The organism is Prochlorococcus marinus str. MIT 9302, from assembly GCF_000759975.1.
Taxonomy (GTDB): domain Bacteria; phylum Cyanobacteriota; class Cyanobacteriia; order PCC-6307; family Cyanobiaceae; genus Prochlorococcus_A; species Prochlorococcus_A marinus_M.
In genome coordinates this window covers 340,803-383,692 of the sequence record NZ_JNAM01000011.1, presented here as the reverse complement: position 1 = coordinate 383,692, position 42,890 = coordinate 340,803, and the positions used below count along the sequence as shown (strand labels likewise).

Here is a 42,890-nt window from a genome sequence, read left to right as displayed (position 1 = left end):
TCTATTGGACGCACCTGGTCTATTTGGATTGCCTTGTCTATTAAATGAACCAGGCCTGCCTTGATCTGTTGGTTTGTTTCTTAATCCAGGCCTATTTGGCATACCAGGTCTATTTGGAGCACCTGGTCTATTTGGATTGACTTGTCTATTAAATGAACCAGGCCTGCCTTGATCTGTTGGTTTGTTTCTTAATCCAGGCCTATTTGGCATGCCAGGTCTATTTGGAGCACCTGGTCTATTGGAGATAGTTTGTTTAAAAGAAATATTTTGTTTACTATTTTGCTTATTAGGATCGTCTCTTCTTATTGGTGCTCCTACAAGCTCAGGGGTGTTTCTTTTATTAAGATTTTTTGGTTTGTTCGTGTTTTGATCAGTTTTGTTTGATAGTTGTTTTTTACCCACTGAATTGTCGATGTTCTTGGAAGATTCATCAGATTTAAAAGTATTATTTATATTTTTCGGCTTTGCAATTAGTTGAATAGGGGGTTTTGCTGGACTTTTGATAGGTGGGGTTGTGTTTTTTCGTAAAGTTTTTTTATTTTGATTGAAATTTTGTGAAGATTTACTATTTATATTTTGATTCGTAAGATTTGCTTTAGATTGTGAACTGTTAATAATATTGGGTTTATTGGGATTTTTAATTTGATTTGAAATTACTTTCAGACTCTCAGGCTTATTAAGAGGTTTTGTCAATAATTGCTTTTTGTTTGAATTATCTTTAGTAGGTTTTCCTTTTAAAGACGATATAAGAGGAGATTTATCTTCTTTGTTTTGTTTGTAATTATCTTTTTTAATTGAAGGCTTATTAATAGAAAGTATTTGCTTATCTGAATTTTTTTTATTAATGAGATTTTTTATTTTTTTTGCGTCTTCTGCACTAATTGAACTACTATGACTTTTTACTGTAATTGAGAGTTTTTGAGCGGCATCCAATATATCTTTATTTTCCAGATTTAAGTCTCTGGAAAGTTCGTAAATTCTGATTTTATCGCTGATAGTCATTTAATCTGATTTGTACTCTTTCTGTAATCAAGAAGGATTTAGTTTAATTATATTCCCTTATTGGGATAGTCATAATAGCTTTTTATTTCTTTTTCAAAAATTTCAATAAATTCAGGATCTAAAAATGTTTTAAAAGCTTTTTGAAGCTTTTTTTTGATCTTTGAATCTGAGTAACATTTTTTTGACTGGCAAATGTAAGCTGATCGCCCCATTCCTTTATTAAACATGAAACCTTGCTTATGATCTTTGGTAATCTTTAAAAGATTTTTCCTGTCATATGTTTTTCTACACGAAATGCATATACGCATAACAGGGTTTTGTTGGATCACCGCTTTCTCTCCTCTTTGGCTGATATTTCACTATCTTGAACAGTATCTAATTGATCATTCTCCGAGAAGGCTTCTTCTTCATATTGTTCTTCTCCATATTCTTGATCATCTTCAGGAAGGGGATAAAGCTCTCTTAATCTTGCATCTTCTGCAGCGCGCTCAGCTTGTTCTGCTTCTAATCTTTGCTCAGCTTCTCGCTGAAGATTCTCTTCATCTTCTCTTTGAATGATTAATTCAGAGACTGCAGCATCTTCTGCTGTTTGATCGTATTCATGTGAATTTTTAACATCAATCTTCCAACCAGTTAATCTTGCGGCAAGCCTTACATTTTGACCTTCTCTACCAATTGCGAGACTCAATTGATCAGGAGGGACTAGCACGTGCGCATGTTGCCCTGCTGGGTCAACAAGTCTTACTAGATCTACTTTCGCAGGACTTAAAGAGTTTAGAATATATTGAATTGGATCAGATGACCATTTAATAACATCAATTTTCTCTCCTCTTAGTTCATTAACTACCTGTTGAATTCGCGCTCCTCTAGCTCCAATACATGCACCTACAGGATCCACTTCTTGTTCTACACTATCAACAGCTACTTTTGTTCTTGGCCCAACACCTCTTGAAGGAGGGTTTGCTTCTCTTGAAACAGCAACTATTTTTACTGTACCTTCTTGAATTTCCGGGACTTCATTTTCAAATAAATAAACCACTAACCCTGCATTTGCTCTACTAACAAACAGTTGTGGTCCTTTTCTGGCTATTTCGCTAACTTCTTTCAAAAACACTTTGAAAGTTGCATTTGCTCTGTAATTATCATTTGGTAATTGATCTCTTTTTGGAAGTTCGGCCTCAACTTCAGGTCTTCCAATACCAGAGCTAACTCCCATAATGACTGATTGTCTTTCAAATCTTATAACTCTTGCAGTTAAAACAGGATCTTCCAAATCTGCAAATTCTTCCTGGATCATTTTTCTTTGTTGATCCCTTAATTTTTGGGCTAAAACTTGCTTTGTTGTTGAAGCAGCCATTCGTCCAAAATCCTCTTTTTCCGGAGTAACGTCTAGAACAACTGTGTCACCTATCTGAGCATCATCAGCGACTTGTTTAACCTCTGCTAGAGATATTTGATGATCTTCGCTCTCAACTTCTTCAACGATTATTTTACTAGATAATATCCTATAACCTTCTTCATCTAGATCTAGACCAACATCAAAATTACTAAAATATTCTTCATCAAATGGATCTTCATTTACTCCAATATAAAAAGTTTTTCTATATTTTTCGTATCCTTTTAATAATGCTTCGCGTAAGGATACTTCCACGATATTAGGAGGTAACTTTTTTCCCTCACTAATGTCTTCAATGAGATTGTTTAAACCTGGGAGAATAACTAATGCCATCTATGATGGGAAAATTGAATAATGGTTGAAAATAATTAATCTTTTAATGTACAAAGACTAATCTTTAGTACTTCATCAAAAGGGATTTTTTTTATCTTACCTTTTATGTTAATGGCTAAATAATCTTTAGACTTTTCATAAAGTAAACCGTTTAGAAATTTTATTTTTGAATTCTTCTGGTTTAACTCAACATTAACTGGAAAACCCTTAAAAGTTTTGAAGTCTCTTTCTGAGGTTAATTCATCACTGACCCCTTGACTACTAATTTCTAACACATATGAACAATTTAAAAGATTTGAATTCTCTATTTCTTCAGATGCTGGGGTATTAAATAGCGCACAATCATCTAGTGAAATATCATCACCATTAGAATTTTTTATTATAATTTCAATAACGATTGGATTTTGATTAGTTTTTATATTTAAACTGAAGATCTCATAATTCCATATATTGGCAACTTTTTTTAATAGCTTTTCTAGTGTACTTTTTTTTTCTTTATTCAAATTTAATTAAATAAATTGATTTAAGATAATTTTCACATATAAATAAAGATTTTTCTATGAAAAATTCAGAAATTTGTATTTTATGGATGTAAACAAAAAAACAACAATAATATATTTATTCAATTAGATTTACTTAATAAATCTAAAAACTATTAGATAAATGAAGTTTCTCAAGATTAAATTTATTAATTTAATCCAAATATTCATTATTGTTTGTTTTTGTTTAGTTAATTTTTCTCAAATACCTGAAGTTTTAGCTTTAAATTCCTCTGAAAGTCACAATTTTGTATCATCTGCAGTTAAGAATGTTGGACCTGCAGTCGTGAAAATTGATACTGAGCGATTGGTAGAGAGGCAACAATTTGATCCCACTTTACTGGACCCTCTATTAAGAGATTTACTGGGGAATCAAGGAATTATTCCTGAAAGAGAGAGAGGCCAAGGTTCTGGAGTTATCATTAATGAGAATGGTTTGGTTCTTACAAATGCTCATGTCGTAGAGAGAGTTGATGATGTTTCAGTGACTTTGGCTAATGGAACTATATGCGATGGTCAAGTTTTGGGTACAGATGCAATAACTGACCTTGCTTTAGTGAAAATTGAGGAATCCACGTATTCTAGTTTTGCTCCACTTGGAGATTCTGAAGATCTTGAAGTTGGGGATTGGGCTATAGCTCTAGGTACTCCCTATGGTCTAGAAAAAACAGTTACCTTAGGGATTGTAAGTAGCTTACATAGAGATATTAATAGTCTAGGGTTTTCAGATAAAAGACTTGATCTTATTCAGACTGATGCGGCAATAAATCCAGGAAATTCGGGAGGACCACTAATTAATTCTGATGGTGAAGTAATAGGAATCAATACATTGGTAAGAAGCGGCCCTGGAGCTGGTTTAGGTTTTGCAATACCTATTAATCTAGCTAAAAGCGTTTCTGATCAGCTTCTCAAAAATGGTGAAGTTATTCATCCATATTTAGGGGTGCAATTGATTTCTTTGAATCCTCGAATTGCTAAAGAACATAACCAAGATCCCAATTCATTAGTTCAATTACCTGAAAGAAATGGAGCTTTAATTCAATCGGTCATACCTAACAGTCCTGCTGAAAAAGCTGGCTTAAGGAGAGGCGATTTAGTAATAGCAGCCGAGAATATCTCTATAGAAGAACCCAAGGCTTTGCTAGATGAAGTAGAAAAAGCTCAGATAGGCAAAGTATTACTCTTAAATATTTTGAGAGATAATAAAGAGATAGAGATAAATATCAAACCAGAACCTCTACCAGGTTTGACATAAATCACCCATTGAAATTTAATAATCTATAACCATAGAAAAAAGATTTTGGATTCACAAACTCAAATGAAAAAAATAGTTGCTGAAGCAGCAATTAAGGAAGTAAAGAGCGACATGATTGTCGGATTGGGATCAGGTTCTACAGCTGTGCTTATGATAAAAAGTCTCGCTGATGCTATTCGTTCTGGAAAATTGCAAAATATAAAAGGTGTTGCAACTTCCTTTCAATCAGAAGTTTTAGCGCTCGAACTGGATATCCCCCTTATCGATTTAGCTTCTGTGTCTCAAATTGATTTAGCTATTGATGGAGCAGATGAAGTTGATCCAGGATTTCAATTAATTAAGGGAGGAGGTGCATGCCATGTTAGAGAAAAGTTAGTGGCATCTAAAGCTAATCAATTGTTGATTGTTGTTGACGAAACTAAACTCGTGCAAAACTTAAATCAATCTTTTCCTTTACCTGTAGAGGTCCTTCCAAATGCTTGGAAGCAAGTTCAGGAAGTGCTTTCAGAAATGAATGGTATTTCTACTTTAAGAATGGCGACTAAAAAAGCTGGTCCAGTTGTTACTGACCAGGGCAACCTAATCCTGGACGTATTGTTTAATGATGGTATTAAGAATCCAAAAGACATTGAAATGAGTATTAATAATATTCCAGGAGTACTAGAAAACGGATTATTTGTTGATCTTACAGATAAAGTATTGGTTGGTAAAATTGAAAGCAGTATTCCTGTTGTTTTCTCTCCTTCAAAAGTTGGCTAATCTTCAAATCTTATTTGTACTGAGTTAGCGTGACTATGTAAGCCCTCACTTTTAGCAAGATTAATAATATCAAGACTGTTAACTTTTAAACTTTCTTCATTAAATTCAATTATTGAAGTGTTTTTCATAAAAGTTTCAACTCCTAAAGAGCCACTAAATCTGGAATTTCCTGATGTAGGTAAAGTATGATTTGGCCCAGCCAGATAATCCCCCACAGCTTCTGGGGTCCATTTCCCTAAAAATATTGCTCCTGCATTCTCTATACCTTCAAGAATCTTTTTTGAATCAAAAGCTAAAATTTCTAAGTGTTCTGGGGCAAAGTTATTGCTTAGTTCAATACATGATTCATAATTCTCGCAAATAACAATTAACCCCCAATTATTTATTGATTGCATGCAAATTTCTTTTCTTGGATGACCATCTATTGTTTTATAGAGTTCTTCTAAAACTTCTTTTGCTTGGTTCTTTGATGTAGTTAGAAGTATTGACGAAGCCAAAGGATCATGTTCCGCTTGCGCTAGTAGATCAGCTGCTATGAGTGTGCTTTGAGCTGTTTCATCTGCAATTATTAATATTTCACTTGGGCCAGCTAATGAATCAATTCCTGTAGAGCCATAAATAAGTTTTTTAGCAGTAGTTACATAGATATTCCCTGGACCTGTAATAACATCAACCTTGTTGATTTGATTGGTGCCAAATGCTAAAGCACCAATTGCTTGAGCTCCTCCAATTCTAAAAACTTTATTGATACCTGATAAGTAAGCAGCAGCTAAAACAGTTTTGTTTATTTCCCCTTCTTTATTTCCAGGAGATACCATTATAATTTCTTCAACTCCTGCGACTGTTGCAGGTATTGCATTCATTAATACAGTACTTGGATAAGCAGCTCTACCCCCTGGAATATAAATACCTGCATTTTTAACTGGTCTCCATCTCCTCTGGACTGTATCACCATGTTCACCTTTTATCATAAAAGATGATGGAATTTCTCTCTCATGGAATTTTTTAATTCTTTTATGGGCTACCTCAAGTGAGTTCTTTAAATTGCTATCAATTTCATCCCATGCAGCCTTTAATTGATTCTCTTTAACTTGCATAGGGCTAGGATTAAAACCATCAAATTTTTTAGTATATTTTTCGACTGCTATATCTCCATAATTTTTTACCTCTAGAAGAATTTCTTCGACGATTGCACTAATCTCGTTATTAGTTTCTGAATTAGTTCGAGTAGAAATCCTTTTCAATTCTTGGATAGCATCTTTTTTATTGTTTATGATCTTCATATTTTAAATTTTTCATATTGAAAGGCTCGAGACCCAATTAAACCCTTTCTAAAATTATATATGATTGATTAGCGGTCGATTTATTTGTTATGATAAAAATCTTATATTTACTTACCCTCTGTGGCCAATAACAAATCAGCAAAAAAGAGAATACAAATTGCAGAAAGAAATCGTTTAATTAATAAGTCATATAAATCTACTGTAAGAACTTTGACAAAAAAAACCTTAGAGTATTGTGAAAAATATAAAAAAGACCCTAATGAGGATAATGAAAATTTATTGAAAACAAGTCTTAATATAGCGTTTAGTTTAATTGATAAGGCGGTTAAAAAAAATGTCCTTCACAAGAATAACGGCGCTAACAGAAAATCAAAAATTAACAAATATGTAAAAACTACTCTTATGACAAAGTAAAAAGTCCGATAATAATTATGAGCGATATTGAACTCATAGACTCGCACTGTCATTTAATATTTGAAAATTTTGAGAAAGATCTTGAAGATGTTGTTCTAAGATTGCGTTCAAGGGGTGTAAAAAAATTAGTTCATGCATGTTGTGAATTAACAGAAATTCCTAAGTTGAAAAAAATATCTCATAAATATAATGAAATTTACTATTCAGTTGGTTTGCATCCGCTAGAAGCAAAAAAATGGGGACTAAGTTCCAAATCTGTTTTAAGAAGATCAGCTCTAGAAGATAAAAGAGTTGTAGCTATTGGGGAATTAGGCTTGGATTTTTTTAAAAATGAAAATAAATCTCAGCAAATTGATGCTCTTATTCCTCAAATGGAGTTAGCTTTTGAACTTGAATTGCCTGTAATTATCCATTGCAGAGATGCAGCAAATGAAATGATCGAGATATGTAATGACCTCTCTAAAAAAGGAAAATGTCCTAAAGGTGTTCTTCATTGCTGGACCGGAACCCCAAAAGAAATGAAGCAATTCTTGGATCTTGGTTTTTATATCAGTTTTAGTGGAATAGTAACTTTCCCAAAAGCACATGAAATTCATGAGTGTGCCAAAATAGTTCCAAATGATAAATACTTAATTGAAACCGATGCACCCTTTTTAGCCCCTGTTCCGCATAGGGGTAAAAGAAATGAACCTGCATTTGTTGAAAATGTTGCAAATTTTATTGCAGATTTAAGATCTACTGAATTAATTACGATCGCTAAACAGTCATCTAAGAATGCTGAAGATTTGTTTAAATTTGACTTGTTAATTTGACACGACAGCTGCTAGTATTAGGAATTACTGGCAATTTTTCTTGATTGTTTTGTTTTAACTTTTTCAGTTATTGGTTTTTGACCATTTGACTAAATTTTTTAGTTTTCTTATTAATTAAATTTTTTTGTTGAAATCGAGATTTAATTATTGATTTCAAATCAAAAGAAAAGTTAAACGAATAAATATTGAGTAGATTAAAAGTAAATAGTAAATCTCACATAATCTCAGGTTTTCTTGGATGAGCAGTAGCGCTTTACAGGTAGCAAAAACAGGTACTTATCTACCAGATTTAGTTGAAGTACAAAGAGCCAGCTTTAAATGGTTTTTGGAAAAGGGTTTAATAGAAGAATTACAAAACTTTTCTCCCATTACTGATTACACAGGTAAATTAGAATTACATTTTATTGGTGAAGATTACAGGCTCAAAAGACCTAGGCACGATGTTGAGGAGGCCAAAAGAAGGGATGCAACATTTGCCTCGCAAATGTATGTCACTTGCAGATTAATTAATAAAGAGACCGGAGAAATTAAAGAACAAGAAGTATTTATTGGGGAATTACCATTAATGACTGAAAGAGGAACTTTCATTATTAATGGTGCCGAAAGAGTAATTGTTAATCAAATTGTGCGAAGTCCAGGAGTATATTTCAAAGACGAACAGGATAAAAATGGTCGAAGAACTTACAACGCTAGCGTTATCCCTAATAGGGGTGCATGGTTAAAATTCGAGACAGACAAAAATAATTTACTTTATGTAAGAGTTGATAAAACTAGAAAAATTAATGCTCATGTTCTCATGAGAGCGATGGGCCTTTCTGACAATGATGTTGTCGATAAACTTAGGCACCCTGAGTTTTATCAAAAATCCATTGAATCAGCCAACGACGAGGGGATAAATTCTGAAGATCAGGCCTTACTTGAGCTTTATAAGAAGCTTCGTCCTGGTGAACCACCCTCTGTCTCTGGAGGGCAACAGCTACTACACAGTAGATTTTTTGATCCCAAAAGATATGATTTAGGTCGTGTTGGTAGATATAAAATAAATAAAAAGTTGAGGCTTACAGTGCCAGATGATGTGAGAACACTTACCCATGAAGATGTTCTTTCCACAATTGATTACTTAATTAACCTGGAATTAGATGTTGGTGGTGCAAGTCTGGATGATATTGACCACCTAGGTAATCGAAGGGTTAGATCTGTAGGAGAACTTCTTCAAAATCAAGTTAGGGTTGGACTTAACCGTTTAGAGAGAATTATTAAGGAAAGAATGACATTTGGGGAAACAGATTCTCTTACCCCTGCTCAACTAGTCAATCCTAAACCTTTGGTTGCGGCCATAAAGGAATTTTTTGGTTCCAGTCAATTAAGTCAATTTATGGATCAAACTAATCCTCTGGCTGAACTAACACATAAAAGAAGAATCTCAGCCTTAGGCCCTGGAGGTTTAACAAGAGAAAGAGCAGGCTTTGCCGTAAGAGATATACATCCTTCACATTATGGAAGATTATGCCCTATTGAAACACCTGAAGGTCCCAATGCAGGTCTTATAAACTCTTTAGCTACTCACGCAAGAGTAAATGAGTATGGTTTTATTGAAACTCCGTTTTGGGAAGTTAAAAACTGTAGAGTTAATAAAGAGGGTAATCCAATTTATCTTTCTGCTGATCTAGAAGATGAGTGCAGGGTGGCTCCAGGAGATGTTGCAACTGATAAGGATGGAAATATACTCGCAGATCTAATACCAGTAAGATATAGACAAGATTTTGAAAAAGTACCTCCTCATCAAGTTGATTATGTTCAACTTTCCCCAGTTCAAGTAATTTCAGTTGCGACTTCACTAATCCCTTTCTTGGAACATGATGATGCAAATAGAGCTTTGATGGGATCTAATATGCAACGCCAAGCTGTTCCATTGCTTAGGCCAGAACGTCCTTTAGTTGGAACAGGTTTAGAATCTCAAGTCGCTAGAGATTCTGGAATGGTTCCCATAACAAAAGTTAATGGAACTATATCTTATGTAGATGCTAATGAGATTGTTGTTAAGGACGAGGATGGTAATGAACATATTCATTTTCTTCAAAAATATCAAAGGTCAAATCAAGATACTTGTCTAAACCAAAGACCCATCGTAAAAATTGGAGATCAAGTTATATCTGGTCAAGTATTAGCAGATGGATCTGCATGTGAAGGAGGGGAAATAGCATTAGGCCAGAATGTCTTAATTGCATATATGCCATGGGAGGGCTATAACTACGAAGATGCTATTCTTGTTAGTGAGAGGATGGTAACTGATGATTTATATACATCGGTACATATTGAAAAATATGAAATCGAAGCAAGACAAACAAAACTGGGACCTGAAGAAATAACTAGAGAGATTCCAAATATCTCAGAAGAAAGCTTGAATAATCTCGATGAAATGGGAATAATAAGGACAGGTGCTTTTGTCGAGAGTGGAGATATTTTGGTAGGGAAAGTTACCCCAAAAGGGGAATCAGATCAACCACCTGAAGAAAAACTTTTGAGAGCTATTTTTGGGGAAAAGGCTCGAGATGTGAGAGACAACTCCCTGCGGGTTCCTAAAACAGAAAAAGGAAGGGTCTTGGATGTTCGCATTTACACCAGAGAACAAGGTGATGAGTTACCTCCAGGGGCAAATATGGTTGTTAGAGTTTATGTGGCTCAGAGAAGAAAAATCCAGGTAGGCGATAAAATGGCTGGAAGGCACGGAAATAAAGGAATTATTAGTAGAATCTTGCCCAGAGAGGATATGCCTTATTTACCTGATGGGACACCTGTAGACATAGTTCTTAATCCCTTGGGAGTCCCAAGTAGGATGAATGTAGGTCAAGTTTTTGAATTATTGATGGGCTGGGCAGCTTCCAACTTAAATTGCAGGGTTAAAGTTGTCCCATTTGATGAAATGTATGGTGCTGAAAAATCACATCAGACGGTTCAAGCGTTTTTAGAGGAAGCTTCAAAACAGCCAGGTAAAGCATGGGTTTATAATCCTGAAGATCCTGGAAAGTTATTACTTAAAGATGGAAGAACTGGGGAACCTTTTGATCAGCCAGTTGCTGTTGGATATTCTCATTTCCTTAAGTTAGTGCATTTGGTGGATGACAAAATTCATGCCCGGTCTACTGGTCCTTACTCTTTGGTTACACAACAACCATTGGGCGGTAAAGCTCAACAAGGTGGACAAAGGCTTGGAGAAATGGAAGTTTGGGCTCTTGAAGCATATGGAGCAGCCTATACTCTTCAAGAACTATTAACAGTTAAATCTGATGATATGCAAGGAAGAAATGAAGCTCTAAATGCGATCGTAAAGGGTAAACCAATCCCTAGGCCTGGTACTCCTGAGTCATTTAAAGTTCTAATGAGAGAATTACAATCTCTAGGTCTAGATATTGGGGTTTATACAGATGAAGGGAAAGAGGTAGATTTAATGCAAGATATAAATCCGAGAAGGAATACTCCATCCAGGCCGACATACGAATCACTAGGAACCTCTGAATATGAGGAAGATTAAATACTCAATTAAAAACTTTTAATTTAAATTTCCCAAAAATGACAAACAGCAACTTAAGAACTGAAAATCACTTTGATTACGTAAAAATTTCAATAGCTTCTCCAAAAAGAATTATGGATTGGGGACAGAGGACATTACCTAATGGACAAGTGGTAGGTGAAGTTACAAAACCTGAAACTATTAATTACAGGACTCTTAAACCAGAAATGGATGGATTGTTTTGTGAAAAGATTTTTGGGCCATCTAAAGATTGGGAATGTCATTGTGGTAAATATAAAAGAGTGAGGCATCGCGGTATTGTTTGTGAAAGGTGTGGAGTTGAAGTAACTGAAAGTAGAGTAAGAAGACATAGGATGGGCTATATAAAACTTGCTGCGCCAGTTTCTCATGTGTGGTATTTGAAAGGAATTCCTAGTTACGTTGCTATCCTTTTGGATATTCCACTTAGAGATGTAGAACAAATAGTTTATTTTAATTGTTATGTAGTCTTAGACCCTGGTGATCATAAAGAACTCAAATATAAGCAATTATTAACTGAAGATGAATGGCTTGAAATTGAGGATGAAATCTATGCTGAAGATTCAACGATTGAAAATGAACCTTTTGTTGGGATTGGTGCTGAGGCCCTGAAGCAATTACTTGAAGATCTTAATCTAAATCAGGTTGCTGAAGAGCTGAGAGAAGAAATTACAAATAGTAAGGGGCAGAAAAGGGCAAAACTAATAAAAAGAATAAGAGTTATTGATAATTTCATTGCAACTAATGCACAACCAGAATGGATGGTTCTAGATGCAATTCCAGTGATACCTCCAGATCTTAGACCTATGGTCCAGCTTGATGGGGGAAGATTCGCAACTTCTGATTTAAACGATCTTTACAGAAGAGTTATAAATAGAAACAACAGATTAGCTAGGCTACAAGAAATTTTAGCTCCTGAAATCATAGTGAGAAATGAAAAAAGAATGCTTCAGGAGGCAGTTGATGCTCTCATAGATAATGGAAGAAGGGGAAGGACTGTAGTTGGAGCGAATAATAGAGCTCTTAAGTCCCTTAGTGACATCATTGAAGGAAAGCAAGGAAGATTCAGGCAGAATCTTCTAGGTAAGCGCGTTGACTATTCAGGAAGATCTGTAATAGTTGTGGGCCCCAAATTAAAAATGCATCAGTGTGGTCTACCAAAGGAAATGGCTATTGAGCTCTTCCAACCTTTTGTAATTCATAGATTAATTCGCCAAAATATTGTGAATAATATTAAAGCTGCAAAAAAATTAATACAAAAAGCTGATGACGAAGTTATGCAAGTACTTCAGGAAGTAATTGAAGGCCACCCTATTCTTTTAAATAGAGCACCTACTCTTCATAGGTTAGGAATTCAAGCTTTCGAACCAAAATTAGTTGGAGGTAGAGCAATACAACTTCATCCTTTAGTTTGTCCTGCATTTAATGCTGACTTTGATGGTGATCAAATGGCAGTACATGTTCCTTTAGCTTTAGAGGCACAAACTGAAGCACGCATGCTCATGTTGGCTAGTAATAACATTCTCTCTCCTGCTACTGGAGAACCAATTGTTACGCCATCACAGGATATGGTTTTGGGATCGTATTATCTGACTGCGCTGCAACCTAATTATCAAAAACCTGATTTTGGTGATAATAAGACTACTTTTGCTTCACTAGAAGATGTTATTTTTGCTTTTGAAGATAAAAGAATCAGCTTACATGAATGGGTATGGGTTAGATTTAATGGAGAAGTTGAAGATGAAGAAGAAATGAGAAACCCACAAAAAATAGAAGAGCTAGAAGATGGCTCAAGATTAGAAATATGGAATTTAAAAAGAGACAGATTTGACTCTCAGAATAATCTAATTAGTAGATTCGTTTTGACAACTGTCGGGAGAGTAGTTATGAACTATACCATCATTGATTCTGTATCTACAACGTAATCTTTAAAAACTATTTTTCATTCATTTAACAATCATGACATCATCTAAACCAAAAAAAACTTCCCGAGTACGTAAAACTACTAAAAACTCAAAAAAGAATATTCCAGTTTCAATGCCTCCTTTAGCTAAAACGCCGCCATCTTTCAAGAATAAGGTAGTTGATAAGAAAGCGTTAAAAAATTTAGTATCTTGGGCTTATAAAACTCATGGCACTGCTATAACTGCAGCCATGGCAGATAATTTAAAGGACTTAGGATTTAAATATGCTACCCAAGCTGCTGTGTCTATTTCTGTAGATGATTTAAAAGTTCCTGAAGCTAAACAAGATTTGATAGGACAAGCTGAAGAGCAAATATCTGCTACAGAAGAATGCTATAGACTTGGAGAAATTACTGAAGTTGAGAGACATACAAAAGTTATTGATACATGGACTGAAACTAATGAAAGATTAGTTGACGCTGTTAAGGATAATTTTAATCAAAATGATCCGCTGAATTCCGTTTGGATGATGGCTAATTCAGGAGCAAGGGGTAACATGTCTCAGGTAAGACAACTTGTTGGTATGAGAGGACTGATGGCTAATCCTCAAGGAGAAATTATTGACCTACCAATAAGAACAAACTTCAGAGAGGGACTTACCGTTACTGAATATGTAATATCTTCTTATGGAGCAAGGAAAGGCTTGGTAGATACTGCCTTAAGAACTGCAGATTCTGGTTATTTGACTCGAAGATTAGTTGATGTGGCTCAAGATGTAATTGTTAGAGAAGAAGATTGTGGAACCGAACGATCAATAATTGTTGAAGCTGAAGATGGTAAATTTGGAGCGAGACTTCTTGGTAGGCTTACTGCTGAGGATATTTTAGATTCTGATGAAAAATTAATTATTCCACAAAATACTGCAATTGATCCTGCGTTGTCAGTAACAATTGAGACAGCATCTATTACAAAAGTAAAAATAAGATCGCCATTAACATGCGAAGCGAATAGATCGGTTTGTAGAAGGTGTTATGGATGGGCTTTGGCTCATAATCATTTGGTTGACTTGGGTGAGGCAGTAGGAATCATTGCCGCTCAATCTATTGGAGAACCAGGAACTCAATTGACAATGAGAACATTCCATACTGGAGGTGTATCAACGGCTGAAAGTGGAGTAGTAAGATCAAAGATTTCTGGTAGAGTTGAATTTAGTACAAAAGCAAAGGTTAGAGGTTATAGGACTCCTCATGGCGTAGAAGCTAAACAAGCGGAAGTTGATTTTATTTTGAAGATAGTTCCTCAAGGAAATAATTCTAACAAGACTCAAAAAATTGAAGTTTCGAGTGGATCACTTTTATTCGTAGATGATGGTGAAGAAATTAGTTCAGATATTACAGTTGCTCAAATTATTGCTGGAGCCGTAAAGAAGAGCGTTGAAAAAGCTACAAAAGATGTGGTTTGTGATTTAGCTGGTCAAGTCAGGTACGATAAGGTTATTCAACCAAAAGAGGTTACTGATAGGCAGGGAAATATTACTTTAAAAGCACAAAGATTAGGTCGATTATGGGTTTTAGCTGGAGATGTTTATAATTTACCACCTAATGCAAGACCAGTTGTCTCGTCTGGAAAGTCTGTAGATGAAGGGACTGTTTTAGCAGAGGCAAGTCAATCAAGTGAGTTTGGTGGTCAAGTTCGATTAAGAGAATCGGTGGGAGATTCAAGGGAAGTTCAGATTGTTACTACTTCAATGTCTTTAAGCAATTTTAACTTAATTGAAGAATCTACGCACTCAGGCCAAATATATAATTTGGAATCTAGCGATGGAACTTCTTATCGTTTGAACACTTCCCCTGGTAGTAAAATCAGTAATGGTGATGTTATAGCAGATTTAACAGATGAAAGGTATCGCACAAAAACTGGCGGGTTAGTTAAATATGCACCGGGTTTAAGTGTCAAAAAAGCAAGATCATCTAAAAATGGTTTTGAAGTTAGTCAAGGGGGAACATTGCTTTGGATTCCCCAAGAGACACATGAAATAAACAAGGATATATCTCTTCTAATGATTGAGGATATGAAATGGATTGAAGCAGGAACTGAAGTTGTAAAAGATATTTTTAGTCAAACATCAGGAATTGTTACGGTGACTCAGAAAAATGATATTCTCCGTGAAATAACTGTAAGAAATGGAACTTTTCATGAGTGTGATGATGAAGAAGTTTTGAATAGATTTACAGAAGAAGGTAATTTAGTAAATCCTGGTGAAAAGATTTTGGATGGTATTGATAATAAAGAAATATTATTTGTACAGAAATTAGAAACATCAAAATCTAGAGGCTTATTATTAAGAACTGTAGAAGAATTCACTATTCCTGATGAAGCTGAATTACCCAAATTATCACATGTTAAGCAAGAAAAAGGACCACATTTAGGCTTAAAAGCTATCCAAAGGCTTACCTATAAAGATGGCGAATTAATAAAATCAGTCGAAGGAGTTGAACTACTTAGAACACATTTAAGTATTGAAAGCTTTAATGCTACTCCTCAAATGACTATTGATGTCGAGTCGTTTAAAGATGAAAATGATGGATCAATCAATCGATTAAATTTAGTAATTTTAGAGTCTATTCTTGTTAGAAGAGATACTATGTCCGACTCTAGTCATGGCTCAACACATACAGAATTGCAAGTCAAAGATAGTCAATTAGTTAAAGCAGGAGATGTAATAGCTACTACTCAAATTCTTTGTAAAGAAAAGGGAGTGGTTCAATTACCAAATGTTATTGATGATGATCCCATAAGAAGGTTAATTGTAGAAAGAGAAGAAGATAAGATTAAAATTAAAATTAGCAATAAAGCTGTTGTTAAAGTCGGTGAACGTGTAGTTGATGGCGATCCTATTAGTGGATCTGAAAAATCTACTTCATGTGGAGAAATTGAAGAAGTTTCTAGCAGTTCAGTAACCTTAAGACTTGGAAGGCCATATATGGTTTCTCCTGATTCGGTTTTACATGTTGAAGATGGAGATTTAGTTCTTAGGGGAGATGGTTTAGCTTTACTAGTTTTTGAAAGACAGAAAACTGGAGATATTGTTCAAGGATTGCCTCGAATTGAAGAATTGTTAGAAGCTAGGAGACCCAGAGATTCTTCTATTTTATGTAGAAAATCTGGAACTGTTCAGATTAAGCAAGGTAATGATGAAGAATCAGTTTCTTTATCGGTTATTGAAAAAGATGATCTAATAAACGAATATCAATTATTACCAGGGAAAAATATAATGGTCAGTAATGGACAACAAGTTACAGGTGGAGAAGTTTTAACTGACGGTCCAATTAATCCCCATGAATTATTAGATTGTTACTTCACCGATATAAAAGATCAAAAACCTCTATTAGAAGCAGCTCGAGAATCTATATCAAAACTACAAAGAAGTCTGGTAAACGAAGTACAAAACGTCTATAAGTCACAGGGTGTTGCAATCGATGATAAGCATATTGAAGTTATTGTTAGACAGATGACAAGTAAAGTCCGTATAGAAGATGCTGGAGATACTACCCTCTTGCCAGGCGAACTTATAGAGTTGAGGCAAGTGGAAGATACAAATCAAGCAATGGCAATTACAGGAGGAGCACCTGCAGAATTTACTCCTGTTTTGTTGGGTATTACTAAAGCCTCTCTCAATACAGATAGCTTTATATCAGCAGCATCATTCCAAGAAACTACAAGGGTTCTTACAGAAGCTGCAATTGAAGGTAAATCTGATTGGTTAAGAGGTTTAAAAGAAAATGTTATCATCGGTAGACTAATACCTGCAGGTACTGGATTTAGCGGATTTGTAGAGGAATTAGCCTCAGAGGCTGGCCCCCATCCTGATATCCTTGCAGAAGAATCTGCTGGATATAGAAGAGCGCAGAACTTAAGACCAGATTATACAGTTGAAATGCCACAATCACCTGCCGTAAGCTCTACTGCAATTCTTGATGATCCTAGTGATGAAGATTTAGAGACTACTCGAAACCGTCATGGTATCGATCCCTCTTCAAGTAATTTTGCTGCCTTTGCTAGACCTAGTGCTGAAAATCAATTTTCTGAAGATCAATTGCCAGATCCTGCTGCATTAGAGGGATTACAAGAGGAGGGCCTTCTGTCTGATGAATAAATATTTTCTATTATCATTTTTATTCCTTATAATTAATTCTTTAATTTGTAATTGATGATTAAGCCAGAGATTGTCCCAAAAAGAAAATTGCCTCGTTATGGATTCCATTTTTATAACGAAAGACTTAATGGAAGAATGGCCATGATTGGATTTATTGCTCTTATTCTTACAGAATTCTTCTTAAAACATGGTTTGCTGTTATGGTGACATTGGTTTTGAACTAAAGATTAAATAATTTGAAAAATCTGATTGGAAGTAGTATTAAAGATTTAGAAAATGTAGCTTTAAATTATGGACAGGCTGCTTTTAGAGGCCGTCAAATTTATAATTGGATCTATAACTACAGAAATAAGAAAAAAAATATTGATCAAATAGAAGTCTTACCTTTAGATTTTAGAAAAAAGTTAAAGGATGATGGTTTTAAGGTAAGTGAGCTTAGTTTAAAAGAAAAAAACTTGGCTAATGATGGCACTCTAAAGTTGTTATTGTCTACGGTTGACAATGAGAGTATTGAGTGCGTCGGCATACCAACTGAAAAAAGACTAACTGCATGTATCTCTAGTCAAGTTGGATGCCCTATGGACTGCAAATTTTGCGCAACTGGTAAGGAGGGTTTGAAGAGATCTTTAAAAGCAAGTGAAATATTAGATCAGATTTTATTTATTGAAAATGAAATGAATAGAAAAGTGACTAATATCGTTTTCATGGGTATGGGTGAGCCTTTATTGAATATTAATGACTTGCTTTTGTCAATTAGATCTATAAATGAAGATTTCCAGATTAGTCAGAGAAAGATAACTGTAAGCACTGTTGCTGTACCGAGAATGATAAATAAATTATCAGAAAAGTCTTTTCAAATTTTAGGTAAGTGTCAATTTACACTAGCAATAAGCTTACATGCTTCAAACCAAAAAACAAGAGAGATGATAATACCAAGTGCAAAAAACTACGAGATCAAAAATATAATTGAAGACTGTAAGAAATTCGTGAGAGATACTGGTCGGAGGGTAAGTTTTGAATATTTAATGCTAAGTGGGGTTAACGATAAATATGAACATGCCAATGAATTGAGTAACTTGCTAAAAGGTTTTCAATGCCACGTAAATTTAATACAGTACAACCAAATTGATGAGGTTGAATTTAAACGAGCTTCTCTAAAAAATATTCAATTATTTCAATCTAGACTTTCAAATAATGGAATCGCTGTTAGCTTGCGAAAAAGCAGAGGTTTAGATAAAAATGCTGCATGTGGTCAGCTAAGACAAAATGCAAGAAATAAATAATATTATCTAAAAATAATTTTTTAAAAGTCTCTTAAACAGGTTATTATTGACTTAATTCATATTTAAAAGTTGGGCTTCATTAAGACAAAAATTTTACCTTTCGCTATCATCGCACTTTTTGGGATTGCCTTTTTTGCAGTTAATGCAAGAATTTGGTTGCCAGGAGATATGATGTCACCTGCCCCCATGAATTAATATTTTTAGTGTTTAAAAATGACTAAAAACAAGGATCCTAATAAAGAGAGCTTAGCTGAAATCGCAGTTGATCCAGATATATTGGCCAGAGAATTGGCTTTAGAGATTGAAATAGATCCTCTTGAGCAAATTGATGAAGATTCTTTTTCAAAAAGTTTAAATGTAACCCAAGAGTGCAATGAAGCTTTAAAAATGCTAGAAGGTGACAGAGAAGAAAGAATACAGGGCTTAAGAATATTTTGTGAATATAGAGATCAAAGATGTTTCCCACTCTTGTTACCCTTACTAGATCAACCTTGTCCTGTTGAGAGAATGAGTGCAGTATATGCTTTAGGTCGTAATCCATGTCCTAGCGCAGTCCAGAAACTTGTCAGTCTTTTGAAAACTGATGATAATGCTTATGTGAGAAGAGCGACTGCATGGAGCTTAGCTAATTATGATAACCAAATTGTTTTGGAGCCATTAATAAATGCTTTGAAGAATGATGTAGCTGCAGTAAGGTTATGGTCATCTAGTTCTTTGGCTGAAATTGGCAACGTTTCTATGGAAAACGCTCAATTAGCAGCAGAACAGCTTTTAATAAGTTTGAAGATAGATAATGAATCAGGTGTAAGAAGTAATTGCATTTGGTCATTGTGTAGGTTGTATGAAAAATTAAACAATATATTTCAAGAAAGTTTCGTTGATGAATGTACCAAGATAGCGCTTTTCGATAAAGAACCATCCGTTATGGAAGAAGCAAAAACTGCACTGGATTCAATGGGCATGCAAGGTTTTTATAATTAAATATCTTAATTTTTTAAACTAGAACGTCATCATAAAAATTAAATTATCAGATATTCAATATAAAAATTAAAATTAATTAACTTGTGTCAACAGAAACAAAAAAATTTCGTTATCGTATATAAATTAAAAGTACTCAGTACTTGAATTTAATGCCTCAAAAAACATTGAGATTCAAAATTCATCAAGACGGAAGAGTTGAAGAGACTGTCGAGGGATTTACTGGAAATTCATGCAATGAAGCTACAAAAAATCTCGAAGATGCTCTTGGTAAAGTAACAGTTAAGAATAAAACATCTGATGCTTTCATCTCTAACCAAAATGAAAACTTAAAACAATTAAATAACGAATCTAATGTCACATTTTAGTAAGATTAAAACTCAGCTCAGAGAATCTGAGCCATTAATTAAGGCCTTAAATAACCTAGGTTATATTATCAATCAAGAAGAAAATTTTGTTAAAGGCTACAGAGGTAAGTTTACAGCTGTAGATATAAGTATGAATTTACCTGGCGAAACCAAAGTCGGATTTAAATGGGACAATAATTCAAATGCATATGAGTTAGTTACTGATCTTGATTTATGGAAATTTGAGCTCCCAGTAGAGAGATTTATTTCTAAAGTTACTCAAATGTATGCTTATCAAACAATTATTTCCAAAACAAAAGAAGATGGTTATCAAATTGTGGAGGAAAAAAACAAAAATGATGGATCTATTGAATTGGTTTTAACCAAGTGGGATAACTAATATTTCAATATGGATTCTGCCGATCCATTCGATAATGTTGAAGTTAATAATGAATTTACTGGCTTGGAGCCTGTATTAGGTGGTCAATTAGCTGAGAAAGCTGTATGGGTTGATGAGTCTAAATGTATTGGTTGTAAATACTGTGTACACGTAGCTTCAAACACTTTCATAGTTGATGAATTTCATGGCAGAAGTAGAGCTATGAGACAAGATGGAGATAGTGTTGATCTTATACAAGAAGCTATAGATACCTGTCCTGTTGATTGTATTCAATGGGTCAAGTTTGAAGAATTGGATGATTTAGAAAATAGTCTCGATAGGGATATGTTCCAAACATTTGGAAAACCGCCAAGAATGAATAAGCATTAATTTCAAAATATGCAATATCGTAGATTTGGCCGAACCAATTTAAAGATTCCTATTTTGTCTTTGGGTGGTATGAGATTTCAAAAAAGTTGGGATCAATTAGATATTTCTGAGATTTCATATCAAGAACAAAAAAAAGTAGAAAATATATTAAATCTCGCAAATAAATATGGCTTAACTCATATAGAAACTGCTAAGTACTATGGAACTTCTGAAGTGCAATTAGGAGTGGGTTTTAAAAATACTAAAAAAATCCCAAACATTATTCAAACAAAGATTCCTCCTAATAGTGATCCAAAAATCTTTGAGAGAGATGTTATGACAAGTATTGAAAAATTGAATGTTAAAAAAATTGATTTGCTAGCAATTCATGGCATTAATACATCTGAACATTTACATCAGGCTGTTAGAGATGGAGGTTGTATTGACATTTTGAGGAATTTGCAAAAAGAAAATTTAATTGGATCTATTGGATTTTCGACCCATGGAAAATCTTCCCTCATTGAGAAGGCCATATCAACAAACTTTTTTGATTATGTAAATTTGCACTGGTATTTCATCAATCAAGAAAATACCAAGGTTATTAACTTAGCCAATAAGTATGACCTTGGGGTTTTTATAATAAGTCCCACTGATAAAGGGGGACATCTTCATACTCCCTCAACAAAAATGTTGGAGCTTTGTAGTCCACTTCATCCTATAGTTTTTAATGATCTTTTTTGCTTAAGAAACAAAAACGTCCATACTCTTAGTGTGGGAATTGCAAAAGCGACAGATTTTGATTTGCATTTAAAAGCTGTTTCTTTATTATCAGAAGCTGAGCAGTATCTTCCAAAGATAATAAAAAGATTAAAGCAGGAATCAATTAATACTTTAGGTTTAGAGTGGTATCAAAATTGGAATAGAAATTTACCAAGTTGGGAATATACGCCAGGAAATATTAATATTCCTATTCTGCTCTGGCTTTCAAATTTAATTGATTGGTTGGATATGGAAGGATTTGCAAAAGCTAGATATCAATTACTTGGTAATGGAAGTCACTGGTTCCCTGGATCTAATGCTAATTTACTTGATGTGGATGTTTCTGAAGGACAATTAATGAAAGTTTTAGAGGGCCATATAAATCCAAAAAAAGTTATACATAAATTGAGAACTTTAAAAGAAAAGTTTGGAGATAATGTTGCTAAAAGATTATCAAACAAATAATTTCATAATGGGTTTTTCTCAGGTTTGCCAACTTTTCTTGGGAAAACTTTTGGGCAAAAATTGTTTGGTTGAATAAGAATAATATTTCGGGTACCTTTACTTCTTGGTAATAAAATCTTCTTTTGATATTTAAATTTTCCTTCTAAAATTTCTAAAGTTTTATCCAGATTTTTACTTTCTTCATCATTCCATTTCCCACAATATAAAACTCCTAATCCTTCTTTTTTTAGCATTGGTAGTATATATTCTGAAACTGTTGATGGATTACTCACCGCTCTAGTAGTAGCTATATTAAAGCTATTTCTCATTGAAGATTGATGGGCTAAGTTTTCAATGCGATCATTAATGACATGGATATTGTTTTGAAAATTGATCTCTTTAATTAGGATTTTTAATGCATCTGTTTTCTTTTTGGAAGAATCAATCAGGTATATTTCTGAAGAAGGATGAGTTATTGCATAAGCTAAACCAGGGAAGCCACAGCCAGATCCAATATCTAAAAATTTTTGATTATCAAAATTAATATTCGGGAAACTTTTAAATGGCCAAATGCTGTCAAAAACTTGAGATACCCAATAATCATCCCCATTAATTAATCTCGTTAGATTAGTTTTATTATTTAATTCTTTAATTTTAATTTGTAATTCTTGAAACATAATTATTTCTTCTTCAGTTATTAAGGCAAAAATTTCCTTCGGAATGTTTTGTTTTTTCATTTAGTTATAAATATAAATTTTTTACTATTCATTAAATACATTCTATTTAGTAAAAATTTATTAGAATTACAATATTAATAAAAAGATTATTTTGAAAGGGGAAATTTCTTATTACAAAATTTTAGGTGTAAATGAAAATGCTTCAAATTATGAATTAAGAAAGGCATTTTGTAAACTTTCCATTGAGTTGCATCCTGATACAACTTCTCTAGAGATAGACGATGCGAAAAGTAAATTCCAAGAAGTTTTAGAAGCTTATGAAAATTTAAATAATAGTAATTTGAGGAAAATATACGATGACAAACTAAAGGAAAAATCTAGAAATAAAAATAATACTTACGTTTTAAATAATTTAATAATCGATTCTAATAATCAAAATTTATTAGGTAATAGAAGACCTTTTTCAAATGGGGAATTGTTTTCATTATTTCTTTTAGTTATTATTATTTCTATTAGTTTGATTTGTTCAATTTTTATTGCATCATTTACTGGCAAAGAATTAGATACATTGCCCATCTGGTTAATAAAATGATTATTTAAAAAAGTCTGTGAATCTCTCTAAAAAACCTATCAATCAACATTCACTTAAATCATTGGAATTGTGGCTAACTGATTTAGGTGCTGTTAAGGATATTAATGATCCATCTAAATGGTATCTTTTACTTTCTAATTGGAATGCAACGATTATCTTTGAACAAGAAGATTTAAGTGTTATCTGGAAAAGTGAGGAAGAAGAAACTAGAAGGCTATTTTCATATTGTATTAATAGAGAAGATGTCGAGAATGCAATACTGCAGGGACCTTAAATTTGAATCTAAAGATTGTCTAAGATTTGCCTTATTATCCAATAACTTTTTTCTAATTGATCATCGGTTATACAAAGAGGCGGCAAGAGGTAAATAACATTCCCGAGTGGCCTAATGAATAAACCATGTTCCATCCCACGACTCTTTATTTCTTTCCCAATATTATTAAAGTAGCCCTTTTTGTTCCCTATATCTAAATCGAATGCTGCGATAGTGCCAGAGACTCTAATTTTTTTGATATTGGGTAATGTTCTAAATTTAATTAAATGAGATAAATGTTTTTCTTCAAGTGAAAGGTATTTTTGAGGATCTTTTTCTAATAAATCAAGGCTAGCGTTTGCCGCAGCACAACCTAAAGGATTAGCAGTAAAACTATGTCCATGCCAAAAAGTTTTTTTTGGGGAATCATCAATAAAGGATTGAAAAATTTCTTCTTTGCATAAAGTAATTCCCATCGGTAAAAATCCACCAGTTAAGCCTTTTGAAATACTTATTAAATCAGGAACGATTTTTGCTTTTTGAAATGCAAAAAGGCTTCCACATCTTCCAAAACCAGTTAATACTTCATCAGCGATTAACAAAGAATTATTATTTTTTATGGTTTCAGAAACTTTTTTAATAAACTGTGTCCTAACCATATTCATTCCTCCTGCCCCTTGAACAAGTGGCTCAAGGATAACTGCTACTGTAGGAGTTTTAAGTAGAGTTTCTAATTTTTGGATCGCCTCATTTTCTTTTTTTTCTACTTTTTCATCATTAATCCAAGTTGAAGGCCATGGGACTCTCTTAACTGGGAACATTAGATTATCGAAATTCTCATTAAAAATATTTCTTTCACCTAAAGCCATTGCTCCAAATGTATCACCATGATAGGCGCCATCAAAAGCTACTATTTGAGTTCTTGTATCTCCTCTATTTTGCCATGATTGGAAGGCAATTTTTAAAGCGACTTCCACTGCAGTAGAACCGTTGTCAGAAAAGAATAATCTTTCTAGTTTTGTTAATTCACTAAGTCTTTCCGCTAATTTTTTTGCCTGTGGATGTAAGAAATCAGCAAATATAACTTGCTCAAGTTTTTTTGATTGATCGAAAATGGCATCCGCAATATATTCGTTACTATGACCATGAAGAGTTACCCACCAACTACTAATTGCATCTATTAGCTCTTTTTCAGGATCTTTAGTAAATAGGAGGGCATCTTTACCATGAGTTACTTCTATTTGCGGTTTGCTGTTATTGATCTGTGTAAAAGGTGGCCAAATATTTGGGTGCCAATCTTGATTTGGAGTTTTTGAATCCAAAGATTTCATTTAACTTATTTTTGAGTTTAATAGTGAGATCAACGTATTCTTGATGTCTAGTTCTTTCCATAGTATATCTAAATTATTTGAGTCCATTTTTTTGATGTAAGGAAATTCAGCAATTAACGGAATACCACTAAAATCAACTAGAGTTTTTGGATTATCTAGATGTTTTTCGCCATTGACTACTAAACCTAAAATCTTCATATTTCTTCTTTTTAAGGCCTCAATACTAAGCAGGGTATGGTTAAGAGTGCCAAGTGAGCTCTTACATACAAGTACTACTGGAAGATTCCATTGTTTTATTTGATCTATTTGCAAAAAATTGCGTGTTATTGGAACCATTAATCCACCTGCAGTTTCTACAATTAGTGAGCCTTGCACTTTTGGCAATCTCAACTTGTCAAAGTTAATAGTTTTTTGATCTATTTCAGCAGCCCAATGAGGAGAAAGAGGTTTTGTAAAGACATAAGCTTCTTTGATTATTTTCTCTTTACTTACTTGTGCAAGTTTTTCAACAGTTTGACTATCAGTTTGCGATTCAATACCACTTTGAATAGGCTTCCAATAAAAGGAATTTAATCCTTTAACGAAAAAAGAGCTTATTAAAGTTTTCCCAATATCAGTATCTGTTCCACAAATTATAAATTTGAAAATGCTATCTATACTACTCATAATTTCTTTATGATTTGAATCTCAATTTGCCATGAAAGGTTCACTGTATTATTGTAATTCTTTGGCCAAAACTTTTGAATTTCTTTTAACTCTTTCACTGTTTTGCGTTTACAATTTGTTGATTGTGCTCCTACATTTTTAATGCTTCTAAAAAGTTTATATACATCTTCAAAATTTTCAAGATAATTAAAATGTTCTGAATAATGTATTTCAGTTGATTTGAAATCTTTTAATAATTCTTTAGAGCAAAGGAAATTAAGACCACTATATTCAATATCAATTTTTTTACAAGTATCTTTCCATTCAGGAAAACAATCTTTTGTTGGATATGAAATGATTAAAAAACCTCCAGGTGTTAATTTGCTAAACCAATTTTTTATTATCTTTTCTGGGTTATTTAACCAATGTATGCAAAAGTTAGATGTTAATAGAGAACAGTTATTTATTTCAGGAGGTAAATCATTATTCAAATCCAATAAAAATTTTTTTCTAGATAATTTATTCTCAAGAAGCATTTTCTTGCTGAAATCAATTCTGGATACTTTTTGGGAAGAAAAATTTTTTTCTATTTCATCTGCTAATAGTCCTGGTCCTGATCCTAGATCTATCCATTCACCTTTTTTTTTGGGATTTATTTCTTTGATAAATTGAACAATCTTTTTTGCAAAAAATTTCTGAATATTTGAATGCACTAAATACCGAGATGCAGCATCATTGAAATTATTTTTTATTTTCTCATTCCACTTTTTACTATCCATTTCAATCATTAAGTGTATTAAGTAAGATCTCGTATAAATTTAAATTTTTCAAGCAATGACCTTGTTGAGCTAATTTAATTAAAATTGGCTTCCTATCAAGTTTTTTATTTAAGGAATCTAAAAAGTTATTATTTGATTCGTTGTCAAGAATCAAATCATTTTCTGATTTTATAAAAATAATTTTGCAATCTTTTCTTAAAGATACTGGAAAATCTCTATTGATGTAAAGTTGTTTTAAATCACTTAAAAGAAGAGTTTTATTTAAACTCTCTAGACTTTTATAAAAGATATTTTTAAAACTATTATTCATATGATTTGGCATAAATGATCTATGTATAAATTCTTTCAACATATCCTTAGGTTCATCTTTTATGATTTTTGTTTCCATTCTTTTGAGAGACCTCAAAATAAAGTTTCTCTTATTACTTAAAGGAAGAAAATTATTAAAAGAATTTATAAGAACAATATGGGTTGCTTCTTTTAAAATGTTTTTTTGCATTAAATGAAAACCAAATGAATGGCATAAAGTCATTCTGATTTCTTTTTTAGATTCGCTTTTAATCCATTTTGCTTGATAATTATTTTTCGAAAAATAGCCCCTTTCATTATCTTGCCAATGCCAATTATTATTTAAAAAATCAACTTTATAATCATCCCAGAAATATTTATTTAGTCCCCACCCATGTTGAGTAATAATTTGTTTCATTTAAACTCTTTTAATACTGCAATGAAATTCTTGAGCAGATTAAAATCTAAGTTTCTTCGTATTGTTATTCTGATTCTAGATTGGCCTACTGGAACAGTTGGAGGTCTTATCGCAATTGCTAAAAATCCATTTTCTTCGAGATATTTTTGTAGATAAATTGCCTTCTCTTCTTGGCCAACAATAATTGATAAAATGTGAGAATCTCCCTGAACTGGAAAACTAAAATTTTTAATAATTTCATCTTTCCATACATTCGCAGAAGATAACAAACTATTACCCCATTCTTTATTTTCTAAAATTTTTTTTAAACCTTCTAGCGCCCCAGCAGCTAAAGATGGCGCAAGTGCGGTTGTATACCTAAATGCACTACTTGTTTGGATAAGATATTCTCCAATTTCTGAATTGGAAGCTATGAAAGCTCCACCGCTTCCAAATGCTTTGCCAAAAGTTCCAGTAATCATAGTTATGTCTGAACGACAATGAAAACTTAAACCCCTGCCTTCAGGGCCCAAGATCCCAATTGCATGAGCTTCGTCAACTAATAATTGAACACTATTTTTTTTGCAAATTTCTGTTATTTCTCTGAGCGGAGCAATTGATCCCTCCATACTATAAAGAGATTCAACAACAACTAAAATAGAATTTTTTGTAGGATTAGATTTAATAATTTTATCTTCTAAATCTTTCAAATTATTGTGTGAAAATCGAATCAGTTTTGCTTGAGCAGCTTTGACTCCAACCAATAAAGAGTTATGGATCAATTTATCTGCTATTACGATACTATTTCTGTTTGCTAAAGTCTGGATAGCGGCTATATTTGCTTGAAATCCGCTTGGGAAAAGTAATACTTTCTCTTGATCAAGCCACTTGGCAAGTTCTGTTTCTAATAATTTATGTATTGGTCTTGAACCAGTAATAAACCTAGAGCTTCCAGAACCAATACCTTCTAACAAGCTTATTTCGTAAGCAGCTTTTATTAAATCCTTGTCCCTACTTAATCCAAAATAATCATTACTGCATAGGTCTATAAGTTTTTTATTTTGCGAATTCGAACTTAGAAGTTCGAATGATTTTTTACCTAAAGAAAATGTTTTTAATTTACGGATTCTATTTTTTGGAATTTTTACTTTTTTCATTTTGGCAAAATAAAATATAGTGAATTTAATTAAAAAGATTTAGATTTACTATTAAAGTTTGCAAGGTATTTTTTGTTTATTAATATCTATATAGATCATATATTAAGAAGTTAACTCATCCTCTCTTCAATCACAATTATTGCTTAATTTAGAGGAATATTTCCCCTTTCCGCTAGATGATTTCCAATTAGAAGCAATACAAGCTATTAATAGCGGAAATTCTGTTGTTTTAACTGCACCAACAGGTTCGGGTAAAACATTGATAGGTGAATTTGCTATATATAGAGGCTTATCTCATGACAGCAGAGTTTTTTATACAACACCTTTAAAAGCCCTATCAAACCAAAAGTTTAGAGATTTTGCTAATCAATATGGTGAGAATAAAGTTGGTCTTTTAACTGGAGATATAAGTATAAATAGAGAAGCACCAATCTTAGTCATGACGACTGAGATTTTTAGGAACATGCTTTATAGCGAACTTGATGAATTTGATGATCCCTTAGAAAATTTAGAATCTGTGATTCTTGATGAATGTCATTATATGAATGACCCCCAAAGAGGCACAGTTTGGGAAGAAACTATAATCCATTGCCCTACTAGAACTCAAATAATAGCTTTATCAGCAACAATAGCCAATGCAGATCAACTACAAAATTGGATAGAAAAAGTTCATGGCCCCACCGTACTAATTAATAGTGATAAGAGACCAGTGCCACTTGATTTTATTTTTTGTAGTGTTAAAGGCCTCCATCCACTTTTAAATAATAAAGGTAATGGGATTCATCCAAACTGTAAGATTTGGAGAGCTCCTAAAGGGCAGAAAACAAGAGGAAAAGTGGGCAGGATAATGCAACCAAAGTCTCCCTCAATTGGCTTTGTGATCTCGAAACTAGCTGAACGAAATATGTTGCCAGCTATTTATTTTATTTTTAGTAGAAGAGGATGTGACAAGGCTATTGAGAATATAAAAGATTTAACTTTAGTAAGTTATTTAGAAGCAAGTATGATATCCCAAAAATTAGATGTTTATCTTAAAAATAATCAGGAAGCAATTAAAGATAAATCTCAATGCGAGGCATTAAAACGCGGTATTGCATCTCATCATGCTGGATTATTGCCTGCATGGAAAGAATTGGTTGAAGAATTATTTCAGCAAGGTTTAATAAAAGTTGTTTTTGCTACTGAAACTCTTGCTGCAGGAATAAATATGCCCGCAAGAACAACTGTTATTTCTTCTTTATCAAAAAGGACAGAAGATGGTCATAGATTATTATTTAGCAGTGAATTTTTGCAAATGTCAGGAAGAGCTGGAAGAAGAGGAAAAGATACCCAAGGATATGTTGTTACATTACAAACAAGATTCGAAGGTGCCAAAGAAGCAAGTGCACTGGCTATTAGTAAACCAAATTCTTTAGAAAGTCAATTCACTCCTAGCTATGGAATGGTACTTAATCTTTTACAAAGTTATACTTTAGATAAGTCTAAAGAATTAATTAAAAGAAGTTTTGGTAGTTTTTTATATTTAGGTGAATCATCAGGTGAGAATATAATTCTTGAAACTTTAGATAAGGATTTAATTGAATTAAAAAAAATTACATCTAACGTTTCATGGAAAGATTTTGATGCATACGAAAAGTTAAAAAATCGTCTTAAAGAAGAGAGAAGACTCTTGAAAATTTTAGAAAAACAAGCAGTAGAAAAATTATCAGAAGAGATAACTAATGCGCTCCCATATATTAAAGATGGAAGTTTAATTTCAATCAAAGCTCCTCAAATTAAAAGAAAAATTGTTCCAGGATTAATTTGTAAGAAAATATATGAATCCCAAAAAATTAAGAGTTTATTGTGTTTGACAATTGATAATTTATTTATTCTGATAAAACCCTCATATATAGTAAGTATTTTTAATGATTTGGATGCAATTGATGTCTTAGGACTTGAAGTACCAAAGATGTATTTTTCTGGAGAGGTATTTAGGGGAGATGATATGTCGCAGTGTTATGCGGATCGAATTTTAGAAGTTTCTAAAAAAAATGATTTACAAACTCCACAATATGATTTGACAACGGAAGTTTTGGAACAACATCAACAAATTAATAATTTAGAAGAAAAAGTTAATGATCATCCCGCACATAGATTTGGAGACTCCAAGAAATTAAAGAAATATAGAAAAAGAATTATTGATGTTGAGCAAGAAATAAATATTAGAAAAAAACTTCTTGCGGATAAAGAAAATCATAACTGGAGAACTTTTACCGATTTGATTAAAATTTTGAATCATTTTGGTTGTTTAAATGATTTGGAATTGACAGAAGTTGGACAAACAGTTGGTGCAATAAGAAGTGAAAATGAATTATGGATTGGTCTTGTTTTAGTTAGTGGTTATTTAGACGATTTAGATCCTCCTGAATTAGCTGCAATTATTCAAGCTATATGTGTTGATGTAAGGAGGCCTAATCTTTGGTGTAATTTCAAGCCTTCTTTAAAGTTAATAGATGTTTTTAATGAATTAGATGGTTTAAGAAAATTAGTCTCTTTTCAACAAAATAAGTTTCATATTGAAATTCCTATCTATTTAGAAACAGAGTTGACTGGAATTGTTTCTGAATGGGCAAGAGGAAAAAAATGGAAAGATTTGGTTTTTAATACTTCATTAGATGAAGGTGATGTAGTGAGGATTATTAGAAGATCAATTGATGTCCTTTCTCAAGTGCAATACTGTATTGGTGTTAGTAATAAATTAAAAAGCAAAGCAAAGCTAGCATTAAAAGCTATTAATCGTTTTCCTGTTTCTGAAGCTAATGATCTTATAAAAGTTTCTGAAGATATTAATCCTGCAACAAAAAGAATTGACAATAATTCTTGAATTTTTTAATCAAATCATTGAATTGATATTCATTGCTTCATTAAATTCATCTTCGTTTAAATAACCTAATTTAAGTGTTGCTTCTTTTAAATTTAATGATTCTTTGAAGGCAAGGTTTGCAATTTCAGCTGCTTTTTCATAACCAACTTTTGGCACTATGGCTGTAACCAACATTAGTGAATTTTCTAAATTTAACTTCATTTTCTTTTGATTAGGTTCCATCCCATCAACTAATTTTATTCTGAAGTTTTCTATTACATTTTTAAGTAATTTTAAACTTGTGAGAATATTAAATCCAATAAGAGGCTTGTATTCATTCATCTGTAAAGTGCCGCTAGAATTTGCCATTGAAACTGCATATTCAAGACCCATTATCTGAGTGCAAACCATTGATAAGGCTTCGCATTGAGTTGGATTCACTTTACCCGGCATAATAGAACTTCCAGGTTCATTTTGAGGAATAATTAGTTCATATATTCCTGATCTTGGACCAGAAGATAGAATTTTTATATCATTTGAAATTTTAAATAATGCACCTGCTAATATTTTTATCTGACACATTACTTGAGCTAGACGATCATGCGAGGCCATGATAGAAAAATTATTTTTTGATTTATAGAACATTAGATTAGTATCATCGGAAATTGATTTTATAGACTCTTCACAAAATCCTTGTGGACAATTAATCCCTGTACCAACTGCAGTTCCTCCCAAAGGTAAGAAATACAATTCATTCAGACTCATAATAATTGCATTCTCAGCATCTTTAAGTTGCTCTGACCATCCTGATATTTCTTGCCCAAAAGTAAGGGGAACTGCATCTTGAAAATGGGTTCTTCCTATCTTTATAAGGTCTTTCCATTCTTCACTTTTTTTATCAAGGATCTTAGTAAGTTCTCTGATCGTTGGAACTAAATTTTTGATTATTTCATTAACAACAGATATTTGAATAGCAGCAGGAAAAGTGTCATTAGTTGACTGAGATTTATTTACATCATCATTCGGATGAATTGGTTGATGACTACCAAGCTCTGAATTAGTTTTTAAAGCTGCAATATTTGAAATTACCTCATTAACATTCATATTTGTTTGAGTGCCACTACCTGTTTGCCAAACCTTTAAGGGAAACTGTGAGTCATGAAGCCCATCAAGTATTTCTGTACATGCCTCTACAATTAAATCTTTTTTTCTCTTATCTATTAACCCTAAATTGAAATTCGCAATTGAAGCAGCTTTTTTTATGATGGTTAGTGAATAAATTAACTCAATTGGAATTAATTCTTCTCCAATAGAAAAATTTATTATCGATCTTTGTGTTTGAGCACCCCACAAAGCTTCTATAGGAACCTCTATTGTTCCCATACTATCTTTTTCAATCCTAAAGTCTTTTGTCATTATTCCTCTGAAAACACTGGTTTAGCTTAGATAAGGTTTTCAGTAATCCTATATACCTAACTTCTCCCATATTACACTTAAATTATTGAGATGAATTGAGGGATTAAAACATTCTTCTAAGTCACTTTGATCAATTAAATCCATTATTTCATTATCTCTTTCTATATTTTGTTTGAAATTCCCATTCTGAGTATTCCAGGCCTGATGCGCATTTTTTTGTACTAAGCTATAAGCTTTTTCTCTAGATAAGCCCTTATCTACAAGCAAAAGTAAAACTTTCTGACTAAAGATTACACCACCATATATATTTAAATTCTTGAGCATATTTTCTGGATAAACTTCCAAATTGCTAACTATATCTTTCATTTCCCTGAGCATAAAATGCAAACAGATTGATACGTCAGGTAACATGACACGTTCATTTGAACTATGGCTTATATCTCTTTCGTGCCAAAGTGGAACATTTTCCAGTGCTGTTAAGACATAACTCCTCAAAATTCTTGATAATCCGCTTACTCTTTCACTTCGAATAGGATTTCTTTTATGAGGCATGGCAGAACTTCCTTTTTGCCCTTTTGTAAAGCCCTCCTCAACTTCTAAAACATCAGTTCTCTGTAAATTTCTTATTTCAGTTGCGAATCTATCTAGAGAAGCGCCAACTAGTGCAATAGTTTGCACATATTCTGCATGTCTATCTCTTGATATGACCTGCGTACTTGCTGTATCTGGTTTTAAGCCGAGTAAATCACAAGTTATTTGTTCTACTTTGGGATTTGTATTAGCGTAAGTTCCCATTGCACCACTTATTTGACCAATTGCAACAGATTCTTTAAGTGTTAACAATCTTTTTTTGTTCCTTACTATTTCTGCTAGCCATCCAGCAAGTTTAAAACCGAAGGAAATTGGCTCCCCATGAATTGCATGAGATCTACCAATCATTAATGTATTTTTATGATTCCTTGCTAATAATCTGACTTCATTTTCTAGATTCTCAATTTCTTTTAATAATAATTCGCAAGAATCTTTTAACTGAAGAGATAAGCCAGTATCAAGTACATCACTACTGGTCATACCAACATGTATGTATCTTCCAGAATCTCCTACAAACTCATTAACGCTTGTAAGAAATGCTATGACATCATGTTTAACTTCTTTCTCAATTTCTGTAATTCTAGATTCATCAAACTTTGCATTTGAACGTATCTCTTTCATAGCATTCTCAGGAATTTTCCCTAGGGAAAAATTTGCTTCACATGCAGCTATTTCAACCTTAAGCCAACTCTGGAATTTTGCGCTTTCAGTCCAGATTTTCCCCATTTCGGGTAATGTGTAACGCTCGATCACAACTTTTATTAATTATCATTTTAAACTTTATAACCAAAATCGAATTATTGCCTTATACCTTAAAGATGTACTTGCCATTGAACATATTTGCCTGATTATTATTTTCTTATGTAACATTTTTCTAGCTATTAAAGAAAGCTTAAATATAAAAATGTTTGCATTTATTCCTTATCATTAATAATGGGTAATTTTTTAGTTCTAATTTAAAATTGGAGGGTATTAAAGAATTTGGATCTCAAGCTTGTAGAAGTTCATTATTTATTCTTTTTTTACTGATTAATAGATGATTAAAAAAAGTAGATTAGACCTTTATCTTCTAAATAAAGGTTTATGTGAAACTCGGCAAAAAGCTCAAGGTTTAATTCTTGCGGGCAAAGTTAGAGATATTAATGGAAAAGTTTTGGATAAACCTGGACAACAAGTATTCATCGGATCTGAATTTTTTATTGATTCCGAACCTATGTTTGTATCAAGGGGTGGCGAAAAATTATTGGAGGCATTTAAAAAACTTGAAATTAAAGTAAAAGATAAAATATGTATTGACGCAGGAATCTCTACTGGGGGATTTACTGATTGCTTATTGCAACAAGGAGCAAAGTTAGTTTTTGGGATAGATGTTGGTTATGGACAGACTGCATGGAAGATTAGAAATAACCCAAAAGTCATACTTTTTGAGCGAACTAATATTCGAAATTTAAAACCTAATGATCTTTTATCTAGAAGTAATGAATTACCAAATTTTGTGGTTGCTGATTTGTCTTTTATTTCATTAAAGTTAGTTTTTAAATCTATTGGTAATTTATTAGAAGGTGATGGTATTGAGGGAATATTTTTAATTAAACCCCAATTTGAGGTGGGTAAAGATAAAGTCAGTAAAGGTGGTGTTGTTCGCAATCCTAAATTCCATACTGAGGCTATTGAGTCTGTTATTTATGCGGCTAATAATTTCCAATGGCATATAAAGAACTTGATAGCTTCTCCGCTAGTAGGTCCTGCTGGAAATCATGAATATCTAGCTTGGATGTGTTTAAGAGATGAATCAAATCCAAAGATTAATAGTGAATATATACAAAATTTAGTAAAAGAAACTCTTTGAATTAGAGAGCTTCTTCATCTTTGTCGCCAGTTCTAATTCTCACAACAGAATCAATTGATGTGATGAATATTTTTCCGTCACCGATCTCTCCAGTTTTTGCTGCTTCAGCAATCGCATCTATTACTGAATTAACCTTTTCATCTTCTACGACAACTTCTACTTTGAGTTTTTGAAGGAATTCAACAGTAAATTCGGAACCTCTATATCTTTCAACTTGTCCTTTTTGCCTTCCAAAACCTCTGACTTCACTAACTGTCATTCCAACAATTCCAGAGTTTACTAATGCAATTTTTACATCCTCTAACTTAAATGGACGTATGATTGCTTCAATTTTCTTCATGATTAAAGATTGAATATTTCTATTTTAATTGTTTTTTGGGAAAACATCCAACATTGAAATATCAGAAAAACATTTAATATTAAGGCCTGCATTCGTGGCGTCTTCAATTAATAATTGGGAATTTTCTTCAGAAATTATTACTGTACTATTTGACAACGCTTCCCACTGATCATTCTCAAAGTGTGTTTGAAGCCATAACATTCCAATTGCACTTTTTGGTTGAAGGGATTTATTTAAGTTTTTATCGATAGTTATCAAACAAATGTCCATGTAATTTTTCATTGAACTAAACACATATAACCCTTTTAACCGACATTATGAATGTTACAGTCGATACAAAAATAAGATTTAACAGCTTTTGGCTTATTTAATTGTAATACTTAAACTTGTTGAGATTTTTGCGGATTTTGATCTTTTTATATAGGTTGAGTAAATAAGTTCTACTAAAAATGAGTACAGCTAAATTAGATGATTCAACTCAAAGACCTTTATATGGTGAAAGAATTATTGAAGAATCAAAAATAATTTGTTTCGAGAATCCAAACAAAAAAAGAATTTATGAAGTTTCTATCCAGTTACCCGAATTTACATGTAAGTGTCCATTTTCTGGATATCCAGATTTTGCAAAGCTAAATATTATTTATCAACCCAATTTGAGAGTCTATGAGTTGAAGTCTTTAAAGCTATATATTAACAACTATAGAGATATAAAAATATCGCATGAGGAAGTTATTAATCGAATTATGGATGATTTAGTGAATGAAGGCTCACCTCACTGGATACATTTAAATGCTGCATTTAACCCCAGAGGGAATGTATCTATGCAGTTAGATATTTTTAGTGGAAAGAAAAAAAATTAATAATTTTTTATTTCTTCTGATAACTTAAGAAATTCTTTTTTAAAACCAACTAGATTTTTATTGCTAAGACCTCCAATAGATAACTTTTGTGATTCTTTATTTACAAGAATCCATAATTGGTTAGTTGGTATAAGACTTATTATTGTTCCAAAAATTATTAAAATAAAAGAAAAGTAGATAAATGGTATAGATGGATCATTTTTAATTATTAATCCACTGCTGGGGATTATTTTTTTCAGAGATACTTTTGAAGAGTTAACTTCTAAGGGATCGTCATTGATATAGAGATTGTTCCCGGAAAAATTTTCTATATTCGAAATTTTTAGTGGACCATTTTCGTTATCTATTGTTAAGAGGTAATTTTTTTTAATTTCTGATCCTAATTCAACTAAAACTCCCCAAACTTGATTGCCGATTTCGGGAATCTCCTTTAATTGTAATTGATAAAGGATATTATCTATTTCTAGAACAACGTTTGATATTGCCCAATCAGCTTGATAAATAGTCAATCCTTTAAACCGGATTGGGTGATTAACTTTGGTGGTTTTTACTTCATTTAAATTTGGATCTTCAGAAGAAAAATTTAAATTGGAAATAAACTGTTTTGGGATACCATCACTTTCTCGTTCTATAGAAAAATCGACTAATTTTACATTGGCTTTTGAGTTTGTACTCTCATTGACAAGATCCAAACTTTCTCCAGGCAGTAAATATTGTTCTTTTGATTGACTTGTAAAACTTCCATATGCTGAACCTATAAGTAAAACTATTAATCCGATATGTACAACTAAAGGACCGATTTTTCCAATTAAACCCCTTCTCGCAGAAATATGACTTTCAAATTTGTATGTTTTCCATCCTCTTTTTTTCAGTAGTAAATCAACTATTGATATAAGGTCTCTATCCTGATTGATTGGGTGACTTGAAGTTAATTGAAGTTTGCTAAATTTTTTTTCGCTCTTGTATTCAACCCATTTTAATGAAGCTTTTAATGAAGGTATTTGCCTCCTGAAACTACAAGCTGCTAAGGAAATGCAAAGAAGAATTAATGTAAATAAAAACCAAAAGCTTGTATATATATGATCCAATTGAAGTTTTAAGACTTTTTCTCCATCTAAAAATCCAAAAATGGGAGCACTATCGAAATTATCAATATAGAATTTATTATTACTACCCTGAGGTATAAAAGTACCTATGCCACTGGCAATAGCTATGAATATTATCAGTGATATGGCGAATCTTAAACTTGATATTTTTAAAATTAGATTCTTAAAAATAATCATTTAAATCCAATGTGAAAATAAATTTAATAATCCTAGTGCCACTAAAAATATCCCACTTAAGGTGGGAATTATTTGACTAAATTTTCTAAGCTCTAAAAACTTTTTTAGGTTTTCTGCCGTAGCTCCCGCAATAATTAATGGAGTGACTTGGCCTATTCCAAAGAAAAACAAAAGAATAATTGAGATTATAGGGTTTTTAGCTTGCGATACCCAAGCTAGAAGAGTTGCTAAAACTGGAGTGATGCAAGGTGAAGAGGCTAGTCCAAAAGTAGTTCCTATTGTAAAAGGTGCTATGAGGGATGGTATCTTATCCTCTATTATTTTTAGATCAGGTCCATTCGGAAACTGAAACTTTAGAATTCCTAATAAATTTAAACCCATTATTATTGCTATTAGGGCAACAAATGAAGTGTAATAAGATGGAATTTGCCCATATATTTTACCTAAGAATCCACTCGCAGCCCCCAGTGCAACAAGCGAAAAAACTACTCCTCCTGAAAAACTAATAAGTTTAAATTTATTTTTCTCTGTTCCTCCTATATAAGCAATTGTTACTGGAAGTAATGATAATGAGCATGGCCCAAGACTTGTTAAAAGTCCTGCGCTGAAAACCAAAAATATAGTAAATGGACCAGGACTATTTAGACCATTCTGCATAAGCAGATTACCCTTTTGAGATAATTCTGAAATAACTAAATTAAATGATTCGATAACTTGACTTAAATCCTTTAAATTCTAACTAATTAAGAGACTTTCGTGTACTAATCATACCAATGAATCCTGTTGATTCTAATGAACATCTCACTAACATCCCTGCGATAAAAAAAGAAGCTATTAATGAATTCCCACCATAACTAATGAAAGGTAGTGGTAAGCCTGTAGTGGGCATTGAACCTGTTGCTACAGCAATATGCATTATTGATTGACCTGTCAACAATACACCACATCCGATAGCAACTAATTTTGTATAGTTGTTCCTGCACTTAAGACTAATTCTTAGGCTTATGTAAGAAAATACTGCTAAAAATCCTAAGAATAAAGTACACCCCAACAAACCAAATTCTTCTGCAAAAATGGCAAAAATAAAATCTGTGTACATAAATGGTAGGTACTGTAATTTTTGTATAGACAGCCCAAAACCTTGGCCAAATAGACCACCTGAACCTATAGCTAATAAACTCTGAACCAATTGAAATCCACTTTCCTGTTGATCCTTCCAAGGATTAATAAATGAAGTAACTCTAAGTTTTTGATATTCATTACTAAGAATACTAATACATCCAGTAATGAGACCTAATGAGGCAAATGAGCAAAGAGAGCTAAGTTTTACGCCTCCACATAAGCCCATTACCCAGAGAAGAATTCCAGTTAATGATGCAGTACTTAAATTTGGCTGCTTAAGTATTAATAAAATTAATAAACCAAACGAGAATATTGAAATTAATTTTTTATCATTCTTTATCAGATTCCAATGAGCAAAAAGGTTAGAAGCTTCAAGAATTAGAAAAGGTTTTATTAATTCAGATGGTTGCAGACGTAAATTACCTACCATTAGCCATCTTGAAGAGCCATTCACTGTAATTCCAGCAATATTGGTTAGAAAAATCAAAAAAAATAAAATATAAAAAATAATTCTTGAAAACCTTAAAAGATTTCTAATGTTCGTATTAAGAACGAAATAAAACAGACCAATGCCTGGAATTGTCCAAATAATTTGTTTTTTTAAGAAATAAGCCCAATTACCCATTTCTCTACTAGCCACCCACCAACTTGACGATCCTAGAATACATATTCCTAGTATTGACCAAATTCCAATAAGGATTATGAGGATTTTCGCCTCATAAGGCCATATTGTCCAGGGCAAAGGAAAAATAGATTCTTTTAAATTGTTTGGATTTTTTTTGTAATTAGAACTAATGTTTTTGTTCCTTTTATTAATTCTTTTGTATTTAATTTTTTCTTGACTTATCTCCAATTGTTTAGCTGTATATTTACTATTGAGACGTTAAATTGAGATTTTGCCAAGTCTATTATCAACTTTTTAAAGCGTAAATTAATTTTAAAGATCAACCTATATATTTTTAATTCACAAAATTAAAACAAAAATATGGTTAATAGATTCATCACAAATCTTAAGAATTAATTTTTTATAAAAAAAAACTAGCTAAAAGGCACCTCTCCATGATAGATTCCGTGAGTTTATATACTTACTTTAAACCATTTAAACGGGGTTTCTGAAATATGTTCACATCAGTGGACTCAAATAGAAAAAAAGTTGAACATCCTTCTAGTGAGAATGTTCAAATTTCACAATCCCTCGAAAATCCCATCATCAATGAGAGTAAATCAGGCATTGCCAGTCAATTACACAATTTGCTTTCTAAAAATGATGAATATACAAAATTACAATTAACAATTTTTGGAATTACTTTTATTGTTTCTATTTTAGTTGCATCAATAACTGGAATTTTTCTCGGATTTACTTTTGGTTTTAGTATTTTTATAGGTTCAATTGCTGGTATTTTTTACTTACGTTTGCTTGCTAAAAGTGTAGGAAAACTGGGTAATGAATCATCAGGTGTATCAAAATTGCAACTATTAGTTCCAGTTTGCCTCTTTATTTTTGCGAGCAAGCTAGGATCACTGGATATTTTTCCTGCAATGATAGGGTTTTTCATTTATAAACCCTCACTCATTTTTTATTTTTCACGTTCCTAAGTAAATTTTGTTTTCTCAAAAATTTACCAATCTTTTATTCAAATCAAATGTTCTTTAATTCCTTGCTAACAAATTTTGCAGCACTAGAAGTTGGTCAACATCTTTATTGGCAAATTGGAAATATCAGACTTCATGGGCAGGTATTTTTGACATCTTGGATTTTATTAGGAGCGTTATTAGTTTTTATTTCTTTAGGAACTAAAAAAATGGAAAATGATCCTAAAGGACTTCAAAACTTGCTTGAGTTTCTTTGGGATTATATAAGAGATCTTGCTAGGACTCAAATAGGTGAAAAAGTTTATAGAGATTGGATGCCATTTATAGGTACTTTATTTTTATTTGTATTTGTAAGCAACTGGGGAGGTGCTTTAATTCCTTGGAGATTGATTAAGTTACCAAGTGGAGAGTTGGGAGCACCTACTGCAGATATTAATACAACAATAGCCTTGGCACTATTGGTTTCACTATCTTATTTCTATGCTGGTTTAAGTAATAAGGGTTGGAGATACTTTGAATACTATGTTCATCCAACTCCGATAATGCTACCTTTTAAAATTCTAGAGGACTTTACTAAACCTTTATCACTATCTTTCAGGCTATTTGGAAATATTTTGGCTGATGAACTTGTTGTTGGTGTTTTAGTCTTTTTGGTACCTCTAATTCTACCAATACCAGTTATGTTTCTAGGATTGTTTACTAGTGCAATTCAGGCATTAATTTTTGCAACTCTAGCCGCCTACTACATTGGAGAAGCTGTTGAAGAACATCATTAGCTTTCTTCTAATATATTCAGATACTTTTACAAAGGGTCTGTAATCTGGCAAAATATCTAATCGCGTAGGTCTGAAAATATCAGACCCATTCTTAAATCAAAGGATGTCCAAGCGTGTATGACAAAAAAGATTTATCACAAGTATTAAGCTCTTTATTTCAAAATTATGGATTCGATTACTTCCGCTGCATCAGTTGTAGCTGCTGGTTTAGCAGTTGGCCTAGGCGCTATTGGCCCTGGTCTTGGACAAGGTAACGCAGCTCAAGGCGCTGTTGAGGGTATAGCCCGTCAACCAGAAGCTGAAGGTAAAATCAGAGGAACTCTTCTTTTATCATTCGCTTTCATGGAGTCATTAACAATCTATGGATTAGTTGTGGCTTTAGTACTACTTTTTGCGAATCCTTTTTCCTAAAAGTTAATATTGCTTCTATTCCTTAAATAGCAATATTTAAATTTAATTTTTTAACTTCAACTGAATCATATGTTGGCCTTTAATTTTTTTGGTACTACAGAAGGTGGATTATTTGATATAAATGCCACTTTGCCTCTAATGGCGATCCAAGTAGTTGCTCTTACTTACATATTAAATTCTCTTTTTTTTAAGCCAGTTGGCAATGTTGTTGAAAAAAGAGAAAAGTTTGTAAGTAACAATATTATTGAGGCCAAAAATAAACTTTCAGAGGTTAAAAAATTAGAAGCTGATTTATTAAATCAGCTTCAAAGTGCTCGTTCTGAAGCCCAAAGAATTGTGAGCGAAGCCGAGAATGAGTCTGACAAGCTTTATAAAGAAGCACTAGAACTTGCTAACAATGAAGCAAATGCTTCAAAAGAAAAAGTAAGGCTAGAAATTGAAAGTCAGACATCTGCTGCTCGTGATCAACTTTCTAAACAAGCTGATGATTTAAGCGAACTTATTGTTAATAGATTGATTCTAAAAAAATGAATTTAACTCTTTTAGCCACAGAAGGTTTTGGATTGAATTTGAATTTATTCGAAACTAATATCCTTAATTGGGCTGTAGTGGTCTTTGGACTGTATAAATTTTTGCCTAGTTTTTTAGGGAAAATGCTTCAAAAAAGAAGAGAAGGAATTCTTCTTGAATTGAAAGATGCCGAAGATCGACTGGTGAATGCGACTAATGCTTTAGAGAAGGCAAAAAAAGACTTATCTTCAGCAGAAGAGAAAGCTAGTCAAATTAAAGCAGATTCACTCAAAAGATCCGAATCAATCAGAATGGAAAGTGAGAAAAAAGCAATTGAAGAGATGGCACGAATTAAACAAAGCGCAATCTCTGATGAAAGTTCTGAAGCATCTAGAGCAATTTCTCAACTTCGAAAAGAGGCTGTTGAACTAGCAATTAAGAAAGCTTTAGATTCTCTCCCAAATCGACTTGATTCAACAACACAAGAAAATTTGGTAACTCAATCAATTAACAATATTGAGGTGAACTAATGCCACTTTTAAATTCAGTTACTACACCATATGCCGAGGCATTACTTCAAGTTGTAAATGAAAATTTGCAAACTGAAGAGATGGTTTCAGAGGTTAAACAACTTCTCGAATTGTTAAATGATTCCCCTGAATTGGAGAAGGCACTATCCTCGCCAATTTTAGAAACAGAAGCTAAGAAGAAAATCATTATTGAAATCTTTTCAAATAAGGTTAACTCTTCATTGCTAAATTTCTTAAAAATATTGGTTGATAGGCAAAGAATTGGAATTCTTACATCTATTCTTAATAGATTTTTAGAGATTTACCGAGAAAATAGTAATATTGCTTTAGCAACTGTTACTTCTGCAGTCGAGCTTACTGATGAACAGAAAGGTTTAATTACCCAAAAGATCGTCAATATCGCTGGAACTGAAAAATTAGAACTTGTAACTAAAATCGACCCATCGCTTATTGGTGGTTTCGTCGCAAGTGTAGGATCTAAAGTAATTGATGCTTCTCTTGCTTCACAAATTAGAAAACTTGGTTTGTCACTATCCAAGTAACTTTTAAATTAACCTTAAATTCTTAAATCCATGGTATCTATACGCCCTGACGAAATCAGTTCAATCTTAAAACAACAAATAACTGATTATGACCAATCTGTAAGTGTTAGCAATGTAGGAACTGTTCTGCAAATAGGTGAT

Annotated in this window: 44 protein-coding genes (1 of these 44 only partly in view); 26 read left to right on the top strand and 18 right to left on the bottom strand. The window is 32.7% G+C overall.

The features are described 5' to 3' along the window. The 4 genes from EU96_RS0109470 to rimP form a co-directional block, all read right to left on the bottom strand. Positions 1–1,002: translation initiation factor IF-2 N-terminal domain-containing protein (locus tag EU96_RS0109470; RefSeq protein ID WP_032527416.1), on the bottom strand; the 1,002-nt coding region annotated here is incomplete at its 3' end. 47 nt (positions 1,003–1,049) lie between these two features. Then, on the bottom strand, positions 1,050–1,310 hold the full coding sequence (locus tag EU96_RS0109465) for a YlxR family protein (protein WP_032527457.1): 261 nt from the start codon (positions 1,308–1,310) through the stop codon (positions 1,050–1,052). A gap of 17 nt (positions 1,311–1,327) precedes the next feature. Beyond that, positions 1,328–2,731: a transcription termination factor NusA gene (nusA, locus tag EU96_RS00850; protein ID WP_032527415.1), complete on the bottom strand. Its 1,404-nt coding sequence runs from the start codon at positions 2,729–2,731 to the stop codon at positions 1,328–1,330. Positions 2,732–2,766: 35 nt separating this feature from the next. Next, positions 2,767–3,234 carry a ribosome maturation factor RimP gene (gene rimP, locus EU96_RS00855; RefSeq protein WP_032527414.1) on the bottom strand — a complete coding sequence of 156 codons (468 nt, stop codon included), beginning with the start codon at positions 3,232–3,234 and terminating at the stop codon, positions 2,767–2,769. A gap of 160 nt (positions 3,235–3,394) precedes the next feature. Here rimP and EU96_RS00860 point away from each other — a divergent pair, with 160 nt between their 5' ends. Together EU96_RS00860 and rpiA are read left to right on the top strand one after the other, a co-directional pair. Next, the gene (locus tag EU96_RS00860) at positions 3,395–4,525 is read left to right on the top strand and encodes a trypsin-like peptidase domain-containing protein (protein ID WP_032527413.1); all 1,131 of its coding nucleotides are present in this window, start codon (positions 3,395–3,397) and stop codon (positions 4,523–4,525) included. Between the two features lie 45 nt (positions 4,526–4,570). Next, a complete protein-coding gene (gene rpiA, locus EU96_RS00865) occupies positions 4,571–5,284 on the top strand; it encodes a ribose-5-phosphate isomerase RpiA (RefSeq protein WP_342666118.1) in 714 nt (237 codons plus the stop codon). On the opposite strand, the gene hisD is transcribed toward rpiA, so the two are convergent. Next, positions 5,281–6,567: a histidinol dehydrogenase gene (gene hisD / locus EU96_RS00870; protein WP_032527412.1), complete on the bottom strand. Its 1,287-nt coding sequence runs from the start codon at positions 6,565–6,567 to the stop codon at positions 5,281–5,283. The genes rpiA and hisD overlap by 4 nt on opposite strands. 120 nt (positions 6,568–6,687) lie before the next feature. On the opposite strand from hisD, the gene rpsT reads away from it, so the two are divergent. The 12 genes from rpsT (at position 6,688) to EU96_RS00930 (ending at position 21,983) form a co-directional block, all read left to right on the top strand. Further along, positions 6,688–6,981, top strand: coding sequence for a 30S ribosomal protein S20 (gene rpsT / locus EU96_RS00875; protein WP_032527410.1), 294 nt, complete (start codon positions 6,688–6,690; stop codon positions 6,979–6,981). A gap of 17 nt (positions 6,982–6,998) precedes the next feature. Continuing rightward, positions 6,999–7,793, top strand: coding sequence for a TatD family hydrolase (locus EU96_RS00880; RefSeq protein ID WP_032527409.1), 795 nt, complete (start codon positions 6,999–7,001; stop codon positions 7,791–7,793). Between the two features lie 238 nt (positions 7,794–8,031). Beyond that, positions 8,032–11,325, top strand: a complete 3,294-nt coding sequence (gene rpoB, locus EU96_RS00885) for a DNA-directed RNA polymerase subunit beta (protein WP_032527408.1) — start codon at positions 8,032–8,034, stop codon at positions 11,323–11,325. A 38-nt stretch (positions 11,326–11,363) separates the two neighbouring features. Next, entirely contained in the window at positions 11,364–13,268 is a 1,905-nt protein-coding gene (locus tag EU96_RS00890; protein WP_032527407.1) for a DNA-directed RNA polymerase subunit gamma, read from the top strand. A gap of 34 nt (positions 13,269–13,302) precedes the next feature. Beyond that, the gene (locus EU96_RS00895; RefSeq protein ID WP_032527406.1) at positions 13,303–17,403 is read left to right on the top strand and encodes a DNA-directed RNA polymerase subunit beta'; all 4,101 of its coding nucleotides are present in this window, start codon (positions 13,303–13,305) and stop codon (positions 17,401–17,403) included. Between the two features lie 54 nt (positions 17,404–17,457). Then, positions 17,458–17,610 (top strand): high light inducible protein, encoded by a 153-nt coding sequence (locus EU96_RS00900; protein WP_011863593.1) that lies wholly within the window; start codon positions 17,458–17,460, stop codon positions 17,608–17,610. Positions 17,611–17,639: 29 nt separating this feature from the next. Then, a complete protein-coding gene (rlmN, locus tag EU96_RS00905) occupies positions 17,640–18,686 on the top strand; it encodes a 23S rRNA (adenine(2503)-C(2))-methyltransferase RlmN (protein WP_032527405.1) in 1,047 nt (348 codons plus the stop codon). A 213-nt stretch (positions 18,687–18,899) separates the two neighbouring features. Next, complete coding sequence (locus tag EU96_RS00910; RefSeq protein ID WP_032527404.1) at positions 18,900–19,667, top strand: HEAT repeat domain-containing protein; 768 nt, start codon at positions 18,900–18,902, stop codon at positions 19,665–19,667. 149 nt (positions 19,668–19,816) lie between these two features. After that, on the top strand, positions 19,817–20,032 hold the full coding sequence (locus tag EU96_RS00915) for a DUF2997 domain-containing protein (protein WP_032527403.1): 216 nt from the start codon (positions 19,817–19,819) through the stop codon (positions 20,030–20,032). After that, positions 20,019–20,411 (top strand): DUF1257 domain-containing protein, encoded by a 393-nt coding sequence (locus EU96_RS00920; protein WP_032527402.1) that lies wholly within the window; start codon positions 20,019–20,021, stop codon positions 20,409–20,411. The genes EU96_RS00915 and EU96_RS00920 overlap by 14 nt, the downstream gene beginning before the upstream one ends. Positions 20,412–20,420: 9 nt before the next feature. Next, positions 20,421–20,780, top strand: a complete 360-nt coding sequence (locus EU96_RS00925; protein WP_032527401.1) for a ferredoxin — start codon at positions 20,421–20,423, stop codon at positions 20,778–20,780. A 9-nt stretch (positions 20,781–20,789) separates the two neighbouring features. After that, complete coding sequence (locus EU96_RS00930) at positions 20,790–21,983, top strand: aldo/keto reductase (RefSeq protein WP_032527400.1); 1,194 nt, start codon at positions 20,790–20,792, stop codon at positions 21,981–21,983. Between the two features lie 2 nt (positions 21,984–21,985). Here EU96_RS00930 and rsmG read toward each other — a convergent pair whose 3' ends face one another. Continuing rightward, positions 21,986–22,699, bottom strand: coding sequence for a 16S rRNA (guanine(527)-N(7))-methyltransferase RsmG (gene rsmG / locus EU96_RS00935; protein ID WP_032527399.1), 714 nt, complete (start codon positions 22,697–22,699; stop codon positions 21,986–21,988). Between the two features lie 91 nt (positions 22,700–22,790). Between rsmG and EU96_RS00940 the strand changes: the two genes are divergently transcribed. Next, positions 22,791–23,231, top strand: coding sequence for a J domain-containing protein (locus EU96_RS00940; RefSeq protein WP_032527398.1), 441 nt, complete (start codon positions 22,791–22,793; stop codon positions 23,229–23,231). A gap of 16 nt (positions 23,232–23,247) precedes the next feature. Then, positions 23,248–23,505: a DUF3143 domain-containing protein gene (locus EU96_RS00945; protein ID WP_032527397.1), complete on the top strand. Its 258-nt coding sequence runs from the start codon at positions 23,248–23,250 to the stop codon at positions 23,503–23,505. Between the two features lie 8 nt (positions 23,506–23,513). On the opposite strand, the gene bioA is transcribed toward EU96_RS00945, so the two are convergent. The 5 genes from bioA to EU96_RS00970 are packed head-to-tail and all read right to left on the bottom strand — an operon-like array spanning position 23,514 to position 28,081. Beyond that, complete coding sequence (bioA, locus tag EU96_RS00950) at positions 23,514–24,815, bottom strand: adenosylmethionine--8-amino-7-oxononanoate transaminase (RefSeq protein ID WP_032527396.1); 1,302 nt, start codon at positions 24,813–24,815, stop codon at positions 23,514–23,516. Next, a complete protein-coding gene (bioD, locus tag EU96_RS00955) occupies positions 24,816–25,481 on the bottom strand; it encodes a dethiobiotin synthase (protein ID WP_032527395.1) in 666 nt (221 codons plus the stop codon). Further along, positions 25,478–26,248, bottom strand: a complete 771-nt coding sequence (locus EU96_RS00960) for a methyltransferase domain-containing protein (protein WP_032527394.1) — start codon at positions 26,246–26,248, stop codon at positions 25,478–25,480. Before EU96_RS00960 ends, bioD begins: the two co-directional genes overlap by 4 nt. Continuing rightward, entirely contained in the window at positions 26,241–26,945 is a 705-nt protein-coding gene (locus EU96_RS00965; protein ID WP_032527393.1) for a hypothetical protein, read from the bottom strand. Before EU96_RS00965 ends, EU96_RS00960 begins: the two co-directional genes overlap by 8 nt. Continuing rightward, the gene (locus EU96_RS00970; RefSeq protein WP_032527392.1) at positions 26,942–28,081 is read right to left on the bottom strand and encodes an aminotransferase class I/II-fold pyridoxal phosphate-dependent enzyme; all 1,140 of its coding nucleotides are present in this window, start codon (positions 28,079–28,081) and stop codon (positions 26,942–26,944) included. Before EU96_RS00970 ends, EU96_RS00965 begins: the two co-directional genes overlap by 4 nt. 139 nt (positions 28,082–28,220) lie before the next feature. Between EU96_RS00970 and EU96_RS00975 the strand changes: the two genes are divergently transcribed. Beyond that, positions 28,221–30,947: a DEAD/DEAH box helicase gene (locus EU96_RS00975; RefSeq protein WP_032527391.1), complete on the top strand. Its 2,727-nt coding sequence runs from the start codon at positions 28,221–28,223 to the stop codon at positions 30,945–30,947. Between the two features lie 9 nt (positions 30,948–30,956). On the opposite strand, the gene EU96_RS00980 is transcribed toward EU96_RS00975, so the two are convergent. Continuing rightward, positions 30,957–32,342, bottom strand: a complete 1,386-nt coding sequence (locus EU96_RS00980; protein WP_032527390.1) for a class II fumarate hydratase — start codon at positions 32,340–32,342, stop codon at positions 30,957–30,959. A 48-nt stretch (positions 32,343–32,390) separates the two neighbouring features. Then, positions 32,391–33,686: an adenylosuccinate lyase gene (gene purB, locus EU96_RS00985; protein WP_032527389.1), complete on the bottom strand. Its 1,296-nt coding sequence runs from the start codon at positions 33,684–33,686 to the stop codon at positions 32,391–32,393. 283 nt (positions 33,687–33,969) lie between these two features. Between purB and EU96_RS00990 the strand changes: the two genes are divergently transcribed. Continuing rightward, the gene (locus EU96_RS00990; RefSeq protein ID WP_032527388.1) at positions 33,970–34,782 is read left to right on the top strand and encodes a TlyA family RNA methyltransferase; all 813 of its coding nucleotides are present in this window, start codon (positions 33,970–33,972) and stop codon (positions 34,780–34,782) included. Between the two features lies 1 nt (position 34,783). On the opposite strand, the gene EU96_RS00995 is transcribed toward EU96_RS00990, so the two are convergent. Together EU96_RS00995 and EU96_RS01000 are read right to left on the bottom strand one after the other, a co-directional pair. Further along, positions 34,784–35,122 (bottom strand): P-II family nitrogen regulator, encoded by a 339-nt coding sequence (locus tag EU96_RS00995; RefSeq protein WP_011377098.1) that lies wholly within the window; start codon positions 35,120–35,122, stop codon positions 34,784–34,786. 24 nt (positions 35,123–35,146) lie between these two features. Beyond that, positions 35,147–35,392 carry a hypothetical protein gene (locus tag EU96_RS01000; RefSeq protein WP_032527387.1) on the bottom strand — a complete coding sequence of 82 codons (246 nt, stop codon included), beginning with the start codon at positions 35,390–35,392 and terminating at the stop codon, positions 35,147–35,149. 179 nt (positions 35,393–35,571) lie between these two features. Here EU96_RS01000 and queF point away from each other — a divergent pair, with 179 nt between their 5' ends. Continuing rightward, positions 35,572–35,982: a preQ(1) synthase gene (gene queF, locus EU96_RS01005; RefSeq protein WP_032527386.1), complete on the top strand. Its 411-nt coding sequence runs from the start codon at positions 35,572–35,574 to the stop codon at positions 35,980–35,982. On the opposite strand, the gene EU96_RS01010 is transcribed toward queF, so the two are convergent. The 3 genes from EU96_RS01010 to EU96_RS01020 form a co-directional block, all read right to left on the bottom strand. Then, the gene (locus tag EU96_RS01010; protein ID WP_032527385.1) at positions 35,979–37,265 is read right to left on the bottom strand and encodes a cytochrome c biogenesis protein ResB; all 1,287 of its coding nucleotides are present in this window, start codon (positions 37,263–37,265) and stop codon (positions 35,979–35,981) included. The two genes, queF and EU96_RS01010, sit on opposite strands and share 4 nt — an antisense overlap. Then, positions 37,266–37,922, bottom strand: a complete 657-nt coding sequence (locus EU96_RS01015; protein ID WP_032527384.1) for a cytochrome c biogenesis CcdA family protein — start codon at positions 37,920–37,922, stop codon at positions 37,266–37,268. A gap of 82 nt (positions 37,923–38,004) precedes the next feature. Continuing rightward, the gene (locus tag EU96_RS01020) at positions 38,005–39,240 is read right to left on the bottom strand and encodes an FtsW/RodA/SpoVE family cell cycle protein (RefSeq protein WP_032527382.1); all 1,236 of its coding nucleotides are present in this window, start codon (positions 39,238–39,240) and stop codon (positions 38,005–38,007) included. Positions 39,241–39,506: 266 nt separating this feature from the next. Here EU96_RS01020 and EU96_RS01025 point away from each other — a divergent pair, with 266 nt between their 5' ends. From EU96_RS01025 to atpA, 7 genes are all read left to right on the top strand, one after another. Continuing rightward, positions 39,507–39,983 (top strand): ATP synthase, encoded by a 477-nt coding sequence (locus EU96_RS01025; RefSeq protein WP_032527381.1) that lies wholly within the window; start codon positions 39,507–39,509, stop codon positions 39,981–39,983. Between the two features lie 47 nt (positions 39,984–40,030). Continuing rightward, positions 40,031–40,756, top strand: coding sequence for a F0F1 ATP synthase subunit A (gene atpB / locus EU96_RS01030; protein ID WP_011863567.1), 726 nt, complete (start codon positions 40,031–40,033; stop codon positions 40,754–40,756). Positions 40,757–40,921: 165 nt separating this feature from the next. After that, positions 40,922–41,167, top strand: a complete 246-nt coding sequence (gene atpE, locus EU96_RS01035) for an ATP synthase F0 subunit C (RefSeq protein ID WP_002805169.1) — start codon at positions 40,922–40,924, stop codon at positions 41,165–41,167. Positions 41,168–41,236: 69 nt separating this feature from the next. Continuing rightward, on the top strand, positions 41,237–41,698 hold the full coding sequence (locus EU96_RS01040; RefSeq protein ID WP_032527380.1) for a F0F1 ATP synthase subunit B': 462 nt from the start codon (positions 41,237–41,239) through the stop codon (positions 41,696–41,698). Next, positions 41,695–42,207, top strand: coding sequence for a F0F1 ATP synthase subunit B (locus tag EU96_RS01045; protein WP_032527379.1), 513 nt, complete (start codon positions 41,695–41,697; stop codon positions 42,205–42,207). The genes EU96_RS01040 and EU96_RS01045 overlap by 4 nt, the downstream gene beginning before the upstream one ends. Then, the gene (atpH, locus tag EU96_RS01050; RefSeq protein WP_032527378.1) at positions 42,207–42,749 is read left to right on the top strand and encodes an ATP synthase F1 subunit delta; all 543 of its coding nucleotides are present in this window, start codon (positions 42,207–42,209) and stop codon (positions 42,747–42,749) included. Before EU96_RS01045 ends, atpH begins: the two co-directional genes overlap by 1 nt. 30 nt (positions 42,750–42,779) lie before the next feature. Then, positions 42,780–42,890, top strand: partial view of a F0F1 ATP synthase subunit alpha gene (atpA, locus tag EU96_RS01055; RefSeq protein WP_032527376.1) — the 5' portion only. 1,407 nt of this gene lie beyond the right edge of the window; 111 of the gene's 1,518 nt are visible here — the first part of the coding sequence; its start codon is at positions 42,780–42,782; the stop codon falls past the right edge of the window.

Excerpts from the sequence above, each read along its gene's own strand:
- EU96_RS0109465 (WP_032527457.1), bottom strand. The coding sequence starts at position 1,310 with ATGCGTATATGCATTTCGTGTAGAAAAACATATGACAGGAAAAATCTT.
- nusA (WP_032527415.1), bottom strand. The coding sequence starts at position 2,731 with ATGGCATTAGTTATTCTCCCAGGTTTAAACAATCTCATTGAAGACATT.
- EU96_RS00860 (WP_032527413.1), top strand. The coding sequence starts at position 3,395 with ATGAAGTTTCTCAAGATTAAATTTATTAATTTAATCCAAATATTCATT.
- hisD (WP_032527412.1), bottom strand. The coding sequence starts at position 6,567 with ATGAAGATCATAAACAATAAAAAAGATGCTATCCAAGAATTGAAAAGG.
- EU96_RS00880 (WP_032527409.1), top strand. The coding sequence starts at position 6,999 with ATGAGCGATATTGAACTCATAGACTCGCACTGTCATTTAATATTTGAA.
- rpoB (WP_032527408.1), top strand. The coding sequence starts at position 8,032 with ATGAGCAGTAGCGCTTTACAGGTAGCAAAAACAGGTACTTATCTACCA.
- EU96_RS00890 (WP_032527407.1), top strand. The coding sequence starts at position 11,364 with ATGACAAACAGCAACTTAAGAACTGAAAATCACTTTGATTACGTAAAA.
- EU96_RS00895 (WP_032527406.1), top strand. The coding sequence starts at position 13,303 with ATGACATCATCTAAACCAAAAAAAACTTCCCGAGTACGTAAAACTACT.
- EU96_RS00900 (WP_011863593.1), top strand. The coding sequence starts at position 17,458 with ATGATTAAGCCAGAGATTGTCCCAAAAAGAAAATTGCCTCGTTATGGA.
- EU96_RS00910 (WP_032527404.1), top strand. The coding sequence starts at position 18,900 with ATGACTAAAAACAAGGATCCTAATAAAGAGAGCTTAGCTGAAATCGCA.
- EU96_RS00915 (WP_032527403.1), top strand. The coding sequence starts at position 19,817 with ATGCCTCAAAAAACATTGAGATTCAAAATTCATCAAGACGGAAGAGTT.
- EU96_RS00920 (WP_032527402.1), top strand. The coding sequence starts at position 20,019 with ATGTCACATTTTAGTAAGATTAAAACTCAGCTCAGAGAATCTGAGCCA.
- EU96_RS00925 (WP_032527401.1), top strand. The coding sequence starts at position 20,421 with ATGGATTCTGCCGATCCATTCGATAATGTTGAAGTTAATAATGAATTT.
- EU96_RS00930 (WP_032527400.1), top strand. The coding sequence starts at position 20,790 with ATGCAATATCGTAGATTTGGCCGAACCAATTTAAAGATTCCTATTTTG.
- rsmG (WP_032527399.1), bottom strand. The coding sequence starts at position 22,699 with ATGAAAAAACAAAACATTCCGAAGGAAATTTTTGCCTTAATAACTGAA.
- bioA (WP_032527396.1), bottom strand. The coding sequence starts at position 24,815 with ATGAAATCTTTGGATTCAAAAACTCCAAATCAAGATTGGCACCCAAAT.
- bioD (WP_032527395.1), bottom strand. The coding sequence starts at position 25,481 with ATGAGTAGTATAGATAGCATTTTCAAATTTATAATTTGTGGAACAGAT.
- EU96_RS00960 (WP_032527394.1), bottom strand. The coding sequence starts at position 26,248 with ATGATTGAAATGGATAGTAAAAAGTGGAATGAGAAAATAAAAAATAAT.
- EU96_RS00965 (WP_032527393.1), bottom strand. The coding sequence starts at position 26,945 with ATGAAACAAATTATTACTCAACATGGGTGGGGACTAAATAAATATTTC.
- EU96_RS00970 (WP_032527392.1), bottom strand. The coding sequence starts at position 28,081 with ATGAAAAAAGTAAAAATTCCAAAAAATAGAATCCGTAAATTAAAAACA.
- EU96_RS00980 (WP_032527390.1), bottom strand. The coding sequence starts at position 32,342 with ATGACAAAAGACTTTAGGATTGAAAAAGATAGTATGGGAACAATAGAG.
- EU96_RS00990 (WP_032527388.1), top strand. The coding sequence starts at position 33,970 with ATGATTAAAAAAAGTAGATTAGACCTTTATCTTCTAAATAAAGGTTTA.
- EU96_RS00995 (WP_011377098.1), bottom strand. The coding sequence starts at position 35,122 with ATGAAGAAAATTGAAGCAATCATACGTCCATTTAAGTTAGAGGATGTA.
- EU96_RS01000 (WP_032527387.1), bottom strand. The coding sequence starts at position 35,392 with ATGGACATTTGTTTGATAACTATCGATAAAAACTTAAATAAATCCCTT.
- queF (WP_032527386.1), top strand. The coding sequence starts at position 35,572 with ATGAGTACAGCTAAATTAGATGATTCAACTCAAAGACCTTTATATGGT.
- EU96_RS01010 (WP_032527385.1), bottom strand. The coding sequence starts at position 37,265 with ATGATTATTTTTAAGAATCTAATTTTAAAAATATCAAGTTTAAGATTC.
- EU96_RS01015 (WP_032527384.1), bottom strand. The coding sequence starts at position 37,922 with ATGCAGAATGGTCTAAATAGTCCTGGTCCATTTACTATATTTTTGGTT.
- EU96_RS01025 (WP_032527381.1), top strand. The coding sequence starts at position 39,507 with ATGTTCACATCAGTGGACTCAAATAGAAAAAAAGTTGAACATCCTTCT.
- atpB (WP_011863567.1), top strand. The coding sequence starts at position 40,031 with ATGTTCTTTAATTCCTTGCTAACAAATTTTGCAGCACTAGAAGTTGGT.
- atpE (WP_002805169.1), top strand. The coding sequence starts at position 40,922 with ATGGATTCGATTACTTCCGCTGCATCAGTTGTAGCTGCTGGTTTAGCA.
- EU96_RS01040 (WP_032527380.1), top strand. The coding sequence starts at position 41,237 with ATGTTGGCCTTTAATTTTTTTGGTACTACAGAAGGTGGATTATTTGAT.
- EU96_RS01045 (WP_032527379.1), top strand. The coding sequence starts at position 41,695 with ATGAATTTAACTCTTTTAGCCACAGAAGGTTTTGGATTGAATTTGAAT.
- atpH (WP_032527378.1), top strand. The coding sequence starts at position 42,207 with ATGCCACTTTTAAATTCAGTTACTACACCATATGCCGAGGCATTACTT.